This is a genomic window from Winogradskyella sp. UBA3174 (genome assembly GCF_002364335.1).
Classification (GTDB): domain Bacteria; phylum Bacteroidota; class Bacteroidia; order Flavobacteriales; family Flavobacteriaceae; genus Winogradskyella.
Genome location: NZ_DEXW01000063.1, coordinates 1 through 53,233 on the forward strand (window position 1 = coordinate 1; position 53,233 = coordinate 53,233).

Consider the following 53,233-nt stretch of genomic DNA (forward strand, 5'->3'; position numbering starts at 1 on the left):
ACGGCAACTGATAGTTGTGATAACACAATCACACACACACAAACTATTAACGTAGTAGATACTACTGCACCAACATTTAACGAAACTTTACCTGCAGATACAACTTTAGAATGTGATGCTATTCCTGATGGAAACTCACTTACTGCTAGTGATAATTGTAGTGAAGCCACTGTAACTCTAGAAGAAGTTATTACTGATGGTTCTTGCGAAAACGAATATACTTTAGTGAGAACATGGACGGCAACTGATAGTTGTGATAATACAATCACACACACACAAACTATTAATGTTATTGATTCAACTGCACCAACATTTAACGAAACTTTACCTGAAGATTCTGATGTTGAATGTGACGCAGTTCCTAACGCAGAAACTTTAACTGCTAATGATAATTGTGGTACTGCAACAGTCGTATTTGAAGAAGAAATAACAAATGGAGCTTGTACGAGCGATTATATTATGACAAGAACTTGGACCGCAACAGATAGCTGCGGTAATGATGCTGTTCATATACAGATTATTACAGTACAAGATAATGACCCACCTACTCTAGTTTCAGATTTAGATGAAACAATAAATGTAACTTGTGATGCTATCCCTCAAGTACCGGGTTTAGTATTCGAAGACGCATGTTCAAATGCTATAGAAGTTGTATTTAATGAAACATCGACACAAATTAATGATTTTGAAGATTATGAAATCATTAGAATATGGATTGTAACTGACGACTGTGGTAATGAAGCCGACTTCACACAAGTTATATTTGTGGAAATAAGTAATATAATTGAAGCTAACGATGCTGAGCGTTGCGTATTAGATATTGAATTTGATTTATTTGATTTATTATCTGGTAATTTTGATATGGATGGAACATGGAGTGTCGTTTCTGGTGATGCAACACTAGACGGAAGTTTATTTGCCCCTTCTACAGTAGAGGTTGGAAACTACACATTTAAGTATTCTATCACAGAAGGAGCATGTCCTACTGAAGCAGAAGTTACAGTAGTAATTGATGATGAATGTCTTGTTTTACCTTGTAGTGATGCAAATAATGTAATTATATCTAAAACTGTAACTGCTAACGGTGATAACTTTAACGAATTCTTTACTTTGACTGGTGTTGAATTCTGTGGTTTCACTGTAGAATTAGAAATATTTAACCGTTGGGGAGCTAAGATTTACGAATCTAAAAATTACCAAAATAATTGGAATGGCGATTCTCACGGGTCATCAGTAGGACGTTCAGGAAAAGTCCCAACCGGAACTTACTATTATATAATTAATTTAAGAGATAGTGGATTGAAACCATTTACAGGTCCTATCTACGTAGCAACAAATAAATAAACTTAACCAATGAAGTTATCTAAATTCTTAAGTATTGTAATACTTTTATTGTGCGTTACTACTGCATTTTCGCAGCAGTTACCTCAATTTACACAATACATGTTTAACACCATCTCTATAAATCCGGCTTATGCTGGGAGTCGAGAAACATTCAGTGCTGTTGGTTTACATAGAAGTCAATGGGTTGGATTAGAAGGTGGACCAGAAACTCAAACTTTATCTATCCACGCACCACTGCGTAATGAAAAGATTGGTTTAGGATTATCATTTATAAATGATGAACTAGGCTATGAAAACTTCTCTTACATCTATGGAGATTTTTCATACACAATTCGAACAGGCTTGAATTCAAAGCTTGCTTTTGGTATTAAAGGTGGTTTTACACATTACAATCTTGATGAAGAATTATTAAATGACCCATCTGTTGTAAATGATCCTTTCTTTAATAATGTCTCTAACCGCTGGAGTCCTAACATAGGTGCTGGTTTATATTGGCATTCTGAACGCTGGTATGTTGGTCTTTCTGCACCTAGAATATTAAACACAGATTATAATAATGGTGGACAAGGCCAAATAGATTACGTAGCCTTAGAGCGTATTAGTTATTATTTTACTGGTGGTTATGTTTTCGATTTAAGTGAAACTACTAAACTAAAACCATCTGTTTTACTAAAAGCTACTAATGGAGCACCTTTATCTTTTGATATTTCTGCAAATTTCTTATTTAATAATACGTTTTGGATAGGTGGTAGCTACAGAGTTAATCAATCAGCTGCGGCTCTTGGTGCAATAGCAGATTTTCAGATTTCAAAACAAATGCGAATTGGTTACGCTTACGAATATCCTATTTCTGATTTGAGACCATACACAAGTGGTACTCATGAAGTATTATTAATGTTCGAAGTCTTTAAAAGTAAACGTATAAAATCGCCTAGATACTTCTAAAATGAAACGAATTATGAAGACAAGATTATTAGTTCTCATCTTAACAATAAGTTGCTCACTCTCCTTTGCTCAGGTTAAATTAGCCGATAAATTTTTTGAAAATTTCGGTTATATTAAAGCAATAGAATTATATGAAAAAGCTGTTGAAAAAGGTGACAAAAGTGCACATGTCCTTACGCGCTTAGGAGATGCATTTTATAATAATGCAAAATTAGATAAAGCAGCTTATTGGTACGGAGAAGCCGTAAAAGAGCATGAAGACATTAAAGCGGAATATATTTTTAAATACATTCAATCACTCAGAAGTATTGGGCAATATGAAGAAGCTGACAAATGGTTTAAAGAACTTAGTGCTGCGCAGAAAGGAGATAGTAGATTATTAAAAGGCTATAATCCTGATGAAGTTGATTTATATAATAAATTAACATCTAAAAATAAAGTATTAGTAAACATAGAGAATTTACCTTTCAATTCTGAAAATTCAGATTTTGGATCATTTGTTTATAATAACACATTATACTTTGCATCCTCTAGAGGAGACAGTAAAAAGGTTTACAATTGGAATAAAGAACCTTTTTTAGAATTATTCCAGGTTTCAATTTCAGAAGATGAAAATAAGTCAACTTACGGTGAGCCAGCAGAAATTACAGCTAGTGATATAAATACTGATTATCACGAAGCATCAGTTGTTATTACTAACGATGGTAAAACTATTTATTTCACTAGAGATAACATCAATAAGCGAAATAGATTAAAATACGATAAGAAAGGTACAACACATTTAAAAATATATAAAGCGTCTTTAGAAGGAGACCAATGGACAAACATTATAGAATTACCTTTTAATGATAACGTATACTCTACAGGTCATCCTGCTTTAAGCTCTGACAATAAAATATTATACTTTGTTTCAGATCGCGAAGGTGGTATTGGACAAACAGATATCTATTCAGTGTCTATTAACGATAATGGTAGCTATGGAAACCCTAAAAATTTAGGTGAATTGATAAATACACAAGGACGAGAAATGTTCCCTTTTGTTAGCAAGAATAACACACTATATTTTTCTTCTGATGGTTATTTAAATTTAGGTCTATTAGACATTTTTAAATCTGATATTTTAAAAGGAGAAAGATCTAAACCAGAAAATATTGGAGCCCCTTTTAATAGTGGTTATGATGATTTTGGTTACTACATAGACTCAGAAACTGAGAAAGGTTTCTTTACTTCTAACAGACCCAACGGTAAAGGGAGTGATGACATCTATAGCTTTAATACTTTTGAGTGTAAACAACAACTTAAAGGTGTTGCCAGAGATAGTAAGACTAATATTATATTATCAGGTGTTACGATAAGATTAATCGATGATACTGGAAAAGTTCTTGATGAAATTATCTCTAGAGATAGTGGCGTGTATAATTTCACTGTAGATTGTAACAAAACGTATACAATTAGCGGTACTAAACCAGACTATAAGAATGATCAAAATACAGTGATAACTTCTGACGAAAATGAAAAACTCACAAATGTAGATTTATCATTAGAGCCTTTAATCATAGATAATCAAATTGTTATTAACCCTATATTCTTTGATTTTAATAAATCAAATATTAGAACAAACGCAGAATATGAATTAGAAAATATTGTAGACGTGTTGCGCAAACACCCAAGAATGATTATTAAAATTGAATCTCATACAGATAGTAGAGGCCGAGGCAAATACAACCTTAAGCTTTCTGACAGACGTGCAAAATCTACTAAAGAGTATCTAATCTCTAGAGGTATCGAAGTAAAAAGAATAGAAAGTGCTGATGGTTTTGGAGAGACACAATTACTCAATAAATGTGCTAACAAAGTAAAATGTACTGAAGAAGAACACCAACTTAATAGACGTTCTTATTTCTACATTGTAAGCGAATAATTTTAACGCTAAACTTAAGTAAAAAGCAAGCTCTAATAGGCTTGCTTTTTTTGTTATAAGATCAAAAACTAATTAAAAAGTATGGTTTACTCATTTAAATTTTAGATCAAAGCTGTATTCTATCGAGAGCATTATTAGCAATATTTCTTTTTCTGTCCTTTACATACTATTGTAGTATTCGGAATATTAATTATGACTGAAATAAGATTTCAAATAAAGATATTCTTATGAACTGATAATTATTTTAGATTCAAATCAAATTTATAATTAGATAAAAGAAAATATTAAAGGCGTGATTGTTAATCGAAGAACGAATAATGCAATAATTAACCAACTTCTGATTCCAAAACTTTATATCTCTATTAAACAGCATATATAAAAGTAGTAGAAATTAGATTTATAATAATGATAATATAGGGTATTTAATAACTCATAAAACAGGAGAAGAAATTAAAGTGGATCCAAATACAATAAAGTAATTCAGAGTTTTAAAAGGTGATAACTTAAATGACACTCAGGTTTTTAGAGTAGATAGAGACAGCATAACTTTGATCAAAAAGGATATATAAACTAAAAAAAGCCACATATAAATGTGGCTCTCATGGCTATTAATCAACTTTTGAGCGACTTATCGCTTAATGAACATATTGGTAAAATACCACTTACCTTCACTATTTTGTTCTGCTGAGATATCAAAATCTGTATAATCTCCTTCTATATTATCTTTATGATTAGGACTATTTAACCATGCGTTAACTACCGATGCTGCCGAGTTAAAACCGTAGGCTACATTTTCTGAGACAATATTTGCAGATGCATTTATCTGTAAACTTTCTTTTCTTAAAAAGAAATTATCGTGAGATACATCATCGACCTGTATCATATATTCTGTATGTGTAGAGGCTACTGCTTTAACTGTATTATGGTTTTGCAATGCACTTAAACCCGTATTAATTCTGTGTGCATTTATAAGCTCCATAATCTCAATCTCTATTAGTTTAGCTTGAGGCGTAACCGGAACCTCTATTGAATTAATTTGATCCTCTGCTGCATTATCAGTAGAGCAAGAAGTAAAGCCTAAGAGGGCGACAATAGCCAATAATGGCAACAGTTTATTAACTTTCATAAGTAGGTTATTTAGGTTTGGGAATACTAAAATAGAAGCCTACTTACACTTAACTGTTAAATAAATGTTAAAATCGATTAAATACATGTATTTCATCGGTTTTAACTGTCAAACATCGATGAAATACACGTTTGTTATTTAATTTTATGCTTTTTAACGATTTTAAAGTGTCGTTTATCGGTATAATAAAAATCTTAATTATGGTGCTAACCTATCGATTTGCCAATTATAATCTTTTAAAAGTTTATAACGGATTCTGTCGTGGAGTCTATTGGGTCTTCCTTGCCAAAACTCAATTTCTACTGGTTTTACAATAAACCCTCCCCAATACTTAGGACGTTCAATAGGTTTTCCTTCAAACTCTTCTTCTAGATTTTTAAGTGTATCCTCTAATTCTGCTCTATCTCTAACAATTTCACTCTGATTAGAAACTATAGCACCTAATTGGCTTCCACGTGGTCGTGATTCAAAATAACCATCACTCAAATTCTCAGAGATTTTTTCTGCTTTACCTTTAATAATAATTTGTCGTTCTGCAGCTGGCCAAAAAAAGGATAAACATATATTAGGATTTGCATGAATAGCTTTCCCTTTTTCACTTTCATAGTTAGTGTAAAAAATAAAACCTTCATATGTGTATTTTTTTAATAGTACTACTCTACTCTTAGGGAAGCCATCTAAACCAATAGTAGACAAAGTCATCGCGTTAGTTTCACCAACATTAAAATGGGTATCTACTTCGAGAAACCAATCTCTAAATAATTCAATAGGATTCTCAGGCACATTGTCTAATAACAACTCGCCTTTTTCGTAAGATTTTCTATAATTACTTAAATCTTTTTCCATAAAAAATATATAATATGTTACTCTATACTAAGATTAGTAATTAAAGTAAATGAATTGGTGTATTAACAAAGTTAATATGGTTTTTAATCTTTAAGAAATTAAAACTCAAAAGATTTTCCATCTTTAGATAAAAGTACGTTCTCAAAAATGGTCTGTGCTTCAAATTTAAACGCGTCATAACCATCGTAACGTGTAGAGTAATGCCCAAGTATTAAAGTTTCTATATTAGCTTTTTTAGCTATAGTAGCTGCGTGTTTTGCTGTACTATGTTTGGTTGGCTTACAAAGTGCTTCGTTTTTGTCTAAAAAAGTAGATTCGTGATAAAGAACTGTACTGTTTTTTATAATAGGAATAACTGCTTCGTTATAAACCGTATCACTGCAAAAAGCATAACTTTTAGCTGGTATTGGATCTTTAGTAACGGTATTATTTTTAATTATAATACCATTTTCGTTTTCTACGTCAGAGCCTTGTTTTAACTTTCTAAAATAGGCCTTATTAATATTTGCATTTAAAACAGCATTAATGTCTAGCTTACGTTCATTCTCTTTTTCCTTAAAAAGGAATCCATTTGTATAAATACGATGGTCTAAAGGAATGGTATAAACTTCTACTTTATCGTCTTCATAAATTAATTCTGACTTTTTAGAAGTCAACTCATGGAAAATTAAAAGATATTTAGTCCAAGAGTTAGATAATTTCATTTGAAGTGTAATTACCTCCTTTAAACCTTTAGGAGCATAAATATGAAGCTCTGTTTCTCTAGTTAACAACTGAAAAGTGCTAATTAATCCAACTAATCCAAAGTAATGATCGCCATGTAAGTGTGAAATAAAAATATGCTTAATCCTAGAAAACTTAACCTTATTACGTCTTAATTCTACCTGAGTTCCCTCACCACAATCAATTAAAAACATGTGATTTTTAATCTCTAATACTTGCGAAGTTGGATTGGTGTTTGTACGTGGAGTTGCACTGTGGCAACCTAAGATAGTTAGTTTCATTTATTAAAACCTTAAATCTCTTTCAATGTCTTCCATCTCTATAATATCGTATGCCTCTTGTATAGTAGGCACTACCAAGATCTCGTCTGGCATTTGATCTAAATTGGCTTTGGCTGACACAATAACAAATGATTTTTTATTACCTCTATGATTATTACTCAACCTTAGAAATTCGATAACATCTTCTAAACAAACTGTATCTAAACTAGATATAATGATTATCAGATGATAGTCTTTATAATTATCATAAGCCTGTTCAATAGTATTAACTAGAGTTTTGATAGAGGCTCTTTCTTGAGTAATTATAGTAATATTCTCATTTCTATCTATAATCATAGTCTACTGTTTTATTTTTGAAGCTAATAGGTAAATTACCGCCATTCTTACCGCTACTCCATTTTCAACTTGATCTAAAATAATAGCTTGTTTAGAATCTGCCACATCACTGGTAATTTCAACACCACGATTTATTGGACCAGGATGCATGATTACAATCTCTTTATTAAGGCTGTCTAAAAGTTCTTTATTGATGCCAAATTGTTGTGCATATTCTCGCGTTGATGGGAAATAACTAATATCCATACGTTCATTCTGAACACGCAACATGTTAGCAACATCGCACCATTCTAATGCTTTCTTAAGATTAGTTTCTACTTGTACACCTAACTCTTTTATATACTTTGGCAATAAGGTTTTTGGTCCACAAACCATAACATTGGCTCCTTGTAACTGAAGTGCATAAATGTTTGAAAGCGCTACTCTACTATGTAAAATATCACCAACAATAACTACATTTTTACCTTTAACACTACCTAATTTTTCTCTTATAGAATAAGAATCTAATAAAGCTTGTGTAGGATGCTCGTGCGCACCATCACCTGCATTAATAATACTTGCATTAACATGTTTTGATAAGAAAACACATGCACCAGGATTAGGGTGACGCATTACGACCATATCTACTTTCATAGATAAGATGTTATTAACTGTATCTATGAGTGTTTCTCCCTTTTTAACTGAAGATTGTGATGCTGAAAAATTTATGACGTCTGCTGACAAACGTTTTTCCGCTAGTTCAAATGACAACTTAGTTCTTGTAGAATTTTCGAAAAATAAATTGGCAATTGTAATATCTCTAAGAGAAGGAACTTTTTTAATAGGTCTATTAATAACCTCTTTAAACTGATCTGCAGTTTCGAAAACAAGGTTAATATCTTGTTTAGTAAGATATTTTATTCCTAATAAGTGATTAACACTTAATTCGCTCATAGTTTTAATTTACAGTTATCTTAATTTCATTTATCAATTAAATACACAGCATCTTCCCCTTCATTTTCAACCCAATTTACTTTAACACGCTGATTGTCTATGGCATCTACTTGGCGTCCTCTATAATTTGGTTGTATTGGCAGATGACGACTAAATCTGCGATCTATTAATGTAAGTAATTCTACATTTTTTGGTCTGCCAAAAGATTGAATAGCTGTTAGTGCAGAACGAATACTACGACCTGTATATAAAACATCGTCAATAAAAACTACGTTTTTATCTTCTACAATAAAGTTAATAATTGTTGTATTTGCTTCTAATGGTTTTTCACCTCTTCTAAAGTCATCTCTAAAAAACGTAATATCTAAATGTCCAACTTGAACATTTTTAATTTTGTAATCTTTAGCTAGCATCTGCGCTAAGCGATCAGCTAAAAAACGTCCTCTCGGTTGAATACCTATTAATACGGTCTCTGAAAAATCATCATGATTTTCAATAAGTTGGCAAGCAAGTCTGTGCAGTGCTATATTAACTTCTTTAGAATTGAGTAATACTTTTTGACTCATGATAGTATCCAAGCGTTATTGGTGCGCAAAGTTAGGATAAAATTTGTGGTTTGCAATATCTTTTACTGCAAAGGCACAACGCTCTAAAATCACAAATATCAATAACTAAATACTTAGATATAAAAAAACCTCCCGTATAACGAGAGGCTTTATAATATGTATTATTTAGATTCCTGCCTTCGCAGCAATTTGGGAAATTATTTTTTCCCGTCTAATTTATCTTTAAGTGCTTGTAAAGCTTCATTTGCATCACCAAGAGTTGGCTTAGCTTCTGCCGTTTGAGCAGTCTGTTTTCTAACAGCTTGCTTAACGATTTTTGCTTCTTCAGCTCTAAATACTGCTGTATGAGATGCAACAACACGCTTGAATTCTTTATTAAATTCAATGATCTTGAATTCTGCTTCATCACCTTTCTTAAGTTTAGAACCATCTTCTTTCTCTAAATGACGTGCTGGAATAAAAGCTACGATATCTTCGTTAAAATCTATTGTTGCTCCTTTATCTACCATTTCAGTAATTGCTGCTTTATGAATAGATTCTAAAGCAAACTCAGTTTCATACTTATCCCAAGGGTTATCAGTAGTTTGTTTATGACCTAAAGATAATTTACGTCCTTCAACATCTAACTCTAAAACAACAACATCTAAAGTATCACCTACGTTACAGAACTCAGATGGATGCTTAATTTTCTTAGTCCAAGATAAATCTGAGATATAAATTAATCCGTCGATACCCTCTTCTAATTCAACAAAAACTCCAAAGTTTGTAAAGTTACGTACTATACCTGTGTGCTTAGAACCTACAGGGTACTTAGTTGTAATATCTGTCCATGGGTCTGGTGTTAATTGCTTAATACCAAGAGACATTTTACGATCTTCTCTATCTAAGGTTAAGATAACAGCATCGATTTCATCACCTACAGTTACAAAATCTTGAGCTGAACGTAAATGTGTTGACCAAGACATTTCACTTACGTGAACTAGTCCTTCAACTCCTTCTTCAACCTCAATAAACGCACCGTAATCTGCTATTACAACAACTTTACCTTTTACTTTATCTCCAATCTTAACAGCTTCACCTAAAGCTTCCCAAGGATGCTTAGATAATTGTTTAAGACCTAATTGTATTCTTGATTTGTTTTCATCAAAATCAAGGATTACAACATTTAACTTCTGATCTAACTCAACAATCTCATTTGGATGATTGATACGAGACCACGATAGATCTGTAATATGAACTAAACCATCTACACCACCTAAATCAATAAACACACCATAAGACGTAATGTTTTTCACAATACCTTCTAAGACTTGTCCTTTTTCTAGTTGACCAATGATTTCTTTCTTTTGTTCTTCAATATCAGCTTCAATAAGAGCTTTATGAGAAACTACTATGTTTTTGAATTCGTGGTTGATTTTTACAACTTTAAATTCCATAGTTTTATTTACATACTGATCGTAATCTCTAATAGGCTTCACATCGATTTGAGAACCTGGTAAGAAAGCTTCTATACCAAATACATCTACGATCATACCACCTTTAGTTCTGCATTTTACAAAACCATTTACGATTTCACCAGTGTCATGTGCATTGTTTACACGCTCCCATGCTTTAATTACTCTAGCTTTTCTGTGAGATAATACTAATTGACCTGTTGCGTCTTCACGTACATCAATTAATACTTCTACTTTGTCACCAACTTTAAGATCTGGATTGTAACGGAACTCATTAAGAGAAATTACGCCTTCAGATTTAGCATTGATATCAATAATAGCATCTCTATCACTAATTGTAATTACTGTACCTTCTACAACTTCGTCGTCTAAAGTGTCAACGAAATTCTCAGATACTAATTTTTCAAATTCAATTAATTTAGTGTCTTCAACTTGCTCAATTCCTTCTTCGTAATTGTGCCAATCGAAATCTGCTAAGAATTTTTCTGGGTTTGCTTGAGCTTCAGATACTACAGGAGTTTCTACTGTTACTGCTTCAGTTGCTTCAACCTCAGCTTGTTTTGTTTCTTTTTCAGACATTTGCTGAATAAAAATTTGTATTCTGTATATTTTGAAAGACTAACGGAAAATCTACAGAAGTTATTAATTAAATTTGTTTTATCTCTTTTCTACTTTCTCAAATCCGCTAAAAGAAGCGCAAAAATACTACTTATTATTCTGAAAACCAAACACTAAATGATGTGACTTTAATATATTTTGTATGTCCTACTAGTAAGGTGTTAAAATGGTGCTTCAAAATTTAACATTAAGTATTTTAATTGATATATTCACAATACTATTAATACTTATAAAACACATACAATTATGGTTAGAGCAAAATACCAAGATGTATTAGACTTGGGAGAGTCTTTAAACATTCAGAATGGAAATGTTACTGAAGACAATGGCGTATTAAAAGTAGAAGGAACTGCAGCAACGCAATACGAGAAAAATTTAATCTGGGATAAGATTAAAGAAGCAGGTGGTGATAATCCAGCTGATATAATAGCAAATATTAAAGTTGCTGATGAAACTATATATGCAAGACATACTGTAGCTTCTGGTGACACTTTAGGAAAAATTGCAAAGCACTATTATAGTGATGCAATGAAGTACAAGAAAATTTTTGCTGCGAATTCAGATATCTTAAAGAGTCCAGATGTGATTCATCCTAAGCAAGAGTTAATCATTCCTAATCTTTAATGAAAGATTAAATGTAAATTATAGAAAAAGCGACTTTAGGGTTGCTTTTTTATTTTGAAATATTATGACTCGCTAAATTTAGAATAGTATCTAGCTGATCTGCAATAGTTAATTTAGAATTATCTATTTCTATAGCGTCTTCTGCTTTTACCAAGGGCGAATCCTTTCTTGTAGAATCAATTCGGTCTCTTGTGGTCACATTCTCTAGTACATCTTCATAGGTAAGATTATCTCCACGCTCTTTTAATTCTTTAAACCTACGCTGGGCTCTTGTTTCTGCTGAAGCAATCATATAAATTTTTAGTTCAGCATCTGGAAAGACAACTGTACCAATATCACGACCATCCATAACAATACCTTTATCTTTTCCCATGAGCTGTTGTTGCTCGACTAATTTTCGTCTCACTTCAGACAAAGTTGCTACAGGACTCACATATTGAGAAACTTTTAGTGTTCTTATCGTATTTTCAATATTTTCACCATTCAAATAAACTTCTGCAAAGCCCTTAATATCATTAAATTTAAATGTAATTATTATCTTATCTAAGTTTTCTATTAATTTTTCTGAATGAAAAAAATCTACTCCAATGAAGTTATGCTCTAAAGCAAAATAGGTAACTGCACGATACATCGCACCAGTATCTACATATATATAGTTAAGCTTATTTGCTAATTGCTTAGCAATTGTACTTTTTCCTGTAGAAGAAAACCCATCTATTGCAATGATAATTTTTCTCATATTTAATTATCTAAATCTATTTGTAGTCCAAAGAAACTAGTATTAGAAGCACTTGTATACCTCGCATGGGTGTAACTAAATTTTATTTTGTTTAATTTAACACCTACACCAAAAGATAAACCTGAAAAATTTCTTTGATCTACAATTCTTAATTCTTCAGCACGTCTAAAATTATAACCTAATCTTACGTTAAAACCACCTTCTGGAAATAATTCTGCTCCAAGAATAAGATGACGTAATGTATTATTTAAAAAACCAACTTTTTCTTGAGTTTGATTGCCGTCTAAATCTGTTGTCGCTCTTGCTGGATTAGAAACACCTATTGGCCACTGTTGAAGATTCTCTAGAGTTACATGCCATCTTAAAGGTACATATTGTAATGTTTGAGACATACCAAAATTTACCTCTAACGGTAAAGGCTCATTTTGACCAGCATATGTTGTAAATTGAGTACCTATATTTCTTACCGTTAATGCTGCATGAAAATCTAAATCTTCATTAATATACATCGCACCAAAATCAACTGCTCCACCTATTGAGTTATACTGCTCTAATAATGATGTAATAATTTTTACATTAGCGCCAATATAAAAATCTGTAAATGGAATATTATAATTATAGCCAGCAGAAATAGCTGCTTCGTTACCACTAAATGTCCCTGTCGAAACTCCATTTACATCATAACCATCAAAGGATCCGTAATTAATGTAGGTTACACCAAAGTGAAAAGTTTGTAAATGCCGATCCCAAGTATAAGCATAGGCTGCGGTACCATAACTGATACCACCTAAGTAACTAGAATAGTTAAATGCTGCTTGATTATGCATTTTCCAATTTATAGATGCCGGATTATACAGTGCTTCTGTAACATCGCTATCAAAATTGGTGATAATTTTACCACCTAAAGCTGCTTGTCTAGGAGACGATACCAAATTTAAAAATTGATAAGTAGATCCTCCTCCCAATTGTGCGAACAATGGTAATGTTAGAAGTACTAAAAATAAGGTTAGAATCCTCTTGGTCATAGATTTTGCAAAATAACTAAATCTATTGTAAAACGATGATATGATTTTTTTATTTTATTTGAAGTTTTTGCCCAACAAGAATAGTAGTGCTAGTTAAACTATTAAGTTGCTTTATATGAGCAACAGAAACACCACTTTTCTTTGAAATACTATATAATGTATCACCTTTTGATACTGTCCAAATAGAAGCATTTACTGAAGCTTTATGTGTATCAAAACTAATTACACGAAGCTTTTGACCAATTTTAATTGTGTTAGAATCTAAATCATTAAGATTTTTTAGTCTTTTTAAATCTAACTTATAGCGTTTAGATAAACTGTAGAGTGTTTCTCCTTTCTTTACAGTATGAAAATTTGAAGCAATAATCTCTTCTGGTTTTGATTCTTCTGTTAATAATTTAGCAACCTTAGCATCTAAATTTTTAACTCTAAGTTTTTGTCCTTCGCTAATTAGTGTCGTTTGTAGACCATTTACCTTTTTCAAATCTGTTAAAGAGACATTATATATTCTAGAAATATCAAGTAATGTTTCATTCTCTTTTACAATATGATAATTTGAAACATCCTCAATAGTTTCAGGCTTAATAGGCTCAGAAACTTTTACTTTGTTTTCAGTCTTAAAATTAACTAAAGTTATTTCTCCTGTAGCGACATTTAATCTTGCAGGCTTACCATCTAAAATAACATCTTTATACGCAACCTCTGACTGTGCAAAAACACCTAAACCCAAACTTGCTATAACTAAAGCAGCAATAGATATAATTAATTTATAATTTTTTTGCATTTTTTACTTTTTGGTTTGTTAATGCCAACTTTAAAACATCACTCATATCTGTGACGTAATGAAAAGTTAAGCCTTTAAGATACTCTGGCTTTATTTCTTCTATATCTCTTTTGTTCTCTTCACAGAGTAAAATCTCTTTAATACGAGCACGTTTAGCCGCTAAGATTTTCTCTTTAATACCTCCAACTGGTAATACCTTGCCACGTAATGTAATCTCACCTGTCATTGCTAAACTCTTCTTAACTTTACGTTGAGTAAATAAAGACACTATAGATGTTAACATCGTTACACCTGCACTAGGGCCATCTTTAGGCGTAGCCCCTTCTGGAACATGAATGTGTACATTATACTTATCAAAAACCTCTGGATTAATCCCAAATTCGTCTGCATTTGCTTTTATATATTCCATAGCTATTGTTGCAGACTCCTTCATCACTTTACCTAAATTACCCGTAATGGTAAGTGTTCCTTTACCTTTAGATAAAATAGATTCTATAAACAGAATATCGCCTCCTACTCTAGTCCATGCCAACCCTGTAACAACTCCTGCTACATTATTGTTTTCATATTTATCGCGTTCTAATCTTGGGCTTCCTAAAATTTCTATAACATCGTTATTAGAAATTTTGATATTATAAATTTCTTCCATCGCAATATTCTTTGCTGCATAACGCACCATTTTTGCAATTTGCTTTTCTAAACCTCTTACTCCAGATTCTCGTGTGTAACCTTCAACTATTTTTTCTAATTGTGGTTTTGCTATTTTTAAATGCGTATTATCTAAACCATGCTCTTTTAACTGCTTTGGTAATAAGTGACGTTTTGCAATCTCTACTTTTTCTTCAATGGTGTAACCTGTCACATTAATGATTTCCATACGATCTCTTAATGCTGGTTGAATGGTGTTTAAACTATTAGCAGTTGCCACAAACATAACTTTAGACAAGTCGTAACCCATTTCAAGAAAGTTATCATAGAATTCGCTATTCTGCTCAGGGTCTAAAACTTCTAACATTGCAGAAGAAGGATCTCCTTGATTACCTGTAGACAATTTATCTATTTCATCTAAAACAAAGACAGGATTAGATGTACCTGCTTTCTTTAAACTCTGAATAATTCGTCCTGGCATTGCACCAATATAAGTTTTTCTGTGACCTCTTATTTCAGATTCGTCACGTAAACCACCTAAAGATATACGCACGTATTCTCTACCTAAAGCTTCAGCAATAGATTTCCCTAAAGATGTTTTACCAACACCTGGAGGTCCATAAAGGCAAAGTATAGGAGACTTCATGTCATTTCGAAGTTTCAATACTGCTAAATATTCAATGATTCTTTTCTTTACATCTTCTAATCCAAAATGATCGCGGTCTAAGATTTTTACAGCACGTTTTAAATCGAATTTATCCTTACTAAACTCACTCCAAGGTAAATCTAAAAACAAATCTAAATAGTTACGCTGTATAGAATACTCAGCAACTTGCGGATTCATACGTTGCATTTTAGACAATTCTTTATCAAAATGGGCTTTAACTTTTTTATCCCATTTTTTATCCTTAGCTCGTGTTCGCATTTCCTCTATTTCTTCACCAGATGAGACACCACCACCCAATTCTTCTTGAATAGTTTTCATTTGTTGGTGCAAGAAATACTCACGTTGCTGCTGATTCATATCACTTTGAACCTTTGACTGAATATCATTCTTAAGCTCTAGCTTTTGATATTCCATATTCATAAACTTCAAGGTTTGAAGCGCACGTTCTTTTAAATCATTAATCTTTAGCAATTCTTGCTTCTCTTCTACCTTAAGGTTCATGTTAGAAGACACAAAATTGATTAAAAACGAACTACTTTCAATATTCTTAATAGCAAAAGAAGCTTCACTAGGAATATTTGGACTTTCCTTTATAATCTCTAGAGATAAATCTTTTATAGATTCTATAATTGCTTTAAACTCTTCGTTATCTGGTGCTGGTTTCGCTTCTGGTATATCAGAAATTGTAGCTGTTAAATATGGTTTTTCTGAAATAACTTCCTTGATTTCAAAACGCTTTTTACCTTGAATAACTACGGTTGTATTTCCGTCAGGCATTTTTAAAACTTTCAGAATCCGTGCAACAGTACCTGTTTTAAAGATATCCTTAGCTGTTGGATTTTCTACTGCTTCATCTTTTTGAGAGACTACACCAATAACTTTACCGCCTTTATTGGCATCGTTTATTAGTTTTATAGACGCATCACGACCTGCTGTAATAGGTATAACAACACCAGGAAATAAGACGGTGTTTCGTAACGGTAAAATTGGTAATGAATCTGGTAAAGTTTCATTGTTTATCAGTTCTTCATCTTCAGGCGTCATTAATGGAATTAATTCTGAATTCTCGTCAAAATCTTGAAATGACAAACTGTCTAGTCCTAAAAATTTTTGTTTTCCCATAGTATATATAAGCCATTCTGTCATTTACTTTAACAGAAGTGCATTTGTTTAAATGTATTAATAATTAACTTTAGACTGAATATCAATACGTTATAAGATATTTAAAGTTATTCACACTTTTCTAATTTCAATTGTTATGCCATTACCTTTATGACACCAAATAAACATTAAAATAAGTCATATAATTCGTTTCTATTGCACTTATATTTCATTATAAAATAAAACCATAGCTAATGCTATGTTTGGATTTTAAAATTTATCTAAACCCAATATAATTCAAATTATTTATACCACATTTTAAAATTTACTTGGTATAAATCAAAAGTTTTTTACTCTAAACTGTAACAGTACATGAAAGTCTTAATCCTTATACCAAAGCAATTGTTTTTTTGACATCAACCAATCAAAATATCGAAGAGTTACTATTGCAATGCAAATCTGGCAACCAACGTGCACAGTTGGAGATTTATAACAGGTATAATAAAGCAATGTATAACACAGCAATTAGAATTGTAAAAGATTCTTTTAAAGCTGAGGACATTATGCAAGAGTCATTTTTAACAGCTTTTACAAAGCTAAATACTCTAAAAGATACCAATGTATTTGGTTCATGGTTAAAACGAATTGTAGTTAACAATAGTATTGCACATTACAACAAAACGTCTAAACAAAATGAAGTGCCTTTAGATACTGTATTATATAAAGTTGAATATAATAATGGTATTGAAGAAAGTAATCATAACAACGAAAAAGTAAAACAAATAATGAGCGTAATGAAAACCTTAAAACCTAACTATAGTATAGGCTTATCATTACATCTCATTGAGGGTTACGATTATGAAGAAATCTGTGAAATTATGGAAATTTCTTATGCGAATTGCAGGACATTAATTTCGAGAGCAAAAGAGAGTTTAAGGAAAAAGTTAATGCAAACAGTTTAAAACAAAGAGCTATGAAAAAAGATACTGTAGACGAATTATTTGATAACCTAAAAGGTGAGTTTGATACAAGCGAACCTAACAAAAATCATGAGCTTCGATTTTTAGATAAGCTAAAAGCAAATGATGTGACATCTAATGATTCTAAAAAATCATCTGGTTCTAATTGGAAACCGTTCTTAGCTATAGCTGCTTCTGTGGTGATATGTTTAAGTGTGTTTATGACACTACAAAATAAGCCTGAAGCTTTAGACTTAGCAAGTGTATCACCAGAGTTATCTGAAACTCAAGATTTTTTTACTGCTACAATTGAAAATGAATTAAAGAAATTAAATAAAGAACGCTCACCTTTAACAGAGCTTATTATTACTGATGCTTTAAAGCAGATTCAAATTTTAGAAACCAATTATCAAAATTTAAAAACAGATTTAAATGAAAGCGGACAAGATCAGCGTGTTATTTATGCGATGATTACCAACTTTCAGAATAGAATAGATATTTTAAATACTGTTTTAGAACAAATAGAAATTATTAAAGAACTAAAAATCAACACAAATGAACCTAAAAATACAATTTAGATTAGCAATATTACTTTTGTTAATGCCTCTTATTGCATTGGCAAATACAGATGTTGAAACTATTAAATCAACCAAAGAGCGTACTATTAAAAAATCATTTAATGTAGCTTCTAATGCGACATTAAAAGTGAAAAATAGTTTTGGAAACTTAGACATTGTTACATGGAATGAGAATCGTATTGAATTTGATATTACCATAAAAGTAACTGGTAATAATGCAGAAAAAGTACAGGATCGTCTCAATAGAATTAATATAGAATTCTCTGGAACACGCGACTTAGTTTCTGCCATCACTATGATTGGGAAGAACGAAAAAAATTGGTGGAATTGGGGAAAGAAAATAAACCTTAAATTAGAAATTAACTATGTTATAAAAATGCCAATAACTAATAATATAGATCTCAGTAACGACTATGGCGCTATTAACTTAGACAAGCTAGAAGGTGTTGCTAAAATTAGCTGTGATTATGGTAAAATCACGACCAAAGAACTCATGGGAGATAACAATGATATTAGATTTGATTATAGTAATAATTGTTATTTTGAATATATTAAGAGTGGTGCAATTAGAGCAGACTATAGTGGTTTTACAGTTTCTAAAACTAACAAATTAACACTTAAAGCAGATTATACAAAATCAATTATTGAAGCTTCAGAAATTGTGAATTATACTTGTGATTATGGCTCATTAAAAATTGATAATATTAATAATTTACAAGGTCAAGGGGACTACTTATCTTTGCGATTAGGTAATGTATTTAAAAATGTAGACCTTAAAACAAATTTCGGTTCAATAAAAATTGAGCGAATAGCTTCTAAAGCTAAAAACATAACTATAAAGTCTGACTTTACTGGTATTACAATTGGACATGATGCTGATTATAATTTTGATTTCGATATCGATTTAGAATTCGCTTCATTACGAGAATCAGACGGTTTCAACTTTACCAATAAAGAAGTTGATATGACTGAAAAGAAATATAACGGCTATTATGGTTCACAAAATTCTGGCAACCTAGTAAAAATCAAGTCTGAATACGGAAGTGTTACCTTTAAAAAATTATAACAATCGAGAACGAATAAAATCAACCAATTAAAATCAAACTTATGAAACTATTTAAATCAATTACAGTACTAGTCTTTCTTTTAAGCACTACGCTTTCGTGTGCACAATGGGGAAATGGTAAAAAAATGAAAGGGAATGGAGATATTACAACCACTACAAGATCTACAGGTGCTTATGATGGCTTAAAAGCTGCTGGACCAATGGATTTTAAATTAGTACAAGGAAATGAAGGTGAAATTTCAATTAAAGGAGATGCAAACCTTATGGAATACATCATTACTGAGGTAAAAGATAATAAGCTCGTTGTTAAAGTTGAAGATGGCTATAACTTAAGACCAAGCCAAACCATCTTAATTACTGTGCCTTACGAATCTATAAGTTCTGTTTCATTATCAGGTTCTGGTGATATAGAAAATTCTGGTACTATTAAAGCAGGCGAATTTAAAGTAGCTTTAGCAGGCTCTGGCGATATTAACTTAAACGTATCTGCCAAAAGCATACAAAGTAGTATTGCTGGTTCTGGTGATATAGAATTAAAAGGTTCTGCTAGAGACTTAACTACAAAGATTGCTGGTTCTGGTGATTTTAATGGTAGAAGCTTAAAAAGCACAAATGTTAATGCAAGTATTACAGGTTCTGGTAATGTAAACGTTGTGTGTAATGGTGAATTAACAGCTAGAATAACAGGCTCTGGTGATGTAGAATATTCTGGCAAACCTACTAAGAAAGATACTAAGATTACAGGTTCTGGTAGCGTGAGTAATTAGCGGCTGTAAAAAAGATAATTTTAAAAAGGATGAGCTTTGCTCGTCCTTTTTTATGGTTAGTTTTTGGTATATATTCTTCCATCCCAGGAAAGTGAGCCATTTTCATTAATTCTAATATAATCCTGTTTTAATCTCATATAATTGATAAATTCAAATGTTAAATCTTTTATCTCAATAGCGAAATAATTTGAATTCTTTGTGTTTTGTATTTATATGAAGAACATCCTATAAAGGAAGACAACCAACAAAAATATAGCTATTTGAATTTTTTTATTCAAACTAATAATTTTTTTATTATTTCGTTCCAGCATCAAAGTCTACTTTTCATTTCGCTAAATAATCTAAGAAATAATTTAATTACATTAAATCTTCAAGTAAGTAAACGTCATATCCTCAGAGATTGTTGAACTATTAACAGTACTCGTTGCAAAAAAGCCATCTTCAACAATATTTGTTATGATACTTGTGCTTTTTAAGAAATCTAGTACTTCACCTGTTTCAGTTAATGTTATTGTAATTTCATTATCATTCTGAGTCCAAGTAAAGGGTGTGTTTTCGTTAAAATCTGTACAGGTTACAAAAAAATCAACATCATCATCAGAAATTGGAGTGTATGTAATTGTTGCAAAAGAATTATAGATAAATTCACCTGTACCATCTGCATTAAATGTTATAATTTCATTATCATAACAATCTATTTCACCTAAGTAATTTGTTGTAGCTATACCATCGTTATCTATATCTAATATATTATTTGATAACATAAACACTAGCTGCCAAGTTCCTATTGTTGGTATTGGGTCTGCTGTACAATCTCCTAAACCAGTGATAATAATTTGCAACAAACCATCTGCATCACCACAGACTTCAATTTGGTTTTGAAGTGCAACTTTATAACTATTACATAAAGCTTCTAAATCACTGTCTGACGCATTATCGTAATTAATTCTAGCAATTTCAGTGTTTTGGATTGCCATATCGCATAGCTCGTTACCTTCAAAAACACAATCATTTAAGCTATCAATAGTGAGTTGCAAAAGGCCTTCTGCATCACCGCAAATTTCTATTTGATCTTCTAAAGCATCTTTGTAAACTTGGCAAAACAGGTTGAAATTCTCTTCTGAGACAGCATTAAAATTACTAGCGGCTTCAGCAGTTGCAATAATTGCTAACTCACAAGAATTATCGACAATTATTAAGTCACCTTCATAGGGCTCATTATCACAATTATAGGCAATAAAAAGTACCATGAATGCACATAGTACAAACATTTTTTTTATCATAGCATGATAAAGTTAAGCATTAATTCTTAGTTTCTAATCTAGGCACTCTAAAAAGAAGTATAATACCAACTAAAAAAAAGACAAATAAAAATAAGATTGAGTTGCGCATACTTCCTGTTATTTGATCTATAAAACCATAAATCAACATACCAATAACAATACCTATTTTTTCTGCGACATCGTAAAAACTAAAATATGATGTTGTATCCTTAGTTTCTGGCAAAAATTTAGAATACGTAGATCTGGCTAGCGATTGTATGCCTCCCATTACCAAACCAACAAGCGATGCCGTTATGTAAAATTGTGTTGGCGTTTCAATAAAATAACCATAAAAACATAAACACATCCATATCATATTTATAACAATAAGTGTTTTTATGTTTCCAAATTTAGAGGAAGCGCTTGAGGTTAAAAAGGCACCTAAGATGGCTACAACTTGTATAACTAATATACTTACAATTAAACCTGTTGTCTTGGCCTCATCCGTTCCCCAATTAATTTCTTCCTCACCAAAATAAACAGCTACTAACATAATGGTTTGTACAGCCATACTGAATACAAAAAAGGCATATAAGTAGCGCTTTAATCTTAGGTTCAATTTTAACTCTTGCCATACACCCAATAATTCTTTAAAACCATTAAAAATTACAGATTTAGTAACTTTATGGCTTTTAGACACTCCTTTGGGTAAAATGTAAAATGAGTATTGACTAAATAAAACCCACCAAATACCAACGGTAATAAAAGAATATCGCATCATTTGAATTTTATCTACTCCATTATCTTGACTCATTACCATGGCCAAATTTGCAACCAGAAGTAGTACACTCCCTATGTAACCCATAGAAAATCCTTTGGCACTTATTTTGTCTTGTTGTTCCTCAAACGCAATATCTGGTAAATATGAATTATAAAAGACTAAGCTTCCCCAATACCCTATTAAACCCATAAAATAGAATAGTAAACTTAGATGGATGTGTTCTAAACTAAACCAATATAAGCCAATACAGCCAGCAGAACCTAAATAGCAAAAGAACTTCATGAAGCTTTTCTTATTACCTACATAATCTGCAATACCAGATAATATCGGAGACAGAATAGCAACAACCATAAATGTAAAAGCAGTTACGAAAGTAATTAAAGCCGTGCTCTTAAACTCGTAATTAAAAGCAGTTACTTTTTTAATTTCACTCAAAAATAAGGCCGAGTAAAATATGGGGAATATAGAGGATGCAATCGTAAGTGTATATACTGAATTTGCCCAATCGTAAAATGCCCAAGCGTTTAGAAGTTTTTTACTCCCTTTTTTAAGTTCACTCATAAATTTAAATATAAAAAAGCTGCTCATAATGAGCAGCTTCTAAAGTAATTAATATTTATTACTCTATGTTAATTTATAGGCCTAAATGAAGTTACACCATATTTCTTAGCTTCGGCCTTAGCCTTTGGTGCTAGTGCTCGTAAATTCTGAATTCTAGAATCATTACTTGGGTGTGTACTTAAAAACTCTGGTGGTGCTTCACCTCCATTATTTGCTTTCATACGTTTCCAAAGTTCTGGCCCTTCATCTGGGTTATAACCAGCAATAGCCATAAGATATGATCCAATCTTATCAGCCTCAGTTTCGTGACCTCTACTAAAGGGTAGCATTCCACCAACATTTGAAGCAATACCAAACGCCTGATTGTACAAACCTAAATTTTCATCATTCTGCAATGCTACATTACCAACTAGAGAAATACCTTGTTGCAACATTCCGGCACTCATACGTTGTTGTCCATGATTTGCTAAAGCGTGTGCTACTTCATGTCCCATTATGGCAGCTACACCAGTTTCATTTAGCGCTATTGGCAAAATACCTGTGTAAAACGCTATTTTACCTCCAGGCATACACCATGCGTTAACTTGTTCTGATTCTATAAGTGTATATTCCCATTTATAATCATCTAAATACCCTTGAAAACCGTTGGCATTTAAATAACGTTCTGCCGCGACAGCTATACGTTGTCCAACACGTGTAATCATTTTAGCATCAGCAGTACCAGTAACTACTTTATTCTCTGTTAACACTTGATTATATTGCGCAAAAGCAGATGGAAATAGGCTATCGTTAGACATAAAAGCCATAGTTTTTTTTCCTGTAAAAGGATTGGTTGCGCAAGATAATGCAACAGCTACAATAGTTAATAAGGCTATACCTTTCTTAAATTTCATAATACAATAGTTTTAAGTTACTTTAATACACAAAAACTGTTCCTAATTATTAGGTGCGAAATTAAGGCAGATGTCACTACTTTATTGAATTATTCGCTATAAAATATTAGTCAAGAAAATTCTTGCAAATGAATAAGCGCACTTAAAATATTTTAAACAAGTAATCAATACATAAGAATTTAGAAAAAAAATTAATTTGTAACATAAAACAATACCTTAACCTTTATGTAATTAATGAAACGTTAATACGTCAAACAAAATAACATAAATTTTGTAATTTTAAAGTATGAAAAAGATAGCACTCCTAATTGTAATTACTTTGTTTTTTAGCTGTGATAGTTCAGCTCAAAAAAAAGAGTCAAAAGAAAAAGAAACATTCAAAATCACTAAAACTGATGCTGAATGGAAAACAGAATTAACTAGCGAACAGTACTATATTTTAAGAAATGCAGGTACTGAACGCCCTTTCTCAAGCCCATTAAATAAGACCTATAAAAAAGGAACTTATCATTGCGCAGGTTGTAACACTGCACTCTTTAAAAGTGAGTATAAATTTGATTCTGGTACAGGTTGGCCAAGTTTTGATAGAGAAATTAATGGAAACGTCGCTTTTGGTTCGGATACTAAGATTGGATATACCAGAGATGAAGAACATTGCGCAACTTGTGGCGGACATTTAGGTCATGTTTTTAATGATGGTCCTAAAAATACAACTGGCAAACGCCACTGTATAAATGGAGATGCTTTAGTATTTGTTTCTGCTGAATAATGAAAAGTTATCTCGATAGCTCTATTAAACAATTCGAGTACTATAAAAGTCTTGGAGATAAAACTATATCTCAACTTTCTTTTGAAGAGCTAAAAAAAGAGTTTGCAGAAGATTCTAATTCAGTTTCTATTATTGTGAAGCATATTGTCGGAAATATGTTAAGCCGCTGGACTAACTTTTTAACTGAAGATGGGGAAAAAGAATGGCGCAAGCGTGATGAAGAATTTGAAGATACCTTTCGCTCTAAAGAAGATTTAATTGAAGCTTGGAACAAAGGCTGGAATTGCCTTTTTGAAGCACTAAACCCTTTATCTATAGATGATTTAGAACAGGTTATTTTTATAAGAAACCAAGGTCATACTGTTACCGAAACAATAAACAGACAAATGATGCATTATGCTTACCACATTGGGCAAATTGTATTTTTAGGTAAATTAGTAAAAGGTAAGGATTGGCAATCGTTATCTATAGCTAAAGGAAATTCTAAGAATTATAATAAAGATAAGTTTTCTAAAGCTAAAGGTCTAAGACATTTTACAGAAGATTTATAAACGCTCTTTTAATATGTCCTCTACTTCTTTTGCTGACGGGTTAATTGCCAGAATTTTACCTGAAGTATCTACTAAGAACATTCCACCTCCCCCATTCATTACATTATATTTTTCCCAAATTTTGTTTTTCATTCCTAATTCTATTAATTGTTGCCAAGGCCACCCTTCTTTTGCTATAAACTTATTGTAAGCTTCTAGGTTTTCACGTTCACCTGCTACACCCAAAATAGTAAATCCTTTATCCTTATAGTTATCGTAAACTGGTTTAACTAATCTTGTTTTTGCTATACATGGTCCGCACCAAGTTGCCCACAAATCTAATAACACAATTTTATTATTGCTTAAAACTGTTTTAAACTCAACGACGTTTCCATTACTATCTGGCGCCGTAAAATTAACGTACTCACCACCAGGATTTAAATCTTTTAATGCTCGGAATAAATTATCACCTAATTTTGTATAAGCATGGTTAGGATACTTTTCTTTTAATTTATTAAAGGCAACTAAAACTCTTTCTTCTCCAATATTTTTAAGATCTATATACGTTAAATCTTCAATTAAAAATGAATAAGATACCATAGTTGGGTTATCTATTATATAATTATATCTAGAATCTAAATATTCACCCATCATAACGTCATATTCCGCGTCTCTTTTTTTACCTAATTCACTTCTATCTAAACCTTTTTCTCCTAAATCTTCCATCGCATCATACATAACAACTTTCTCTTCTTGAGTTTTTGCTTTATTTAATTTTTCTGATAATGCTTTAGACGCTTCAGATCTGAGGTTTTCATATCCTAGTTCTTCATTCCTCTTAAAAAACAGTCTACTCTTCTGTTCAAATTGCACAGCGACATCAGTATTAAATTTATTGAGATCTGCATTTAAGCCATTGTTAGATATTATATTTTCAGAAAATCTATCCATTGAATACAATTTAAATGTGGTAACACCTTCTTCTGGAAAAAACATAATTGACCTCCAGCCACCATCCAGATGTTCATCCTCAAAAACTAATTGATACGCTTGCATGTCTTCTGGAGTAAATTCAAACTCAAATTTCCCATTTTCAATAGGGATAAGCATTACTTTATCTTCTTGCCTCATATCTTCAGTCGCTTTCGCTAACAAGATAGTTTTACTATCCCTATCTATGACTTCACCTTTTAATATTGAAGGAATTGCGATTTCTTTAGTGTCATTTTCAGTTTTACAACAGAATAATAGATTGGCAATAAAAAATATAAATAGTGCATTAGTTTTCATAGTTGAATTTAAATTATACAGCATGAAAATATAACTTTTGAAATAACATTTTAGTATCGCTTAATTAAAATTTATTATTCAAATTCGATTTCGTAAATTCGTATATTCAAAATTCAACTAAAAAATTAACGCATGAGTAAATATGATATTATAGTTTTAGGAAGTGGTCCTGGTGGCTATGTTACTGCAATTAGAGCATCTCAATTGGGTTTAAAAACAGCAGTTATAGAAAAAGAAAGTCTTGGTGGTGTATGCTTAAATTGGGGATGTATACCAACAAAGGCCCTTTTGAAATCTGCTCAGGTTTTTGAATATCTTAAGCATGCCGAAGATTACGGACTAAAAGTTAAAGACGCAGCTCACGATTTTGATGCGGTTGTAAAACGTAGTCGTGGTGTTGCTGATGGTATGAGTAATGGTGTAAAGTTCTTAATGAAAAAGAACAAAATCGATGTCATTGAAGGTTTCGGAACACTTAAAAAAGGAAAAAAAGTTGAAGTAGATGGAAAAGAATATTCAGCTGACCATATCATTATTGCTACTGGTGCAAGGTCTAGGGAGCTACCTAGTTTACCACAAGATGGTAAAAAAGTAATTGGCTACAGAAAAGCAATGACTTTAGATAAACAACCAAAGAAAATGATTGTTGTTGGTTCTGGTGCTATTGGTGTTGAGTTTGCTTATTTCTACAACTCAATGGGAACTGATGTTACCATAGTAGAATATTTAGATAAAATAGTGCCAGTAGAAGATAATGACGTTTCTAAACAATTAGAACGTAGCTTTAAGAAATCTGGAATTAAGATAATGACTTCTGCAGAAGTAACTTCTGTAGATACATCTGGCTCTGGAGTTAAAGCTACTGTAAAAACTAAAAAAGGTGAAGAGGTTTTAGAAGCTGATATAGTGTTATCTGCTGTTGGTATAAAATCTAATATAGAAAATATAGGATTAGAGGATGTTGGTATTGCTGTTGACAGAGACAAAATCTTAGTTAACGATTATTACCAAACTAATATACCTGGTTACTATGCTATTGGTGATGTGACACCAGGACAAGCTTTAGCACACGTTGCTTCTGCTGAAGGTATTCTTTGTGTAGAAAAAATTGCTGGTCAACATGTTGAAGCTTTAGATTACGGAAATATACCTGGTTGTACGTATTGTTCACCAGAAATAGCTAGTGTAGGTTTAACAGAAGCACAAGCAAAAGAACAAGGCTTAGACGTTAAGATAGGTAAATTCCCGTTCTCAGCTTCTGGGAAAGCAAGTGCTAGTGGTGCTAAAGATGGCTTTGTAAAAGTAATTTTTGATGCTAAATATGGTGAATGGTTAGGTTGCCATATGATTGGTGCTGGTGTAACAGATATGATTGCTGAAGCTGTTTTAGGTCGTAAACTAGAAACAACAGGTCATGAAGTATTAAAAACAGTCCACCCTCACCCAACAATGAGTGAAGCGGTTATGGAAGCTGTCGCAGATGCCTATGGAGAAGTGATTCATTTGTAATAAGTCCATATAAATATTTAAAATGCGATTCAAATTTGAATCGCATTTTTTATTATTAAATTCATAGTATAAAACTATCGATTAGACGATTTAAAGTATTAGACTCTTTAAAAGGTATCACTGCTTTACTCGTCTTTTAGTATCATATGTCCAAAATGAGATATATTACAGACAATAAATTTATAAATTCTACTGTATATATGTGTTTTTATTAAAGTCGTATTGCAAACCTGTAGCAGCAGACATACCAACTTGATTTGACAAGCCACTAGGAATTCTATAAAAATCTAATTTCGCACCTATAGACGCTTAATTTATCTGTAAGCTTTATTTTTAGTAGTATTGGGACTTCAATTATAGCAATTTCAAAATTCGTATATTCAAATTGCCTTACTGTTAATGCTATGTTTTCAGATAAGAGGATACCGTTAACTATTAAATCCCAGTTTTGAGTAACAAGATTTTCTTGCAATGTTTTAAATTGAGATGTTGTATTTGTAGTTTGAGCAGTAACTAAATATGAAGAAAAAAGAAGCACTATTATATATTTCATAACCTCAACAATCAATTGTTAAATAGTTATAATGAAACTAAAAAATAAGGTTAATTTTAAATAGATTTATAATCTATAACCTAGTCCTAAAAACAAGCCATTAGGAGTAATCTCCTGAAAACCAATCGTATATTTCATGTGTATATTTAATTGTGATGTAAAGTCATAAGCAATACTTAAATCTGCTCTTACTTTAAATTTATTCACAAAAAAGTCAAAGAAATAGTTTAAACTTGGTCCTATGAGAATATGAAAATTATTTTCTATATCGTATTTCAAATAGATAGGTGCATTTAAAAATCTAAAATCACTTATACCTATATATAATAGTTCTGGTTGAATATGAAACCCATTATCTATTTTAAAATCTACAAACACACCTCCGTAATATCCTACTTCAGTTGCTGGGTTTGTGCCAAAACCACCTTCAACAACTTTAATAAAAGTTAAGTTTAAACCGCCTTTAACACCAAACTCAGCTTGTTTTTGAGCATTTAGATTACAGGTTATAAAACCAAAAAATATTATAAAAGTTAAAAACTTGCTCATATTAAAACTATTAAATTATATCTATTCTAAAGGTTATTGTCCTAGCATTAAAGCTAATTCTAAAACTATCTTAAGGATTCAAAAAGCTTTCTACCGCTAAATCATAACTCTTTAAACCAAACCCTAGTATAACACCTATAGCATTTTGTGAAATATAAGATTGATGCCTAAAGTCTTCTCTAGAGAAGGTGTTTGAGATATGCACCTCTACAACAGAGGTTTTAATTGCTTTTACAGCATCACCAATACCAACTGAAGTATGCGTATATGCAGCAGCATTTAGTATTATACCGTCATAAGAGAAGCCAACGTCTTGCAACTTATTAATAAGCTCTCCTTCTATATTAGATTGAAAATATTCAATTAAAACATCACTAAACTTAGATTTCAATCTAGCTAAATAATCTTCAAATGTCTGATGACCATAAATCTCTGGCTCACGTTTACCTAATAGATTAAGATTAGGTCCATTTATGATGATAAGTTTCTTCATTACGTAAAGGTATTAAAATAAGCACATAAAAAAACCGAAGTATTTACTTCGGTTTTAATATTAAAAATATTTAAGAGGAATGTCTTAGAACTTGAATAGGATTCCAAAAGCAGCATTACCACCAAATGGATTTGCTACATCACCAAAACCTAAGTTAAAATTTGATACAGCTTCCGCTCCATCAGAATCTGCCTTAGTAGATGAAAAAGATAATACATTTCTTAAACCAAAAGTTAATGCAATTTTCTCAGTAACAAAATAATTAATACCTAAATCTAAACCCGCACCAATTGTGTTTAAAGATACATCAGAAATCTGATCTTTATTACTAGAGTAACCAACACCAAACTCAGTAAATGTTTTAAAACGCTCACCTAAGTCTAAAAAGTAATAACGACCAAATGCACCAACGCCAAAACCAGTTTGGTCAAATACATCGGTACCAGCTACTTCTTCTTTAAAAGAACTAAAAGATAATACACCACCAATTGCTAAATCTTCGCTAATAAAGAATCCAAGTTTAGGACTAATATTAAAGCTATTTGATTTAGCATCTACATTTTTGTCATTTTCGCTTCCAAAGCCAATATTACCTTCTAAGAAGATATCACCTTCACTAAATCCATAACTTTTTTCATCTTGAGCATTTACATTTGTAAATCCAAAAACTGCAACTGCAGCCATAAGTAATAATTTTTTCATAATTATAAGTTTTGTTTAAATTAATTTGGTCGGCAAAAATATATATTCACATATTAATAAACAAGAAAAAACTTATAAATTATTGTATTTTGACTGATTTTAACATCCCTTTAACTGATAAAAATCAATTATCATTACTCTTTAAAAACAAAAAAAGAGGCAAATTGCCTCTTTAGATAACACTATTGTACTTTAAAGCCTATAAACTTAACCTACTTGAAAGTAGTTAAATCTAGCTTTTATATCAAAATCTACAAAATCGTCAAATTCTTCTATTCCATCCTCTAGTCTATTAGATAAGCCAAATGTATAACACACATCAATGATAAGATTATACACTGCACCAAGAGCAATACCAATTCCTAAACGTTTTAATCCTTCAGAATCTGCCTCGTTTAAGTAGGTAATCGAATTGTGAACCTGCTAATAAACTAAACTTTGTATCTAGCTTATATTTAGCTAAAATTGGAATTAATAATATATCAGAGTTTTCTCCATCTCCACTATAACTAGAATACTACAATTCTGGCTGCATACTAAATTTCTCTGATAGATTAAATTCTGCAAAGGCACCAATATAAAACCCAAAAAGATCTTCTGAACCAGAACTACAATCAACAGACACTTTTAAAATAATAGAGCTGTAAACTGATTTAACTCCAAATGTCATTTTAAATGTCGAAACGATATAGTATTTAGCACTAATAAGCGTTAAGGCTAATACAGTAATTACTAGTGGCAAATATATTTTTCACTTAACGTTCATTATAATTGTATTTAATCGATTCTAAAACAGTTTAATATCGAAACAAAAAAAAAGAGACCATAAGGTCTCTCTTTTTATATAATAAATTGTTAGTGATTAGAATCTGTATCCTACACCTACTAAGAAATTGTTAATCTTAAGTTCACCTACATCACTATCTGTAACATGATCATTTAATTGAACACCATAGCGCGCTTGTGCGAAGAATTTTTCTGAAATGTCATAACCAACACCGAAAGCTAATCCAATGTTTAGTTTTGTAAAGTCATCTCCAAAATTTTCATCTGCTGCGTCAACATTATCACCTCCTGCAATACCAAGAGTTGGTCCAGCTTGAAGATTAAGACCATCCATAACATAATACTTCGCCATAGCATTAAGGCTAATAAACGTTACATCACCAGCATTTGAATATGTAAGCTCAGGTTGTACATGGAATTTTTCTGAAATTCCAAAATCAGCAAAAGCACCAAGATGGAAACCTGTTTCTGACTCATCATCTCCACCAGAACCGATGTTCATGTTAGTCAAACCTCCTGTTAAACCATAAGTAATGTCTTGAGCATTTACACTAGTAAATGCAATTACTGCAAAAGCAGCGATAAATAATTTTTTCATAATATTTAAGTTTTAAAATTGATAACTACAAACTAAAGTCTTTTTTTTGAAATATAAAAACAAATTAATATAGTTATTAACATTTTTTTTAACATAATAACTCAATAACCTGATTTACAGTAAATTAAATAAAAAATTATTAACAAATTTTTATTAAAATACGATGAACTACGTAGTCATTTCCCTCTTTATCGGGTAATAAATCACTAAATTTAACCTATGAAATGGCAAGAAGCTTTGACTGATTATAAGCATTATTTGCAAATTGAACGCGGTTTGTCTCAAAATTCAATTGAAAATTACGCTTATGATATAAAAAAATTGATAAAATATCTTGAGGCTAATGAGATAAATACATCACCAATTTCTATTAATACTGACACAATAAAGAACTTTATCTATTCGGTGTCTAAATCTATAAATCCTAGATCTCAGGCACGATTGATTTCTGGTCTTCGTAACTTTTTTGATTATTTAATATTTGAAAACTACAGAGAAAACAATCCTTTAGAACTTATTGAATCTCCTAGAATAGGAAGAAAACTACCTGATACATTATCTATTAAAGATATTGATGCTTTAATTTCAGAAATTGATCTTAGTTATGAATATCGAGGTGTAAATTTAGGTCATAGAAACAAAGCTATTATAGAAACACTTTATAGTTGCGGTTTGCGAGTAAGCGAATTGATAGAGCTAAAAATATCTGATTTATTTTTTAAAGAAGGTTTTATAAAAGTAACTGGTAAAGGTGACAAAGAACGTTTTGTTCCTATTGGACCAACGACTCAGAATTACATATCTATTTGGAATGACATTAGAAAACATATAGATATTGATGCAGGCTCAAAAGATATTGTGTTCTTAAATTATATGGGAAAGAAACTCACAAGAGCTATGATCTTTACCATAATAAAACAATTGGTAGAAAAAACTGGACTAAATAAAAATGTCTCTCCACATACCTTTAGGCATTCTTTTGCAACACACTTACTAGAGAATGGTGCAGATTTACGAGCCATACAAATGATGCTTGGACATGAGAGTATTACAACTACTGAGATTTACATGCACGTTGATCGCTCCCACCTTAGTGAGGTGTTAAATAAATTTCATCCTAGAAAATAATTATAAATTTTACCGAAATAAAGTGACAATTAGCGTTCTATTTGTGTCTCAAATAAAAGGCTATGTAATGAAACTTCCTAGATTTAACCTAAATAATTTAAGTTAAAAACCTTCTAACAACACTACTACTTTTGATAAGTATAAGAATGATTAAAAATATAAGACAACTATTAACATCTCTGATGTAGGTCTCTGGAGTTGTGATATTGCCTCTAATAAAGTTTTTTATTCTGAAGTATCAAAAGCAATTATTGGTTATAAGAATATTGAATTAAAAAACACATCTAAGTTTTTGGAATGTAAAAGTACACCCTGATGATAGAGACGCCTACTATGAGATATTTAATTTACATCTAAATGGCGCTGTAGAAATTTACAAAAATGAGTATTGTGTTTTATTTTAAAGACGGTAGTTACAAATGGATCTTAGATAAAGGAAAGACTGTTGAAAAACATGATAATAGAAAGCCAAAATGCATTATAAGCACGCACACGGATATAACAAAAAGTAGAAAAAACGAAAGTCAACTTAAAAAGAATCTTCAGCTCATTATTCCCCAAAATAAAAGACTACACAATTTCACACATATTGTATCTCATAATTTAAAAACACATATTGGTGATTTGAAAAACATTTTAGAATTTTATGGAGATACTGATAATGAAACTAAAAAAAAGAACTAATAAGTCATGTAAAAAAAATTCAGAATCACTGACATCAACTATAGTCGGTTTAGACGATATTATTAGTATAAAATCTAAATCTAATAATCATCAGCTTAATTAGCGTATAGACCTTTACGAATGCGTAAAGATTGAAAAGACTTTAGAGGCATTGGACTTTACAAAGCAAAAACTCAAATAGAAGCCCTTAATAGTGCTTTTAAATTAGATAGCACATTAAACGAGGGCTCTACGTTTAATTTAACGTTAAAAAAAAGCACTTTAGAAGAAAGTGCTTTTTAATATTATGTTGAATCTAAATTTTATTTAGCAATATTAACTGCTCTTGTTTCTCTTATCACAGTAACCTTAACTTGACCTGGATAAGTCATATCTGTTTGAATCTTCTGAGAGATTTCGAAAGATAAACTCGCAGCTACCTCATCAGATACTTTTTCACTTTCTACCATAACTCGTAGTTCTCGACCTGCCTGTATAGCATAAGCTTTGTTAACTCCTGGAAAACCAAAAGCAACGTCTTCTAAATCTTTTAAACGTTGTATATAAGAATCTAATACTTGCCTTCTTGCTCCTGGCCTTGCACCAGAAATAGCATCACATACCTGAATAATTGGAGATAGTAATGTTGTCATTTCTATTTCATCGTGGTGTGCACCAATGGCATTGCAAACTTCTGGCTTTTCACCATGTTTTTCTGCCCATTGCATCCCTAGAATAGCGTGTGGAGTTTCTATATCTGCTTCAGATGATGGTACTTTACCAATATCATGTAAAAGTCCGGCACGTTTAGCCAATTTAGGGTTTAAGCCTAATTCTGCTGCCATAACACCACAAAGCTTTGCAACCTCTCTCGAGTGTTGTAACAAGTTTTGTCCATAGGACGAACGGTATTTCATACGACCTACCATCTTAATGAGCTCAGGATTTAATCCATGAATTCCTAAATCGATAACAGTACGTTTACCTACTTCAATAATTTCTTGTTCGATCTGTTTTTCTGTTTTTCTTACAATCTCTTCGATTCTTGCAGGATGTATTCTACCGTCAGTTACTAATTTATGTAATGATAAACGTGCAATTTCACGTCTAACAGAATCAAAACAAGATAAGATAATCGCTTCTGGTGTATCATCTACTATAATCTCAACACCTGTAGCAGCTTCAATTGCTCTAATGTTACGACCTTCTCTACCGATAATTCGCCCTTTAACATCGTCAGATTCTATATTAAATACAGAGACGCAGTTGTCTACCGCTTCTTCTGTTCCGATGCGTTGAATTGTATTTATAATAATTTTCTTAGCCTCTTGTTGTGCTGTTAATTTCGCTTCTTCAATATGGTTTTGAATAAAACCCATTGCATCTGTCTTAGCTTCTTCTTTCAAAGATTCTACTAATTGCTCTTTAGCCTCCTCTGCCGACAAAGAAGAAATTACCTCTAATTGTTTAATTTGGCTTTTATGAGCTTTTTCTACTTCCTCTTTTTTCTTATCTAAAAACTCTAATCTAAAATCGTAGTCTTTAATCTTAGCTTCTAAAGATTCACTCGCTTTTTTAGACTTGGCTAATTCGCTCGATGCTTGAGACTCTTTATCTCTAATGCGCTTTTCAGCTTCTGCCATTTTCTTATCACGCGAAAGAATAACCTTTTCATGCTCTGCCTTTAGCTCTATAAATTTCTCTTTTGCTTGAAGCATTTTATCTTTTTTTAAAGATTCAGCATCCAATTTTGCTTGCTTTAAGATTGATTTAGAATCACTTTCTGCATTTGTGATTAGTTTTGATGCATTGCCTTTCTCTAAGGATTTTGCTATAATATATCCCAGTATTATTCCTAATACCACTCCTCCTACAATATATAAAATTGTGTTAGTGTCCATGTTTATTATTTAATTTAATATATAAAAAAAGCCTACATCAGTTATCGGTTTTGTATAAACTCCTTAAAAACAAGTTTAGGGCTAACAAGCTGATCAAAAATCTGTCTAAAAACTGAAATAAATTCAGTAATAACAGCACGATTTTACAACTTAAACTCACCCTTTTTAAAGAATTGATCGTTGAGTTTATCAAAAAATGTAACTAATGTAGGCAGTAACCTTTTATTTTAAAGAACGTACGAGTTAAATATGCGATTGTAATAGATCATTTAAAGCTTCTAACTTTTCCTGAACTTCTTCATTTACATATTCTTTATCAATAGATTTTTGTTCTACTTGAGCTGCAAATTGCAATGCACACATTGCTAATACATCTTGTTTGTCTCTTACAGAGTAATTTTGTTCAAATTGACCAATCATAGCCTCAATCTTCTTAGTGGCTTTTCGCAAACCTTCTTCTTGCTTAGGATTTATCGTTAATGGATAAACTCTGTTGGCAATGGAAAGCTTAATTTTTAATTGATCTGACATTTAAATTTACAAAATTATTATGAGAGTTGACCGATACAGTGGTCAATATCCCTAATTAATGCATTTATTTTAAGCTTCGTTTCTCGTTTATTTTCGTCACTACCAAGCATTGAATTTGCCATTTTTAGAGTCTCGTACTTTTCTAACCAAGACCCAATTTCTGCTTGTTGTTCTAAAAGCTTTTTTTCTTGCTGACCTAATTGTTCAGTTAATCTTACGTTGGCTTGTTTTAAAACCTCTTTCTTATGTAAAACCTTACTGATTTTATTTTCTAAGGTATCAACAATGTCTTCTATTTTACTCATTAAAGCAATTCAATACTGTTATAACAAAGTTAACATACCTTATTAAAAAACACAATTCTTTTACAATTATTTTTAATTTTAGTATAACATCAAAAGAAATATAGCGTTAACAAATCGACATGAATAAAATAATGATTAAACAAAGTATGAAATGATTCCTTTATGTCATCAAAAATTCAAGATGCAAAACAAACCCTCAGATTAGGCTTATTAAAAATAATACAGCTTTACTGCTTGTTAATGTTCTACAAATTGATATTTTAGCTACAATAGCTCATTGTATGAAAAAAATTTTATACCTATTTCTAATTTCTAGCTCATTATATGCGCAATCCGAATACCCTCAAGATTATTTTAGAAATCCGTTAGATATACCAACCGTTCTTGCCGGAACTTTTGCTGAGTTAAGGTCTACGCACTTTCATGGAGGCTTAGATATTAAAACACAACAAAAGCAAGGCTTAAAGGTATATGCATCTGCAAAAGGTTATGTAAGCCGAATTAAAATATCCCATTTTGGTTATGGTAAAGCTATTTATATAACACATCCTAATGGTTACACCACCGTTTATGGGCATTTACAAAAGTTTTCTAAGCGATTAGAAGCTTACATAAAAGAATGCCAATACGATAAAGAAACATTTGAGGTCGAAGTATTCCCTAATACACAAGAGCTACTTATTGAAGAAAATGAGGTTATTGCATACTCTGGTAACACAGGTGGTTCTAGCGGTCCGCATTTACATTTTGAGATTAGAGATAACGAAGAACGTCCTATGAATCCTATGCTATTTGGCTTTGATGTTAAGGACACAAAACCACCTTATATTTCTGGTATATATGCTTATACTAAAGACGAAAACTCAGTCGTTAATGGAGAAACTAAACGTATTCCTCTGAGACTTATTCCTAATAAAAATGGCAACTATGACGTAGAAAAAATTACTGCTTATGGAGGTATCGGTTTTGGTGTTGTTTCCTTTGACAAGCAAGATTTAGCACCCAATAACAATGGTGTAAGTAATATTCAAACCTTTTTTAATGGTAATAAAAGTTTAGAGATAGATTTTAAGCGTTTTAGTTTTGATGAGTCAAAACATATTAAACGTCTTGTAGATTATGAATATTACAAGACTAAGAAATCTAAAATTCAAAAATTATTTATTCAAAAGAATAACCCTTTAAGTCTTTATAAGGATGCTTATGACAATGGCTATATTAAAATTGAGGATAGTACCTCGTCAGTATATAAAATAAGGATACGAGATTACAAGCAGAATGAAACTTGGGTAAGTATACCCATACAAGGAAAGTTTGAACATATTGAAAAAGAAGAGATTACAGAAAATTCAGATAAGTTTTTAATTTATAGTGACAAAACAACTATTCTAGAATCTGATAACGTTAGTGTGAGTTTTTATGCAAATACAGTTTATGATGACGTACTCATCGATTTTAAAGTAAAATCGGACACACTTCACCTTCATGAAGATAAAATTCCGCTTCAGAAGAATTTTTATATTAACTATGACGTTACTAATTACAAAACCGAGCATCAAGATAAAATTTTTATTGCTAGGCTATATGGTTATTACAAAAGACCCGGTTATGTGCGTACAAAACGTAAAGGCAATATTTTAAGTGCTGGTAGTAAAACCTTTGGAACTTATACAATCGCTATGGATACGGTTTCTCCTAAGATAAAGCCCATTAATTTTCAAGACAAGAAATGGTTGAGTAAATACCGTTACCTTAAAGTTAAGATTGAAGATGAATTATCTGGCATCAGTAAATACAGAGCCTCTGTAAATGGCAATTGGATTTTAATGGAATATGATTACAAAACTAAAACCTTAATACACGACTTTAATGACAATATGATTAAGGATACTAAAAACGAATTAAAAATAATTGTTACAGATAATGTAGGAAATAGTTCTACATTTGAAGCAGTATTTTTTAGAAAATAAAACAAAATTATTTGAGACGTTTACAACTTTCAGTTTTATTAGGCTTACTATTCAGTTTCCTCTCTTTTTCGCAATCTGCAACAATTAGAGGTGTTATTTTGGATGAAGCTAACAATCCTATTTACAATGTTAACATAAAGGCTAGTTCAGGAGAAGGCACTACGACTAATGAAAATGGTTTTTTTGAGCTTAAAATACCATACGGTAAAGACATAACTATTGTATTTACACATGTATCACATAAGCGTGTAGAACAGATGTTTAATCTTAAAAACGGACAAGAGCTTTTGTATAATCCTGTACTAAAAACAGATGTGATACAAATAGCAACGGTCGTTATAAACACAAATACAAGACAATCTGTTGATGGTGTAACAACTATTTCGCCAGAGTTAATAAGAACTATTAAAGGTGCACAACCTGGTGTAGAGAATATCTTAAAAACATTACCTGGTGTAAATATATCAAATGAATTAAGTACACAATATTCAGTACGAGGTGGTAACTTTGATGAAAACTTAGTTTATGTTAATGAAATTGAAGTTTACAGACCATTCTTGGTTCGCTCTGGTAATCAAGAAGGCTTAAGTTTTGTGAATACAGATTTGGTTCAGAATGTAGGTTTTTCAGCTGGTGGTTTTCAAGCTAAATATGGAGATAAGCTCTCATCTGTTTTAGATATTACATATAGAAACCCTGATGATTTTGGTATTAGAACAGATTTAAGCCTTTTAGGAGGAAGTATTGCTGCTGAAACAGTAAGTAAAGATGGTAAATTTTCTGGTATTGCAGGTTTGCGATACAGAGATAATAGCTTAATCTTAAACAATCTCGAAACAGAAGGAAACGTGGAGCCTATTTTTGCTGATGCTCAAACCTTTCTAACCTATCGTTTTTCGAGTAAGTTTCATCTTAGTTTTTTAGGAAATATTTCAATTAACAAGTATAATTTTGAACCTCAAAATAGACAAACTAATTTTGGTACTTTAGATGATCCTGTGGCGCTCTTAGTGGTTTATGATGGACAAGAACAAACGCAATACCAAACTTATTTTGGAGCTTTTAAAGCCAATTACTTTGCTAGTGACGATTTAACATTAAAGCTTATTGCTTCTGCTTACCATGCAACAGAACAAGAGTTCTTTGATATTTTTGCACAATACCGTCTAGGTGAAGTAAATTCGAACATAGGTGATGAAGATTTAGGTGAAGTTGAGTTTAGCGAAGGCATTGGTTCGCAATTAACACATGCGCGTAACGAGCTAGATGCCTTTATTGTTAATGCAGAACATAGAGGAGATTATAAAATTGATGATGAAAGCACTATAGAATGGTCCGTAAAATATACACATGAAGATATTAGAGATCGTTTAGTTGAATATGAAGTTATTGATTCTGCTGGTTTTTCAATTAGACCGCCAAACGTCAGTATTTCTAATCCACAACCTTACGAACCGTTTTTTGGTCCGTTAACCGCTTTCGAAAATATCAGAGCATTAAACCGAGTAAATATAAATCGTTTACAAGCATTTGCTCAATATAGCAAACGCACATCTTGGGGAGATAATGAGGTGTTTTATAATATTGGCGCACGTGTTCATAGTTGGACAGTAGGTGGAGAAAATATTAATGGTTCTAATCAAACTGTATTTAGCCCAAGAGCACAATTTGCTATTAAGCCAAATTGGGATAAAGACATGCTTTTTAGAGTTGCTGGTGGACTCTATTATCAACCACCATTTTATAGAGAATTAAGAGATTCTTCAGGAGTAGTTCAGCCAAACGTAAAAGCTCAAAAATCATTTCATATTGTTTTAGGAAACGAATATAGCTTTGAGATGTGGGATAGACCTTTTAAGCTCGTTACAGAAGCCTATTATAAAGGATTATCTGACGTAAATCCGTACACGGTAGAAAATGTACGTATTCGTTATCGTGCCCGAAATAATGCTGAAGCTTATGCTTATGGCTTAGATGTACGTATCAATGGTGAATTTGTGCCTGGCACAGAATCTTGGTTTAGTTTTGGCTATTTAAAGACTGAAGAAAATATAGATAATCGTGGCTTTATAGCTAGACCAACCGATCAACGTTTAAAGTTTGGTGCCCTGTTTCAGGATTATGTACCAAATATTCCTGATTTAAAAATGTATTTAAATCTCGTTTATAACACTGGAGTTCCTGGTGGATCTCCAAGTTATGCGGATCCTTATGATTTTCAGGTAAGATTACGAGATTACAGACGTGCAGATTTAGGTATTTCTTATGTTATTGTAAATTCTGAAAAAACATACAGTTCTAAATGGAAAAGTGCATTCAAAGATTTATCTATTGGCTTTGAAATCTACAATATGTTTAACAATCAAAACACAATAACCAATACTTGGGTTAGAGATGTTTACAGTAAACGTCAGTTTGCGATACCCAATTTTTTAACACCACGTGTTTTTAATTTGAGGTTGTCGGCTCAGTTTTAATTAAACATTAAGAATTAATAAATTCTTTTAAAACACCAACGACATAATCTAACTCTTCTTTGGTATTATAAATACTAAATGAAAAACGAACAGAAGGTTGTTTTAATTTATCTTCATTTAAGATAGCGGTTAGTACATGAGACTGTTGACTGCTACCACTTTGGCAGGCACTACCTTTAGAACAAGCAATTCCTTTTAAATCTAGTTGAAATTGTAGCATTGGAGCTTTCTCTGGTGCAATTGGTAAGCACACATTTACTAATGTGTATGTACTACTAGAGAACTCATCACAACCACCATTAAAACTAACCGTTGGCATGGCTACTTTTAATTGTTGAATAAAATAACTTTTAAGATCTGTTACATAGTTCTTCTCAATCTCTAAATTAGAATAAGCTATTTTAAGTGCTTCATCCATACCTGCAATATTGTGAGTAGACTCTGTACCTGCCCTATAGCCTCTCTCCTGCTCACCACCAAAAATCAAAGGTTTTAAACCCGATTCTTTTCTAATAAAACAAAAACCCACTCCTTTAGGTCCATGGAATTTATGCGCACTGGCGGCTAAAAAATCAATATTAATGTCTTGTAGATCTAACTTGTAGTGTCCCACAGATTGAACTGTATCAGTATGAAACAAAGCATTATAAGTTTTACAAAGTTCACCAACATGCTTAATATCTAAAATATTACCAATTTCATTATTAATATGCATTAAGCTAACCAAGGCTTTATCACTAGACTGAAGTAATTGTTTTAAATGCTCATAATCAACGTGTCCACAAGCATCTATATTTACATATTTTATTTCGACATTATATTCTTTTTGCAATTGTTCTGCCGTATGTAAAACAGCGTGATGCTCTATTTTAGAAGTTATAATTACTGTAACTCCTTTATCTCTAACTGAACTGCGCAAAGCCAAATTATCTGCTTCAGTCCCACCCGATGTAAACACAATCTCAGCAGCAGAAATATTAAAATAACTAGCAATATTATTACGACACTGCTCTAAAAGCGATTTAGAAGACCTACCAAAACTATGTGTTGATGACGGATTACCAAACTGTTCTTGCAGTACTTTTATCATTCGCTCTACAACTTCTGGTCGTAAAGCTGTAGTTGCCGCATTATCAAGATATATTGCATTCATGTAGAGTTTTTTTTTTAAGACTAATACTATTGTGTCGTTTATTTTTATGATGCAAAAATATCGCAAATAAAATTATTTAGATAATGGAGCGTTATAATTTTACAAATCTGTTATTTTTGTTTAAAATTGAATCTATGTTACGTCGTATATATATAATACTTTTTTTAGTAGTTTTTACAGCTTGCGACGACGGTGATATTATAGTTGCAGATTTAAATTTTGATCAAGAATTAGATAGATGTGATAATTTTGAAGATTCTTATTTAATTTTTGATACTAGGGTAGATCCTAATGAATCCTTATCACTGATTATTCCTAAAGATGATGCTAACGAATTATTATTTACGGAACCTACTCCAATTGATGAGCCCACTTTGTTCACAATTAATGAAAACACCATACGGTTTAACTATAGAATTTATAACAGAGCTGTAATTAACTCAGATTTATGCACTGTAATACCACCTGCAGATTTAGATATTAAAGCTGATTACGAAGCACCAACTGGTGATGTAATTGTAACTGTCACTATAGAAGATGACGATAACGATGGTGTACCTACAGAGTTTGAAGGCAGAGGCGAGTTAGATGAGAATGGTGAATATAGTAATGCAGAAGATTTTGATTTAGATGGCATACCAGATTATTTAGATGAAGACGATGACAATGATAACGTAAAGACTATTGATGAAATTGATAATACGAATATAGATGGCGATAATAACCCAACAACAAATCCTTTAGATACTGATGGAAATGGAAATCCAAATTATTTAGATGCAGATGATGACGGTGACGGTACACCAACACGTTTAGAGGACGAAAACGGTGATAAAATACCACAAAATGATTCAGTAGTTAATGCAGATGGTATAAATGTAGTAAGGTATTTGTATGATGGTGCTACTGAACCTTTCTCTGATCCTGGTTTTATTGCTAATGAATACAGAAGAACGGTTCGTACGAGGTTTCTAATACTTAATGTAAGCTTAGGACCTGTTGGTGCTACAGAAATTGAGTTTGGGACTTTCGAAAGTGTTATCGAAGATTATCCGAATTCTTTGGTGGATTAATACTCTGCATTCTGAAAAACTCTAACTTCGGTAGCTCCAACACCATAAGTTTTATAATCTGCGTCATAGAATTTAATATTATCATAACGTCCAAAAAGCGTTTCTAATTCTTGTTTTAAAACACCTTCTCCTACTCCATGTATAAATACAATTTTAGGAATGCGTTTTTTTATAGCAAATTCTAACTGCCGTCTTGCAGTATCCATTTGAAGATTTAGCATGTCGTAATTAGTCATGCGTTTTGTAGATTCCGTTAAATTATGAATATGCAAATCGACCTCAAACTTTGGTGCACTTCGCTCTTTTGGTTTTACAGTTGGTACCGTTCTTCGTTTTTGAACTTCCTTTTCTCGCTTTACAGCTTCTATATCCGAATTGTAAATAGAATTCTCAATGGTAGTCTCATTAGCAGAAAGCATAAGCTCTTTAGCTTCAAACTGAAACTCAAAACCGTCTTCGTCTTCAATAGAAATTTCATTATGAGATACTTTGATAACAATCCCTATAATATTATCATCAATAGTTTCTACTCTATCACCAACTTTAATTTTCATGCTCTTCTTCAGTTTCAATAAAAGTTTCCTCTTCTTGCTTGTCGTATTTACTCGGAATATTTCGAGATGTTCTGTAGATTCCAAACATTAGTAAAACAATACCTCCCATTAATAAATATAGATTTTGTTTTTCTTGTGCTTGAGCGTACAGTGCAACTAAGCCACCTGCTAGTATACATATAAAGTTAATAAGCCTTGAGATATTCATAATTCAAAATACTAATTAGACTACAAAAATACGGTTTACAATAATTTATACTTATGATTCTAAATATATTTAGTAAATCCTTAAATTTGTTCTTATGTTTTTAATCACAAAAGGTCTAGAAGATTATATGTTACCCTGCCTAAATAAGAAGTTTTTAGGTTTTGAATGCATGGGTTGTGGTATACAACGCTCTGTGTCATTACTAACAAAAGGCCAGCTTGTTGACGCTTTTTTAATGTATCCTGCTATATATACACTTATAGGTATGTTTGGGTTTATTATCATAAACAGTTTTAAACATTTTAAATATGGAACTAAAATAATTACTATATTGGCTATTGTTAATGTCGTAATTATAATTAGTAATTTTTTACTTAAACTTTATCTCAAATAATTTTTTTATGGAACAACAAAAACTCAATCCCACAATCGTCTATGTATTATCAGTTTTAGGAATACTTTGCTGTTGCGTTCTTGGAGCAGGTATCATACCTTCTGCTATCGCATATTTTATAGCAAAAAGTAATTTACAAAAAGCTAATAATGATATAGATGCCTATGAAATAACTAGCGTAAAGGGAATGAATACAGCACGTATTGTTGCATTGGTAGCAGTAGTTATAAATGTATTAATGATTGCTAGAATGATCTACGTTATTTCAACTGTTGGTTGGGATGAAATGACCGAGCAAATTATGAATGCTGTTGAGGAAGCTCAACAAGCTCAAGGTCAATAACAAGTATTATAAATCATAAAAAAGCGATTTTCTTAATTGAAAATCGCTTTTTTTATAGTCTAAAATTCTAGATAAATTATTTTTCAAATTCCATTAAAGTCTTTGTAATAATAGATACACAATCTAACAACTGGTCTTTTGTTATCACCAATGGTGGTGCAAAACGAATTATATTACCATGTGTTGGTTTTGCTAGTAAACCGTTATCTCGTAAACGCATACAGATATTCCAAGCGGTTTCGCTGTCTTCTGTATCGTTAATTAAAATAGCATTTAAAAGACCTTTACCTCTAACCCCATTTACGATAGAACTTGTTTGAATAAATTTTGATAATTCTGCTCTAAATAATTCGCCTAATTCTTGCGCATTATTTGCTAACCCTTCATCTTTAACAACTTCTAAAGCAGCTATACCAATTGCTGCTGCAACAGGATTTCCACCAAACGTGCTTCCGTGATTTCCTGGCTTAATAACATTCATTATAACATCATTAGCTAAAACTGCTGATACTGGATATGCTCCACCAGACAAAGCCTTACCTAATATTAAGATATCTGCTTTTACCTCTGGAATACTAGAACAATGCTTGTCTGTACAACTACAATTACCACAAGTTGCTAATAAACGACCTGTTCTAGCGATACCTGTTTGCACTTCATCTGCGATAAATAAAACATTGTGCTTTTTACATAAGGCTTTTGCTGCTGCTAAATACCCTTCACTTGGCACATAAACCCCAGCTTCACCTTGTATTGGTTCTACAAGAAAACCAGCAACATTCTTATTAGTATCTAAAGCGTCTTCTAAAGCGTTTAGATTATCATATTCAATTTTAATAAATCCTTTAGTATAAGGTCCAAAGTTTTTACGCGCTACAGGATCATTACTAAATGAAATTATGGTTGTTGTTCTTCCATGGAAGTTGTTTTCGCAAACAATAATTTCTGCTTCATTCTCTGCAATACCTTTAACTTCATAAGCCCATTTTCTACAAAGTTTTAAAGCAGTTTCAACAGCTTCAGCACCAGTATTCATTGGTAAAAGTTTATCGTAGTTAAACGTTTCTGTTGCGTATTTCTCAAACTTACCTAACATATCGTTGTAGAATGCTCTCGATGTTAAGGTTAGCGTTTGTGCTTGATTAGTCATTGCTCCAACAATTTTTGGGTGACAATGTCCTTGGTTTACAGCAGAATATGCAGATAAAAAATCGTAATACTTCTTACCTTCTACATCCCAAACAAATACACCTTCACCTCTACTTAATACTACAGGTAACGGATGGTAATTGTGTGCTCCATACTTGTTTTCTAAATCTATCGCTTGTTGCGATGTTAATTGGTCTAAAACAGCCATTTTAAAAATAATTTAATAAATGAATAAAAATATCCATTCCTTATCTACCTTTATCCTTTCGAAGCGTCGAAAATTCAGCGTGGGAAAGAAATCATCCCTGAAGGTTTGCAAAATACAAATAATACTGCTGATTTAAAACTTAGTCTGAATCTTTTGATGACAACGACAATACCTGAAGTTCTAATCTTTTCATTTCTCGTATAATCGCTTTCTTATCCATTTGCATCCAGGAGAATAACTTTAGCATACTCGAACCTAAGATGCATAATGTTCCCAAAAAACCCCATTTAATAAGATCATTTGTCGCTTCAACCTTAAAAAATTGAATTGTACAATAAATAAAGAGTCCAAAAAGAAGGACTTGGACAATACTCATTACAATAACAATCCAACTGTTCTTGCCTGAAAAAATACCCGACACCATTTGTAATAGGTTTTGTTCTTCTAAATCATCATAGAATTTAGCTTCTTCTTGCGTTAGTGTTTCTTTAATTAATTGGTCTATGTCTTCTGTATTAGTTTTCATATTTATATTTTTTTAAAATTGTTTTTAATTTTTCTCTAGCATAAAATAATCTAGATTTAGCTGTCCCAACAGATATGTTCAATAAATCGCTAATCTGTTTTAAACTATAAGATTCAATATAGAAAAGCTTCACTATTATATTTTGATGCGTTGGCAATGCATTAATAGATTTCAGCAATTTCTGCTTCAAATTTTTATTCTCATTGTAATCTTTTGTTTGGTCTTCAATATCGATTGTAGTTCTAATATTTATTTGTTGTTGTTTTGATTGCAACCGTAACCAATCTGTAGACTTGTTACATACAATTCTATAAGACCAATACTTAAATTGTTTTGGGTTTTTGAGTCTATCTATTTTATTGATTATGACTAGCCAACTTTCTTGTGCTATATCTTTTGCAACATCTTTATCCTTTACTAACCAATACGATTTATCACAAAATAGCTTATGCCATTTCTTTACCAATTCTACTAATGCAGTTTTATCACCATGTTGAAGTCTCTTTACTAAATCCTCATCTGTATCTTTATTGTTTAACTCCATAAATGGTGACTTCTAACCTAAAGACGTAGAATAGTTTAAAAGGTTCAAATTAAATGTGAATCTTATTAAAGATAGTTTAATTTTACTGTTACACCTAGGTGCAACTATTTATTAAATTGCAGTTATATTTGCACTCTAATTTTGTATAAATGCCAAAGAGAGAACGCAATAAATTTGTAAAACGAGGAGAGGTCTTAGAGCTCTTAATTGAAGATTACGCTTTTGGCGGAAAAGGAATTGCTCGTATTCGAAACGAACATGGTGAATTTGTAGTTTTTGTCCCGAATACATTACCTGGTCAGCTTGTGAAAGCACAAGTAAAAAAGTCTAGCAAAAAATATGCTGAATGTAAGCTATACGATGTTTTAAAACCTTCGGAAGATGAAGTAGAAATGCCTTATCAAGATATTCCTGGTGCTCCCTACATGCAATTACCAATAGAAAAACAACACGAGTATAAAAAGCAAAGTACATTAGAGTTATTTAAGCGTATTGGTAAAGTTGTAGATATAAAAGATAAGTTTGATGAATTTGTAACTTCGCCAAACACTTTCCATTATCGTAACAAAATGGAATATGGTTTTTCTGCTATTGGCTACAATAGGGAATTAAAAACCGATGTCGATGAATTTACGCTTGGCTTTAAAAGACGCGGTACTTGGTGGTGTGGTGATAATCTAAAAAGAGATTCTGGTTTATTTGATGCAAATTTTGAAAATCACATTAAAGACATAAAAGAATATTGCGAAGCTACGGGTTTAGCACCTTGGCATGCACCTAAAAAAGAAGGGTTCTTTCGTTATTTTGTAGTTCGTAAATCTTATAAGACTGATAAACTTTTATTTAATTTGGTAACTACTTCTTATGATTTACCAAAATTCGATTTAAACAAATTCGCTAACTATCTAGTGAAATTATTTGGAGAGCGTGTTGCAGGATTACTACACACAATTAATGACGAAGTTGGAGACCGAACTATTGCTACAACTGGAAGTATTAACCTTATTTACGGCAAGGATAAAATTGTTGAAGAACTTTTAGGCTTAAACTTTGAAATTAGCATGAAAAGCTTTTTTCAAACCAATCCCAAATGTGCTGAGAAACTCTATTCTAAAGTAGTAGATTATGCCTTAGAAAATAAAGATGCTATTGATAATACGGTAGTCTTAGATTTATTTTGTGGTACTGGGACTATAGGTCAAATTATTGCAAGTAAATCTTCTAATACAAAAATTGTAGGTGTAGATATTGTTGCTGCTGCAATAGCTGATGCTAAAGAAAACGCCAAACGAAACAACATAGAGGGTTTAGAGTTTTATGCTGCTGATGTTGGTAAATTTTTAACCGAACATCCTGAATACACCAATAAAATAAGAACCATTATTTTAGATCCTGCTAGAGCTGGTATTGCGCCAAAAACTCTTAATAAAATAATAAACCTAAATGCAGAGCGTTTGGTTTATGTATCTTGTAATCCGGCAACACAAGCCAGAGATACAGAGCAACTAATGCAAGCTGGCTATGACATTAAAAAACTAAGTTTAGTAGATCAATTTCCGCATACTGCTCATATTGAAACTGTTGTGTTATTTGAGAAAAAGTAAATGAAAAACATAAAATTCTTAATTCTTATCTTAGCTATTGCTCTAATTAATTGCGAACGCGATGATATTTGTGCAGACACAACGTCTACCACTCCGCGTTTAATAATAGAATTTTACGATGCTACAAGTACAGATGATTTAAAAACTGTCCCACGATTAACTGTTTATGGTGAAGGCTTATTTACAGATGAGAATGGTGTTACAACAGAACCAATAGAACCTTCTGATAAAATAGTATTAGCCCCAAATGGCATAAGCGGCACATTCAATAGCACCAATTATTTATTCAATAGAAATAGTAATACTATAGAGTTACCATTAAAAATAGAATCTGAAAACTCAACGGTAACATCTCGTTTTATTTTAGAGAGAAACACAAATTTAAGACTTGATGAAAATACATCTACAGACTCTAACATAGACATTCTAGAAATCTCTTATATACCAGAATTTGATTACGTATCTAGAGCATGTGGTTATAAAAGCATTTTTACGAATCTTATTGTTACTCGTGAAACCGATAATGATAACTGGATTAGCATAGTCGAAGTTTTAAATTTAGTAGTTGAAAACGAAAACACAGTACATGTACGCATCGAACATTAGAAGTGCTCTGATTTTGTTATTGTTTTCTACAATGGCATTTGCACAGGAAAAAACAGAAAAAGCTAAAGATACTTTGGTTTACAAGCAAAAATACGGACTACGATTAGGTACTGATATAAGTAAATTAGGTAGGACTTTTTTAGATGATAATTACACTGGTTTTGAAATTATGGGTGACTATCGCTTGACTCAAAAAATGTACTTAGCTGGCGAAATTGGGAATGAAGAGCGTACTTTAAGCAATGACGTTTTAAGTAATACGACTAAAGGAAGTTATTTTAAAGGTGGTATAGACATTAATATGTTTAAAAACTGGCTAGATATGGAAAACTTAATTTATGTTGGTTTCCGTGTTGGTGCAAGTACATTTAGTCAGACTAGAAATAATTACAACGTCTATAATGTTAATAACCAGTATTGGAACGAACAAATATCAGTTGAAGAAAGTCAGGAATTTAAAGGCTTAGCAGCAGTTTGGGGTGAAGTTCAATTTGGTTTTAAAGCTGAAGTTTTAAATAACCTTTTCGCTGGCTTAAACATTCAATTAAAAGTATTAGCATCTGAAACTGAACTTGACGATTACGAAAATTTATATATACCAGGTTTTAACCGAACATTTGACAGTGGTAGATTTGGTGTAGGTTTTGGCTTTAATGTATCCTACTTAGTACCAATCTTTAAAAAAGATAAAATTGTGATTCAAGAAAAAGAGGTTGAGGAATAAATAATCCAAATCAGAAATTATAACAACTAAATCCCAATCTATTTTCGAAAAGGAACCACCTTGCTTTTAATAGTAAGATCATCGCGATTCTGATGAAATAATTCACTACCTTTTCTTTATCAAATTAATTCTTATGGATAAAGAGACAATTGCAAATTTACTTGAAGCCAAACATTCTAATTTAATAACTTGGCTAGAGCAACAACCTAATGACTCTTGGACTGAAGGTCCTGAAGGAAAATGGACTACAGGACAGCAAGCACAACATCTACTTCAAAGTATTATAACACTTAACAATGCATTGAGTATGCCAAAATTCTTATTGCGTTTTAAATTTGGTAAAGCAAATAGGTCTGTTAGAGATTTTGATGCTGTAGTAAAACGTTACCAAGAACGATTAGAAGACATAAAAGGCAAAACTTTTAAAGGTTCACAAAACATGAAAGTACCGACTCTCAACGAAAAAGAATACATTCTTAATAGATTACAAACTGAGCATAAAAAACTACAATACAAAACCAGAAAGATTAGTGATGAAAATTTAGATACTGTAGTGTTACCGCATCCACTAATGGGCAAAATGCCAGTTCGTGAGATTATTATGTGGACAGCGCATCATGTTGAGCATCATACTGATACTTTGAAAAGCAATTATTAATGTATTAGATTTCTTAAAACAAGTGAATAATTTACTCCCAATAAAAATTACAATTTATAGATAAAAACATAGACCCATCGACAAATTATCATCCAAGAGAAATTCCATATATTTTAGTTTATGTTACAATGAATAATATTATTGATAAATGAATTTTTATTAAAAAGTCATTAATATTTGCTTAAAAATAATCTATCCCAAATAGCTCAAAACATTAGCCTCTATCCTATTCTGTATATCACTAACATCACCTTTCACAAAAGTATCTCCTGTAATATTTTCATAAAGCTCAATGTAACGCTCGCTAACTGTCTCAATGTATTCATCACTCATAAAAGGAACGGTTTGTCCCTCTAAACCTTGAAAATCGTTGGCTATTAACCATTGTCTTACAAACTCTTTAGACAATTGCCTCTGCGCTTCTCCGCTATCTTGACGTTCTTGGTAACCATCTGCATAAAAATAACGCGAAGAATCTGGAGTGTGAATTTCGTCTATCAAAACAATTTTTCCGTCTTTAGTTTTCCCAAATTCGTATTTGGTGTCAACTAAAATTAAACCGCGTTCTGCCGCGATTTCTGTTCCGCGTTGAAATAATTTTCTAGTGTAATCTTCAAGAACAACATAGTCTTCTTCAGAAACAATACCTTTTGCTAAAATGTCTTCGCGAGAAATATCTTCATCGTGGTCACCCATTTCGGCTTTTGTCGCTGGTGTAATTATTGGCCTTGGGAACTTGTCATTTTCTGTCATACCTTCTGGCATTACGACACCGCAAAGCATACGTTTACCTGCTTTATATTCGCGAGCTGCATGACCAGACATATACCCTCTTATAACCATTTCTACTTTAAACGGGTCGCATAAATAACCAACTGCCACATTAGGATCTGGTGTTGCAACCAACCAATTAGGTACTAGGTCTTCGGTTTCAGCCATCATCTTAGTAGCAATCTGATTTAGGATTTGCCCTTTGTACGGAATTCCTTTTGGCATTACCACATCAAAAGCACTCAACCGATCTGTAGCAACCATTACTAATTGCTCATCGTTAATATTATAAACTTCTCTTACTTTTCCTTTGTAAAGACTTTTCTGATTCGGAAAAATAAAATTGGTATCTATTATGGTTTTACTCATAAAGTTTATTTGTTTAAACGTTTATTAGTTTATCAATTCGAGTGTTTCGATTTATTTGTCGAAATGTATCGAGAACTAATCCCTATTCTCAATACTCTTATAAGCCTCTATGACTTTCTTTACTAATTTATGACGAACCACATCTTTATCATCGAGATATATCATTCCAATACCTTCTACATTTTTAAGAACTAAAAGTGCTTCTTTTAGTCCAGAAATTGAACGTCTTGGTAAATCTACCTGACCAGGATCTCCCGTTAGTAAAAACTTAGCATTTTTACCCATACGGGTTAAGAACATCTTCATTTGTGCGTGGGTGGTATTCTGACCTTCGTCTAAAATCACAAAAGCATTATCTAATGTACGTCCTCGCATAAAGGCCAATGGTGCAATCTGAATCACTCCTTTTTCTATATAACTTCCTAATTTTTCTGCAGGAATCATATCACGCAATGCGTCATACAAAGGTTGCATGTAAGGATCTAATTTCTCTTTTAAATCGCCTGGTAAGAATCCTAAATTCTCACCAGCTTCAACCGCAGGACGCGTTAAAATAATTCGCTTAACTTCTTTATTTTTTAAAGCCTGTACAGCTAGTGCAACACCAACATAGGTCTTACCCGTACCTGCAGGACCAATAGCAAAAACCATATCGTTTTTACGAACAAGCTCAACAAATTTTCGCTGATTTGCAGTTTGCGCTTTAATTAACTTTCCGCCAACACCATGCACTATAACTTCTCCACTTTTAGAAGATGTTTTATAGTCCTCACTACTGTTGCTAGTTAGTACTCGCTCAATTACATTTTCGTCGAGTTTATTATACTTGGCAAAATGCTTTAAGAGCATGGTTATTCTAAGATTAAATTCTTCTAAAAGTTCATCGTCACCGTAGGCTTTAATTTTATTACCTCTGGCAACAATTTTAAGCTTTGGAAAGTATTTTTTTAGAAGTACTATATTGGCATTTTGCGCACCGAAGAATTCTTTTGGAGTAATTTCTTCGAGTTCTATGATAAGTTCGTTCAAAAGCGTGCTTTATTTAATGTGTTAATCTATTTTCTTTTATTAGTTTTGTGTAACAACTGGTTAAAAACAAAGCTAGCAATTTTACAATTATAATTCTTAAAAAAATATCAACAATTAATCCATGGCTATAATCACTTTAACGACTGATTTTGGAGAAAAGGATCACTTCGCTGGTGCCATAAAAGGTGCTATTTATAGTGAGCTTTCGGATATAAGAATTGTAGATGTTTCGCACTCAATCTCACCTTTTAATATTTCTGAAGCCGCATATATTATTCTAAATGCTTACAGCAGTTTCCCTAAAGGAACGATTCATATTATAGGAATCGACTCCGAGTTAAATGCTGAAAATAAGCATATTGCAGTAAAATTAGATGACCATTACTTTATATGTGCAAACAATGGTATTATGAGTATGATTTGTGCTGAAATAGCACCAATGAAGATTGTTGAAATTAATATACATGATAAGATTGAGACTAGCTTTCCTGTTTTAGATGTTTTTGTAAAAGTTGCCTGCCACATTGCGAGAGGTGGAACACTGGAGGTGATTGGAAAAGTTATTAACACCATTAAACCGATTAAAAATTTAATTCCGTTTGTAAATGATGAACAGAATCAAATTATAGGTAGTGTTATTTATGTAGATAATTATGGAAATGTAGTAACCAATATAAAGCGTAAGTTTTTTGAAACTATTCAAAAAACTAGAGACTATGAAGTATCTGCTAGAAATCATAAATTTAAGAAAGTGCATAATAAATATAGTGATATAATAAATTTTGAGTTAGAAGAATCTAAACGAAATGATGAAGGTAAAGGCTTAGTTGTATTTAATTCTTCTAGCTATTTAGAAATAGCAGTGTATAAGAGTAATTGTAGCACAGTTGGTAGTGCTTCTACTTTAATGGGATTAAAAACTATGGATACCGTAACGGTTAACTTCACTAAAACTTAAAGCTTTGTTAGTAAGAATTGTAAAAATGAGTTTTGAACCCTCTAAGATTGAAGAATTCTT

General features: G+C 31.8%; 55 protein-coding genes and 1 other RNA gene. 23 read left to right on the top strand and 33 right to left on the bottom strand.

Annotated features, from left to right (window positions below; translation table 11 throughout):
* The 3 genes from B2U95_RS12185 to B2U95_RS12195 all read left to right on the top strand — a co-directional run.
* On the top strand, positions 1–1,344 hold a 1,344-nt coding region (locus B2U95_RS12185), incomplete at its 5' end, for a gliding motility-associated C-terminal domain-containing protein (protein ID WP_296316811.1).
* Positions 1,345–1,353: 9 nt separating this feature from the next.
* Positions 1,354–2,289, top strand: coding sequence for a PorP/SprF family type IX secretion system membrane protein (locus tag B2U95_RS12190; protein WP_296316812.1), 936 nt, complete (start codon positions 1,354–1,356; stop codon positions 2,287–2,289).
* Between the two features lie 13 nt (positions 2,290–2,302).
* Positions 2,303–4,210 carry an OmpA family protein gene (locus B2U95_RS12195; protein ID WP_296316813.1) on the top strand — a complete coding sequence of 636 codons (1,908 nt, stop codon included), beginning with the start codon at positions 2,303–2,305 and terminating at the stop codon, positions 4,208–4,210.
* Between the two features lie 628 nt (positions 4,211–4,838).
* Here B2U95_RS12195 and B2U95_RS12200 read toward each other — a convergent pair.
* From B2U95_RS12200 to rpsA, 7 genes are all read right to left on the bottom strand, one after another.
* A complete protein-coding gene (locus tag B2U95_RS12200) occupies positions 4,839–5,336 on the bottom strand; it encodes a CAP domain-containing protein (protein ID WP_296316814.1) in 498 nt (165 codons plus the stop codon).
* A 198-nt stretch (positions 5,337–5,534) separates the two neighbouring features.
* A complete protein-coding gene (gene pdxH, locus B2U95_RS12205; protein ID WP_296316815.1) occupies positions 5,535–6,182 on the bottom strand; it encodes a pyridoxamine 5'-phosphate oxidase in 648 nt (215 codons plus the stop codon).
* 98 nt (positions 6,183–6,280) lie between these two features.
* Positions 6,281–7,186: a ribonuclease Z gene (locus B2U95_RS12210; protein WP_296316816.1), complete on the bottom strand. Its 906-nt coding sequence runs from the start codon at positions 7,184–7,186 to the stop codon at positions 6,281–6,283.
* Positions 7,187–7,189: 3 nt separating this feature from the next.
* Positions 7,190–7,522 (bottom strand): ribonuclease Z, encoded by a 333-nt coding sequence (locus B2U95_RS12215; protein WP_296316817.1) that lies wholly within the window; start codon positions 7,520–7,522, stop codon positions 7,190–7,192.
* Between the two features lie 3 nt (positions 7,523–7,525).
* Positions 7,526–8,455 carry an aspartate carbamoyltransferase catalytic subunit gene (locus B2U95_RS12220; RefSeq protein ID WP_296316818.1) on the bottom strand — a complete coding sequence of 310 codons (930 nt, stop codon included), beginning with the start codon at positions 8,453–8,455 and terminating at the stop codon, positions 7,526–7,528.
* A 26-nt stretch (positions 8,456–8,481) separates the two neighbouring features.
* Complete coding sequence (gene pyrR / locus B2U95_RS12225) at positions 8,482–9,021, bottom strand: bifunctional pyr operon transcriptional regulator/uracil phosphoribosyltransferase PyrR (protein ID WP_296316819.1); 540 nt, start codon at positions 9,019–9,021, stop codon at positions 8,482–8,484.
* A gap of 197 nt (positions 9,022–9,218) precedes the next feature.
* Complete coding sequence (gene rpsA, locus B2U95_RS12230; protein WP_296316820.1) at positions 9,219–11,054, bottom strand: 30S ribosomal protein S1; 1,836 nt, start codon at positions 11,052–11,054, stop codon at positions 9,219–9,221.
* Positions 11,055–11,339: 285 nt separating this feature from the next.
* Here rpsA and B2U95_RS12235 point away from each other — a divergent pair, with 285 nt between their 5' ends.
* Positions 11,340–11,717: a LysM peptidoglycan-binding domain-containing protein gene (locus tag B2U95_RS12235; protein WP_296316821.1), complete on the top strand. Its 378-nt coding sequence runs from the start codon at positions 11,340–11,342 to the stop codon at positions 11,715–11,717.
* Positions 11,718–11,766: 49 nt separating this feature from the next.
* On the opposite strand, the gene cmk is transcribed toward B2U95_RS12235, so the two are convergent.
* From cmk to lon, 4 genes are read right to left on the bottom strand one after another with little or no spacing between them, the layout of a single operon-like run.
* Positions 11,767–12,456, bottom strand: a complete 690-nt coding sequence (gene cmk / locus B2U95_RS12240; RefSeq protein ID WP_296316822.1) for a (d)CMP kinase — start codon at positions 12,454–12,456, stop codon at positions 11,767–11,769.
* A 2-nt stretch (positions 12,457–12,458) separates the two neighbouring features.
* A complete protein-coding gene (porQ, locus tag B2U95_RS12245) occupies positions 12,459–13,481 on the bottom strand; it encodes a type IX secretion system protein PorQ (RefSeq protein ID WP_296316823.1) in 1,023 nt (340 codons plus the stop codon).
* Between the two features lie 49 nt (positions 13,482–13,530).
* Positions 13,531–14,265 carry a LysM peptidoglycan-binding domain-containing protein gene (locus tag B2U95_RS12250; protein WP_296316824.1) on the bottom strand — a complete coding sequence of 245 codons (735 nt, stop codon included), beginning with the start codon at positions 14,263–14,265 and terminating at the stop codon, positions 13,531–13,533.
* Positions 14,249–16,702 (bottom strand): endopeptidase La, encoded by a 2,454-nt coding sequence (gene lon, locus B2U95_RS12255; RefSeq protein ID WP_296316825.1) that lies wholly within the window; start codon positions 16,700–16,702, stop codon positions 14,249–14,251. Before lon ends, B2U95_RS12250 begins: the two co-directional genes overlap by 17 nt.
* A gap of 389 nt (positions 16,703–17,091) precedes the next feature.
* Here lon and B2U95_RS12260 point away from each other — a divergent pair, with 389 nt between their 5' ends.
* Genes B2U95_RS12260 through B2U95_RS12275 form a run of 4 tightly spaced genes read left to right on the top strand, consistent with a single transcriptional unit; the run spans position 17,092 to position 20,051 of the window.
* On the top strand, positions 17,092–17,643 hold the full coding sequence (locus B2U95_RS12260; RefSeq protein ID WP_296316826.1) for an RNA polymerase sigma factor: 552 nt from the start codon (positions 17,092–17,094) through the stop codon (positions 17,641–17,643).
* A gap of 11 nt (positions 17,644–17,654) precedes the next feature.
* Positions 17,655–18,218: a hypothetical protein gene (locus tag B2U95_RS12265; RefSeq protein ID WP_296316827.1), complete on the top strand. Its 564-nt coding sequence runs from the start codon at positions 17,655–17,657 to the stop codon at positions 18,216–18,218.
* Entirely contained in the window at positions 18,196–19,284 is a 1,089-nt protein-coding gene (locus B2U95_RS12270; protein ID WP_296316828.1) for a hypothetical protein, read from the top strand. The genes B2U95_RS12265 and B2U95_RS12270 overlap by 23 nt, the downstream gene beginning before the upstream one ends.
* A 41-nt stretch (positions 19,285–19,325) precedes the next feature.
* Positions 19,326–20,051, top strand: a complete 726-nt coding sequence (locus B2U95_RS12275) for a head GIN domain-containing protein (protein ID WP_296316829.1) — start codon at positions 19,326–19,328, stop codon at positions 20,049–20,051.
* A 362-nt stretch (positions 20,052–20,413) separates the two neighbouring features.
* Here B2U95_RS12275 and B2U95_RS12280 read toward each other — a convergent pair whose 3' ends face one another.
* The 3 genes from B2U95_RS12280 to B2U95_RS12290 all read right to left on the bottom strand — a co-directional run bounded on the left by B2U95_RS12280 (position 20,414) and on the right by B2U95_RS12290 (position 23,548).
* Positions 20,414–21,334: a hypothetical protein gene (locus tag B2U95_RS12280; RefSeq protein ID WP_296316830.1), complete on the bottom strand. Its 921-nt coding sequence runs from the start codon at positions 21,332–21,334 to the stop codon at positions 20,414–20,416.
* Positions 21,335–21,353: 19 nt separating this feature from the next.
* Entirely contained in the window at positions 21,354–22,655 is a 1,302-nt protein-coding gene (locus B2U95_RS12285) for an MFS transporter (protein WP_296316831.1), read from the bottom strand.
* A gap of 68 nt (positions 22,656–22,723) precedes the next feature.
* Positions 22,724–23,548 (bottom strand): M48 family metallopeptidase, encoded by an 825-nt coding sequence (locus B2U95_RS12290; protein WP_296316832.1) that lies wholly within the window; start codon positions 23,546–23,548, stop codon positions 22,724–22,726.
* A gap of 286 nt (positions 23,549–23,834) precedes the next feature.
* On the opposite strand from B2U95_RS12290, the gene msrB reads away from it, so the two are divergent.
* Both msrB and B2U95_RS12300 read left to right on the top strand, forming a co-directional pair.
* Positions 23,835–24,317, top strand: coding sequence for a peptide-methionine (R)-S-oxide reductase MsrB (gene msrB / locus B2U95_RS12295; protein ID WP_296316833.1), 483 nt, complete (start codon positions 23,835–23,837; stop codon positions 24,315–24,317).
* A complete protein-coding gene (locus B2U95_RS12300) occupies positions 24,317–24,868 on the top strand; it encodes a DinB family protein (protein WP_296316834.1) in 552 nt (183 codons plus the stop codon). The genes msrB and B2U95_RS12300 overlap by 1 nt, the downstream gene beginning before the upstream one ends.
* Here the strand turns inward: B2U95_RS12300 and B2U95_RS12305 are convergent.
* Positions 24,863–26,137, bottom strand: a complete 1,275-nt coding sequence (locus tag B2U95_RS12305; RefSeq protein WP_296316835.1) for a TlpA disulfide reductase family protein — start codon at positions 26,135–26,137, stop codon at positions 24,863–24,865. The two genes, B2U95_RS12300 and B2U95_RS12305, sit on opposite strands and share 6 nt — an antisense overlap.
* Positions 26,138–26,269: 132 nt before the next feature.
* Here B2U95_RS12305 and lpdA point away from each other — a divergent pair, with 132 nt between their 5' ends.
* Positions 26,270–27,646: a dihydrolipoyl dehydrogenase gene (gene lpdA / locus B2U95_RS12310; RefSeq protein ID WP_296316836.1), complete on the top strand. Its 1,377-nt coding sequence runs from the start codon at positions 26,270–26,272 to the stop codon at positions 27,644–27,646.
* A 277-nt stretch (positions 27,647–27,923) separates the two neighbouring features.
* Here lpdA and B2U95_RS12315 read toward each other — a convergent pair whose 3' ends face one another.
* The 6 genes from B2U95_RS12315 to B2U95_RS12340 all read right to left on the bottom strand — a co-directional run bounded on the left by B2U95_RS12315 (position 27,924) and on the right by B2U95_RS12340 (position 31,327).
* On the bottom strand, positions 27,924–28,199 hold the full coding sequence (locus B2U95_RS12315; RefSeq protein ID WP_296316837.1) for a hypothetical protein: 276 nt from the start codon (positions 28,197–28,199) through the stop codon (positions 27,924–27,926).
* Positions 28,200–28,265: 66 nt separating this feature from the next.
* Positions 28,266–28,748, bottom strand: coding sequence for an outer membrane beta-barrel protein (locus B2U95_RS12320; protein WP_296316838.1), 483 nt, complete (start codon positions 28,746–28,748; stop codon positions 28,266–28,268).
* A gap of 70 nt (positions 28,749–28,818) precedes the next feature.
* Positions 28,819–29,241: a type II 3-dehydroquinate dehydratase gene (locus B2U95_RS12325; RefSeq protein ID WP_296316839.1), complete on the bottom strand. Its 423-nt coding sequence runs from the start codon at positions 29,239–29,241 to the stop codon at positions 28,819–28,821.
* 84 nt (positions 29,242–29,325) lie between these two features.
* Positions 29,326–29,943: a porin family protein gene (locus tag B2U95_RS12330; RefSeq protein ID WP_296316840.1), complete on the bottom strand. Its 618-nt coding sequence runs from the start codon at positions 29,941–29,943 to the stop codon at positions 29,326–29,328.
* Positions 29,944–30,460: 517 nt separating this feature from the next.
* Complete coding sequence (locus tag B2U95_RS12335) at positions 30,461–30,685, bottom strand: hypothetical protein (protein ID WP_296316841.1); 225 nt, start codon at positions 30,683–30,685, stop codon at positions 30,461–30,463.
* A gap of 120 nt (positions 30,686–30,805) precedes the next feature.
* A complete protein-coding gene (locus B2U95_RS12340) occupies positions 30,806–31,327 on the bottom strand; it encodes a porin family protein (protein ID WP_296316842.1) in 522 nt (173 codons plus the stop codon).
* A gap of 219 nt (positions 31,328–31,546) precedes the next feature.
* Between B2U95_RS12340 and xerA the strand changes: the two genes are divergently transcribed.
* Together xerA and B2U95_RS12350 are read left to right on the top strand one after the other, a co-directional pair.
* Positions 31,547–32,455 (top strand): site-specific tyrosine recombinase/integron integrase, encoded by a 909-nt coding sequence (gene xerA, locus B2U95_RS12345; RefSeq protein WP_296316843.1) that lies wholly within the window; start codon positions 31,547–31,549, stop codon positions 32,453–32,455.
* Between the two features lie 381 nt (positions 32,456–32,836).
* Positions 32,837–33,139, top strand: a complete 303-nt coding sequence (locus tag B2U95_RS12350) for a hypothetical protein (RefSeq protein WP_296316844.1) — start codon at positions 32,837–32,839, stop codon at positions 33,137–33,139.
* A gap of 302 nt (positions 33,140–33,441) precedes the next feature.
* On the opposite strand, the gene rny is transcribed toward B2U95_RS12350, so the two are convergent.
* From rny to B2U95_RS12370, 4 genes are all read right to left on the bottom strand, one after another.
* On the bottom strand, positions 33,442–35,019 hold the full coding sequence (rny, locus tag B2U95_RS12355; RefSeq protein WP_296316845.1) for a ribonuclease Y: 1,578 nt from the start codon (positions 35,017–35,019) through the stop codon (positions 33,442–33,444).
* Between the two features lie 56 nt (positions 35,020–35,075).
* Positions 35,076–35,205: non-coding RNA, 6S RNA (gene ssrS, locus B2U95_RS12360), on the bottom strand.
* 57 nt (positions 35,206–35,262) lie between these two features.
* On the bottom strand, positions 35,263–35,550 hold the full coding sequence (locus tag B2U95_RS12365) for a cell division protein ZapA (protein WP_296316846.1): 288 nt from the start codon (positions 35,548–35,550) through the stop codon (positions 35,263–35,265).
* A 17-nt stretch (positions 35,551–35,567) separates the two neighbouring features.
* Complete coding sequence (locus B2U95_RS12370) at positions 35,568–35,855, bottom strand: hypothetical protein (RefSeq protein ID WP_296316847.1); 288 nt, start codon at positions 35,853–35,855, stop codon at positions 35,568–35,570.
* Between the two features lie 281 nt (positions 35,856–36,136).
* Here B2U95_RS12370 and B2U95_RS12375 point away from each other — a divergent pair, with 281 nt between their 5' ends.
* Both B2U95_RS12375 and B2U95_RS12380 read left to right on the top strand, forming a co-directional pair.
* Positions 36,137–37,825 carry a M23 family metallopeptidase gene (locus B2U95_RS12375; RefSeq protein ID WP_296316848.1) on the top strand — a complete coding sequence of 563 codons (1,689 nt, stop codon included), beginning with the start codon at positions 36,137–36,139 and terminating at the stop codon, positions 37,823–37,825.
* 11 nt (positions 37,826–37,836) lie between these two features.
* A complete protein-coding gene (locus tag B2U95_RS12380; protein ID WP_296316849.1) occupies positions 37,837–40,302 on the top strand; it encodes a TonB-dependent receptor in 2,466 nt (821 codons plus the stop codon).
* Positions 40,303–40,309: 7 nt separating this feature from the next.
* On the opposite strand, the gene B2U95_RS12385 is transcribed toward B2U95_RS12380, so the two are convergent.
* Positions 40,310–41,455 (bottom strand): cysteine desulfurase family protein, encoded by a 1,146-nt coding sequence (locus B2U95_RS12385; RefSeq protein ID WP_296316850.1) that lies wholly within the window; start codon positions 41,453–41,455, stop codon positions 40,310–40,312.
* Positions 41,456–41,589: 134 nt separating this feature from the next.
* Between B2U95_RS12385 and B2U95_RS12390 the strand changes: the two genes are divergently transcribed.
* Complete coding sequence (locus B2U95_RS12390; RefSeq protein ID WP_296316851.1) at positions 41,590–42,528, top strand: hypothetical protein; 939 nt, start codon at positions 41,590–41,592, stop codon at positions 42,526–42,528.
* Here the strand turns inward: B2U95_RS12390 and B2U95_RS12395 are convergent.
* On the bottom strand, positions 42,525–43,082 hold the full coding sequence (locus B2U95_RS12395; RefSeq protein ID WP_296316852.1) for a Smr/MutS family protein: 558 nt from the start codon (positions 43,080–43,082) through the stop codon (positions 42,525–42,527). The two genes, B2U95_RS12390 and B2U95_RS12395, sit on opposite strands and share 4 nt — an antisense overlap.
* Complete coding sequence (locus B2U95_RS12400) at positions 43,072–43,290, bottom strand: hypothetical protein (RefSeq protein ID WP_296316853.1); 219 nt, start codon at positions 43,288–43,290, stop codon at positions 43,072–43,074. Before B2U95_RS12400 ends, B2U95_RS12395 begins: the two co-directional genes overlap by 11 nt.
* A 94-nt stretch (positions 43,291–43,384) precedes the next feature.
* Between B2U95_RS12400 and B2U95_RS12405 the strand changes: the two genes are divergently transcribed.
* Positions 43,385–43,684, top strand: coding sequence for a DUF2752 domain-containing protein (locus B2U95_RS12405; RefSeq protein ID WP_296316854.1), 300 nt, complete (start codon positions 43,385–43,387; stop codon positions 43,682–43,684).
* A gap of 7 nt (positions 43,685–43,691) precedes the next feature.
* Positions 43,692–44,027, top strand: a complete 336-nt coding sequence (locus tag B2U95_RS12410; RefSeq protein WP_296316855.1) for a CCC motif membrane protein — start codon at positions 43,692–43,694, stop codon at positions 44,025–44,027.
* A gap of 76 nt (positions 44,028–44,103) precedes the next feature.
* Here B2U95_RS12410 and rocD read toward each other — a convergent pair whose 3' ends face one another.
* The 3 genes from rocD to B2U95_RS12425 all read right to left on the bottom strand — a co-directional run bounded on the left by rocD (position 44,104) and on the right by B2U95_RS12425 (position 46,454).
* A complete protein-coding gene (gene rocD / locus B2U95_RS12415; RefSeq protein WP_296316856.1) occupies positions 44,104–45,384 on the bottom strand; it encodes an ornithine--oxo-acid transaminase in 1,281 nt (426 codons plus the stop codon).
* A 139-nt stretch (positions 45,385–45,523) separates the two neighbouring features.
* Positions 45,524–45,910 (bottom strand): DUF6768 family protein, encoded by a 387-nt coding sequence (locus tag B2U95_RS12420; RefSeq protein WP_296316857.1) that lies wholly within the window; start codon positions 45,908–45,910, stop codon positions 45,524–45,526.
* Positions 45,900–46,454 carry an RNA polymerase sigma factor gene (locus B2U95_RS12425; RefSeq protein WP_296316858.1) on the bottom strand — a complete coding sequence of 185 codons (555 nt, stop codon included), beginning with the start codon at positions 46,452–46,454 and terminating at the stop codon, positions 45,900–45,902. The genes B2U95_RS12420 and B2U95_RS12425 overlap by 11 nt, the downstream gene beginning before the upstream one ends.
* Positions 46,455–46,603: 149 nt before the next feature.
* Here B2U95_RS12425 and rlmD point away from each other — a divergent pair, with 149 nt between their 5' ends.
* From rlmD to B2U95_RS12445, 4 genes are all read left to right on the top strand, one after another.
* Positions 46,604–48,058 (top strand): 23S rRNA (uracil(1939)-C(5))-methyltransferase RlmD, encoded by a 1,455-nt coding sequence (gene rlmD, locus B2U95_RS12430; protein ID WP_296316859.1) that lies wholly within the window; start codon positions 46,604–46,606, stop codon positions 48,056–48,058.
* Entirely contained in the window at positions 48,059–48,664 is a 606-nt protein-coding gene (locus B2U95_RS12435; RefSeq protein ID WP_296316860.1) for a DUF6452 family protein, read from the top strand.
* On the top strand, positions 48,645–49,388 hold the full coding sequence (locus B2U95_RS12440; protein ID WP_296316861.1) for a DUF6048 family protein: 744 nt from the start codon (positions 48,645–48,647) through the stop codon (positions 49,386–49,388). Before B2U95_RS12435 ends, B2U95_RS12440 begins: the two co-directional genes overlap by 20 nt.
* Before the next feature lie 133 nt (positions 49,389–49,521).
* Positions 49,522–50,046 (top strand): DinB family protein, encoded by a 525-nt coding sequence (locus B2U95_RS12445; RefSeq protein ID WP_296316862.1) that lies wholly within the window; start codon positions 49,522–49,524, stop codon positions 50,044–50,046.
* A 192-nt stretch (positions 50,047–50,238) separates the two neighbouring features.
* Here B2U95_RS12445 and B2U95_RS12450 read toward each other — a convergent pair whose 3' ends face one another.
* Both B2U95_RS12450 and B2U95_RS12455 read right to left on the bottom strand, forming a co-directional pair.
* The gene (locus B2U95_RS12450) at positions 50,239–51,186 is read right to left on the bottom strand and encodes a phosphoribosylaminoimidazolesuccinocarboxamide synthase (RefSeq protein WP_296316863.1); all 948 of its coding nucleotides are present in this window, start codon (positions 51,184–51,186) and stop codon (positions 50,239–50,241) included.
* Positions 51,187–51,261: 75 nt separating this feature from the next.
* Positions 51,262–52,215 (bottom strand): PhoH family protein, encoded by a 954-nt coding sequence (locus tag B2U95_RS12455; protein ID WP_296316864.1) that lies wholly within the window; start codon positions 52,213–52,215, stop codon positions 51,262–51,264.
* A gap of 121 nt (positions 52,216–52,336) precedes the next feature.
* Between B2U95_RS12455 and B2U95_RS12460 the strand changes: the two genes are divergently transcribed.
* Positions 52,337–53,173: an SAM hydrolase/SAM-dependent halogenase family protein gene (locus B2U95_RS12460; protein WP_296316865.1), complete on the top strand. Its 837-nt coding sequence runs from the start codon at positions 52,337–52,339 to the stop codon at positions 53,171–53,173.
* Positions 53,174–53,233: the final 60 nt, after the last annotated feature.

What these genes read in the sequence shown, in the direction of transcription:
- B2U95_RS12190 (WP_296316812.1), top strand. Translation starts at nt 1,354, where the DNA reads ATGAAGTTATCTAAATTCTTAAGTATTGTAATACTTTTATTGTGCGTT.
- B2U95_RS12195 (WP_296316813.1), top strand. Translation starts at nt 2,303, where the DNA reads ATGAAGACAAGATTATTAGTTCTCATCTTAACAATAAGTTGCTCACTC.
- B2U95_RS12200 (WP_296316814.1), bottom strand. Translation starts at nt 5,336, where the DNA reads ATGAAAGTTAATAAACTGTTGCCATTATTGGCTATTGTCGCCCTCTTA.
- pdxH (WP_296316815.1), bottom strand. Translation starts at nt 6,182, where the DNA reads ATGGAAAAAGATTTAAGTAATTATAGAAAATCTTACGAAAAAGGCGAG.
- B2U95_RS12210 (WP_296316816.1), bottom strand. Translation starts at nt 7,186, where the DNA reads ATGAAACTAACTATCTTAGGTTGCCACAGTGCAACTCCACGTACAAAC.
- B2U95_RS12215 (WP_296316817.1), bottom strand. Translation starts at nt 7,522, where the DNA reads ATGATTATAGATAGAAATGAGAATATTACTATAATTACTCAAGAAAGA.
- B2U95_RS12220 (WP_296316818.1), bottom strand. Translation starts at nt 8,455, where the DNA reads ATGAGCGAATTAAGTGTTAATCACTTATTAGGAATAAAATATCTTACT.
- pyrR (WP_296316819.1), bottom strand. Translation starts at nt 9,021, where the DNA reads ATGAGTCAAAAAGTATTACTCAATTCTAAAGAAGTTAATATAGCACTG.
- rpsA (WP_296316820.1), bottom strand. Translation starts at nt 11,054, where the DNA reads ATGTCTGAAAAAGAAACAAAACAAGCTGAGGTTGAAGCAACTGAAGCA.
- B2U95_RS12235 (WP_296316821.1), top strand. Translation starts at nt 11,340, where the DNA reads ATGGTTAGAGCAAAATACCAAGATGTATTAGACTTGGGAGAGTCTTTA.
- cmk (WP_296316822.1), bottom strand. Translation starts at nt 12,456, where the DNA reads ATGAGAAAAATTATCATTGCAATAGATGGGTTTTCTTCTACAGGAAAA.
- porQ (WP_296316823.1), bottom strand. Translation starts at nt 13,481, where the DNA reads ATGACCAAGAGGATTCTAACCTTATTTTTAGTACTTCTAACATTACCA.
- B2U95_RS12250 (WP_296316824.1), bottom strand. Translation starts at nt 14,265, where the DNA reads ATGCAAAAAAATTATAAATTAATTATATCTATTGCTGCTTTAGTTATA.
- lon (WP_296316825.1), bottom strand. Translation starts at nt 16,702, where the DNA reads ATGGGAAAACAAAAATTTTTAGGACTAGACAGTTTGTCATTTCAAGAT.
- B2U95_RS12265 (WP_296316827.1), top strand. Translation starts at nt 17,655, where the DNA reads ATGAAAAAAGATACTGTAGACGAATTATTTGATAACCTAAAAGGTGAG.
- B2U95_RS12270 (WP_296316828.1), top strand. Translation starts at nt 18,196, where the DNA reads ATGAACCTAAAAATACAATTTAGATTAGCAATATTACTTTTGTTAATG.
- B2U95_RS12275 (WP_296316829.1), top strand. Translation starts at nt 19,326, where the DNA reads ATGAAACTATTTAAATCAATTACAGTACTAGTCTTTCTTTTAAGCACT.
- B2U95_RS12280 (WP_296316830.1), bottom strand. Translation starts at nt 21,334, where the DNA reads ATGATAAAAAAAATGTTTGTACTATGTGCATTCATGGTACTTTTTATT.
- B2U95_RS12285 (WP_296316831.1), bottom strand. Translation starts at nt 22,655, where the DNA reads ATGAGTGAACTTAAAAAAGGGAGTAAAAAACTTCTAAACGCTTGGGCA.
- B2U95_RS12290 (WP_296316832.1), bottom strand. Translation starts at nt 23,548, where the DNA reads ATGAAATTTAAGAAAGGTATAGCCTTATTAACTATTGTAGCTGTTGCA.
- msrB (WP_296316833.1), top strand. Translation starts at nt 23,835, where the DNA reads ATGAAAAAGATAGCACTCCTAATTGTAATTACTTTGTTTTTTAGCTGT.
- B2U95_RS12300 (WP_296316834.1), top strand. Translation starts at nt 24,317, where the DNA reads ATGAAAAGTTATCTCGATAGCTCTATTAAACAATTCGAGTACTATAAA.
- B2U95_RS12305 (WP_296316835.1), bottom strand. Translation starts at nt 26,137, where the DNA reads ATGAAAACTAATGCACTATTTATATTTTTTATTGCCAATCTATTATTC.
- lpdA (WP_296316836.1), top strand. Translation starts at nt 26,270, where the DNA reads ATGAGTAAATATGATATTATAGTTTTAGGAAGTGGTCCTGGTGGCTAT.
- B2U95_RS12315 (WP_296316837.1), bottom strand. Translation starts at nt 28,199, where the DNA reads ATGAAATATATAATAGTGCTTCTTTTTTCTTCATATTTAGTTACTGCT.
- B2U95_RS12320 (WP_296316838.1), bottom strand. Translation starts at nt 28,748, where the DNA reads ATGAGCAAGTTTTTAACTTTTATAATATTTTTTGGTTTTATAACCTGT.
- B2U95_RS12325 (WP_296316839.1), bottom strand. Translation starts at nt 29,241, where the DNA reads ATGAAGAAACTTATCATCATAAATGGACCTAATCTTAATCTATTAGGT.
- B2U95_RS12330 (WP_296316840.1), bottom strand. Translation starts at nt 29,943, where the DNA reads ATGAAAAAATTATTACTTATGGCTGCAGTTGCAGTTTTTGGATTTACA.
- B2U95_RS12340 (WP_296316842.1), bottom strand. Translation starts at nt 31,327, where the DNA reads ATGAAAAAATTATTTATCGCTGCTTTTGCAGTAATTGCATTTACTAGT.
- xerA (WP_296316843.1), top strand. Translation starts at nt 31,547, where the DNA reads ATGAAATGGCAAGAAGCTTTGACTGATTATAAGCATTATTTGCAAATT.
- B2U95_RS12350 (WP_296316844.1), top strand. Translation starts at nt 32,837, where the DNA reads ATGAGTATTGTGTTTTATTTTAAAGACGGTAGTTACAAATGGATCTTA.
- rny (WP_296316845.1), bottom strand. Translation starts at nt 35,019, where the DNA reads ATGGACACTAACACAATTTTATATATTGTAGGAGGAGTGGTATTAGGA.
- B2U95_RS12365 (WP_296316846.1), bottom strand. Translation starts at nt 35,550, where the DNA reads ATGTCAGATCAATTAAAAATTAAGCTTTCCATTGCCAACAGAGTTTAT.
- B2U95_RS12370 (WP_296316847.1), bottom strand. Translation starts at nt 35,855, where the DNA reads ATGAGTAAAATAGAAGACATTGTTGATACCTTAGAAAATAAAATCAGT.
- B2U95_RS12375 (WP_296316848.1), top strand. Translation starts at nt 36,137, where the DNA reads ATGAAAAAAATTTTATACCTATTTCTAATTTCTAGCTCATTATATGCG.
- B2U95_RS12385 (WP_296316850.1), bottom strand. Translation starts at nt 41,455, where the DNA reads ATGAATGCAATATATCTTGATAATGCGGCAACTACAGCTTTACGACCA.
- B2U95_RS12390 (WP_296316851.1), top strand. Translation starts at nt 41,590, where the DNA reads ATGTTACGTCGTATATATATAATACTTTTTTTAGTAGTTTTTACAGCT.
- B2U95_RS12395 (WP_296316852.1), bottom strand. Translation starts at nt 43,082, where the DNA reads ATGAAAATTAAAGTTGGTGATAGAGTAGAAACTATTGATGATAATATT.
- B2U95_RS12400 (WP_296316853.1), bottom strand. Translation starts at nt 43,290, where the DNA reads ATGAATATCTCAAGGCTTATTAACTTTATATGTATACTAGCAGGTGGC.
- B2U95_RS12405 (WP_296316854.1), top strand. Translation starts at nt 43,385, where the DNA reads ATGTTTTTAATCACAAAAGGTCTAGAAGATTATATGTTACCCTGCCTA.
- B2U95_RS12410 (WP_296316855.1), top strand. Translation starts at nt 43,692, where the DNA reads ATGGAACAACAAAAACTCAATCCCACAATCGTCTATGTATTATCAGTT.
- rocD (WP_296316856.1), bottom strand. Translation starts at nt 45,384, where the DNA reads ATGGCTGTTTTAGACCAATTAACATCGCAACAAGCGATAGATTTAGAA.
- B2U95_RS12420 (WP_296316857.1), bottom strand. Translation starts at nt 45,910, where the DNA reads ATGAAAACTAATACAGAAGACATAGACCAATTAATTAAAGAAACACTA.
- B2U95_RS12425 (WP_296316858.1), bottom strand. Translation starts at nt 46,454, where the DNA reads ATGGAGTTAAACAATAAAGATACAGATGAGGATTTAGTAAAGAGACTT.
- rlmD (WP_296316859.1), top strand. Translation starts at nt 46,604, where the DNA reads ATGCCAAAGAGAGAACGCAATAAATTTGTAAAACGAGGAGAGGTCTTA.
- B2U95_RS12435 (WP_296316860.1), top strand. Translation starts at nt 48,059, where the DNA reads ATGAAAAACATAAAATTCTTAATTCTTATCTTAGCTATTGCTCTAATT.
- B2U95_RS12440 (WP_296316861.1), top strand. Translation starts at nt 48,645, where the DNA reads ATGTACGCATCGAACATTAGAAGTGCTCTGATTTTGTTATTGTTTTCT.
- B2U95_RS12445 (WP_296316862.1), top strand. Translation starts at nt 49,522, where the DNA reads ATGGATAAAGAGACAATTGCAAATTTACTTGAAGCCAAACATTCTAAT.
- B2U95_RS12450 (WP_296316863.1), bottom strand. Translation starts at nt 51,186, where the DNA reads ATGAGTAAAACCATAATAGATACCAATTTTATTTTTCCGAATCAGAAA.
- B2U95_RS12460 (WP_296316865.1), top strand. Translation starts at nt 52,337, where the DNA reads ATGGCTATAATCACTTTAACGACTGATTTTGGAGAAAAGGATCACTTC.